The 57,671-nt window shown below is 69.4% G+C and carries 49 protein-coding genes, 1 tRNA gene and 3 pseudogenes (2 of these 53 cut by a window edge); 34 read left to right on the plus strand and 19 right to left on the minus strand.

Annotated features, from left to right (window positions below; translation table 11 throughout):
- Positions 1 to 307, plus strand: partial view of an LLM class flavin-dependent oxidoreductase gene (locus tag AB8998_RS09085; protein WP_369737583.1) — the 3' portion only. 725 nt of this gene lie to the left of the window's left edge; 307 of the gene's 1,032 nt are visible here — the last part of the coding sequence; its start codon lies off the left edge, out of view; it ends in the stop codon at positions 305 to 307.
- Here AB8998_RS09085 and AB8998_RS09090 read toward each other — a convergent pair.
- From AB8998_RS09090 to AB8998_RS09105, 4 genes are all read right to left on the minus strand, one after another.
- Complete coding sequence (locus tag AB8998_RS09090) at positions 304 to 4,224, minus strand: diguanylate cyclase domain-containing protein (protein WP_369737584.1); 3,921 nt, start codon at positions 4,222 to 4,224, stop codon at positions 304 to 306. The two genes, AB8998_RS09085 and AB8998_RS09090, sit on opposite strands and share 4 nt — an antisense overlap.
- Positions 4,225 to 4,329: 105 nt before the next feature.
- On the minus strand, positions 4,330 to 4,773 hold the full coding sequence (locus AB8998_RS09095) for a nitroreductase family deazaflavin-dependent oxidoreductase (protein ID WP_369737586.1): 444 nt from the start codon (positions 4,771 to 4,773) through the stop codon (positions 4,330 to 4,332).
- A 3-nt stretch (positions 4,774 to 4,776) separates the two neighbouring features.
- Entirely contained in the window at positions 4,777 to 5,211 is a 435-nt protein-coding gene (locus AB8998_RS09100) for an HIT family protein (protein ID WP_369737587.1), read from the minus strand.
- A gap of 22 nt (positions 5,212 to 5,233) precedes the next feature.
- A complete protein-coding gene (locus tag AB8998_RS09105) occupies positions 5,234 to 6,397 on the minus strand; it encodes a MalY/PatB family protein (RefSeq protein WP_369737589.1) in 1,164 nt (387 codons plus the stop codon).
- A gap of 72 nt (positions 6,398 to 6,469) precedes the next feature.
- Here AB8998_RS09105 and AB8998_RS09110 point away from each other — a divergent pair, with 72 nt between their 5' ends.
- Entirely contained in the window at positions 6,470 to 7,870 is a 1,401-nt protein-coding gene (locus AB8998_RS09110; protein ID WP_369737590.1) for an amidase, read from the plus strand.
- 231 nt (positions 7,871 to 8,101) lie between these two features.
- On the opposite strand, the pseudogene AB8998_RS09115 reads toward AB8998_RS09110, so the two are convergent.
- Positions 8,102 to 8,575 (minus strand): annotated as a pseudogene (locus tag AB8998_RS09115) (DNA-deoxyinosine glycosylase); the annotation flags it as partial.
- Positions 8,576 to 8,741: 166 nt separating this feature from the next.
- Here AB8998_RS09115 and AB8998_RS09120 point away from each other — a divergent pair.
- From AB8998_RS09120 to AB8998_RS09130, 3 genes are all read left to right on the plus strand, one after another.
- Positions 8,742 to 9,887: an amidohydrolase family protein gene (locus tag AB8998_RS09120; RefSeq protein ID WP_369741486.1), complete on the plus strand. Its 1,146-nt coding sequence runs from the start codon at positions 8,742 to 8,744 to the stop codon at positions 9,885 to 9,887.
- Positions 9,880 to 11,001, plus strand: a complete 1,122-nt coding sequence (locus AB8998_RS09125; RefSeq protein ID WP_369737591.1) for an adenylate/guanylate cyclase domain-containing protein — start codon at positions 9,880 to 9,882, stop codon at positions 10,999 to 11,001. The genes AB8998_RS09120 and AB8998_RS09125 overlap by 8 nt, the downstream gene beginning before the upstream one ends.
- Before the next feature lie 258 nt (positions 11,002 to 11,259).
- Positions 11,260 to 11,835, plus strand: coding sequence for a hypothetical protein (locus tag AB8998_RS09130; RefSeq protein ID WP_369737592.1), 576 nt, complete (start codon positions 11,260 to 11,262; stop codon positions 11,833 to 11,835).
- Positions 11,836 to 11,868: 33 nt separating this feature from the next.
- Here AB8998_RS09130 and AB8998_RS09135 read toward each other — a convergent pair whose 3' ends face one another.
- Positions 11,869 to 13,767 carry an ABC transporter ATP-binding protein gene (locus AB8998_RS09135; RefSeq protein ID WP_369737593.1) on the minus strand — a complete coding sequence of 633 codons (1,899 nt, stop codon included), beginning with the start codon at positions 13,765 to 13,767 and terminating at the stop codon, positions 11,869 to 11,871.
- Complete coding sequence (locus tag AB8998_RS09140) at positions 13,764 to 15,521, minus strand: ABC transporter ATP-binding protein (RefSeq protein ID WP_369737594.1); 1,758 nt, start codon at positions 15,519 to 15,521, stop codon at positions 13,764 to 13,766. The genes AB8998_RS09135 and AB8998_RS09140 overlap by 4 nt, the downstream gene beginning before the upstream one ends.
- 161 nt (positions 15,522 to 15,682) lie before the next feature.
- Between AB8998_RS09140 and AB8998_RS09145 the strand changes: the two genes are divergently transcribed.
- Together AB8998_RS09145 and AB8998_RS09150 are read left to right on the plus strand one after the other, a co-directional pair.
- Positions 15,683 to 16,240 (plus strand): DUF3558 domain-containing protein, encoded by a 558-nt coding sequence (locus tag AB8998_RS09145; RefSeq protein ID WP_369737595.1) that lies wholly within the window; start codon positions 15,683 to 15,685, stop codon positions 16,238 to 16,240.
- A 29-nt stretch (positions 16,241 to 16,269) separates the two neighbouring features.
- Positions 16,270 to 16,788 (plus strand): DUF3558 domain-containing protein, encoded by a 519-nt coding sequence (locus AB8998_RS09150; protein ID WP_369741487.1) that lies wholly within the window; start codon positions 16,270 to 16,272, stop codon positions 16,786 to 16,788.
- A 181-nt stretch (positions 16,789 to 16,969) separates the two neighbouring features.
- Here the strand turns inward: AB8998_RS09150 and AB8998_RS09155 are convergent, their stop codons facing one another.
- Entirely contained in the window at positions 16,970 to 17,422 is a 453-nt protein-coding gene (locus AB8998_RS09155) for a SixA phosphatase family protein (RefSeq protein WP_369737597.1), read from the minus strand.
- 1,599 nt (positions 17,423 to 19,021) lie between these two features.
- Between AB8998_RS09155 and AB8998_RS09160 the strand changes: the two genes are divergently transcribed.
- The 3 genes from AB8998_RS09160 (at position 19,022) to AB8998_RS09170 (ending at position 24,127) form a co-directional block, all read left to right on the plus strand.
- Entirely contained in the window at positions 19,022 to 20,167 is a 1,146-nt protein-coding gene (locus tag AB8998_RS09160; protein ID WP_369737598.1) for a metallophosphoesterase family protein, read from the plus strand.
- Positions 20,164 to 22,794 (plus strand): AAA family ATPase, encoded by a 2,631-nt coding sequence (locus tag AB8998_RS09165; RefSeq protein ID WP_369737599.1) that lies wholly within the window; start codon positions 20,164 to 20,166, stop codon positions 22,792 to 22,794. The genes AB8998_RS09160 and AB8998_RS09165 overlap by 4 nt, the downstream gene beginning before the upstream one ends.
- An 82-nt stretch (positions 22,795 to 22,876) precedes the next feature.
- On the plus strand, positions 22,877 to 24,127 hold the full coding sequence (locus AB8998_RS09170) for an alpha/beta hydrolase (RefSeq protein WP_369737600.1): 1,251 nt from the start codon (positions 22,877 to 22,879) through the stop codon (positions 24,125 to 24,127).
- Here the strand turns inward: AB8998_RS09170 and AB8998_RS09175 are convergent.
- From AB8998_RS09175 to AB8998_RS09190, 4 genes are read right to left on the minus strand one after another with little or no spacing between them, the layout of a single operon-like run.
- A complete protein-coding gene (locus AB8998_RS09175) occupies positions 24,114 to 25,787 on the minus strand; it encodes an ABC transporter family substrate-binding protein (RefSeq protein WP_369737601.1) in 1,674 nt (557 codons plus the stop codon). The genes AB8998_RS09170 and AB8998_RS09175 overlap by 14 nt on opposite strands.
- A complete protein-coding gene (locus AB8998_RS09180) occupies positions 25,780 to 27,618 on the minus strand; it encodes a dipeptide ABC transporter ATP-binding protein (RefSeq protein ID WP_369737602.1) in 1,839 nt (612 codons plus the stop codon). Before AB8998_RS09180 ends, AB8998_RS09175 begins: the two co-directional genes overlap by 8 nt.
- Positions 27,615 to 28,502 carry an ABC transporter permease gene (locus AB8998_RS09185; protein ID WP_369737603.1) on the minus strand — a complete coding sequence of 296 codons (888 nt, stop codon included), beginning with the start codon at positions 28,500 to 28,502 and terminating at the stop codon, positions 27,615 to 27,617. The genes AB8998_RS09180 and AB8998_RS09185 overlap by 4 nt, the downstream gene beginning before the upstream one ends.
- Complete coding sequence (locus tag AB8998_RS09190) at positions 28,499 to 29,476, minus strand: ABC transporter permease (protein ID WP_369737604.1); 978 nt, start codon at positions 29,474 to 29,476, stop codon at positions 28,499 to 28,501. The genes AB8998_RS09185 and AB8998_RS09190 overlap by 4 nt, the downstream gene beginning before the upstream one ends.
- A 122-nt stretch (positions 29,477 to 29,598) precedes the next feature.
- On the opposite strand from AB8998_RS09190, the gene AB8998_RS09195 reads away from it, so the two are divergent.
- On the plus strand, positions 29,599 to 30,090 hold the full coding sequence (locus AB8998_RS09195) for a beta-class carbonic anhydrase (protein WP_369737605.1): 492 nt from the start codon (positions 29,599 to 29,601) through the stop codon (positions 30,088 to 30,090).
- 3 nt (positions 30,091 to 30,093) lie between these two features.
- On the opposite strand, the gene AB8998_RS09200 is transcribed toward AB8998_RS09195, so the two are convergent.
- Together AB8998_RS09200 and AB8998_RS09205 are read right to left on the minus strand one after the other, a co-directional pair.
- Positions 30,094 to 30,483, minus strand: a complete 390-nt coding sequence (locus tag AB8998_RS09200; protein WP_369737606.1) for a VOC family protein — start codon at positions 30,481 to 30,483, stop codon at positions 30,094 to 30,096.
- A 90-nt stretch (positions 30,484 to 30,573) separates the two neighbouring features.
- Positions 30,574 to 30,987 (minus strand): VOC family protein, encoded by a 414-nt coding sequence (locus AB8998_RS09205; RefSeq protein WP_369737607.1) that lies wholly within the window; start codon positions 30,985 to 30,987, stop codon positions 30,574 to 30,576.
- Positions 30,988 to 31,026: 39 nt separating this feature from the next.
- On the opposite strand from AB8998_RS09205, the gene AB8998_RS09210 reads away from it, so the two are divergent.
- On the plus strand, positions 31,027 to 31,905 hold the full coding sequence (locus AB8998_RS09210) for an LLM class flavin-dependent oxidoreductase (protein WP_369741488.1): 879 nt from the start codon (positions 31,027 to 31,029) through the stop codon (positions 31,903 to 31,905).
- Here the strand turns inward: AB8998_RS09210 and AB8998_RS09215 are convergent.
- Positions 31,902 to 33,616: pseudogene (locus tag AB8998_RS09215) on the minus strand (potassium channel family protein). The gene AB8998_RS09210 and the pseudogene AB8998_RS09215 sit on opposite strands and share 4 nt — an antisense overlap.
- Positions 33,617 to 33,746: 130 nt before the next feature.
- Between AB8998_RS09215 and AB8998_RS09220 the strand changes: the two are divergent.
- From AB8998_RS09220 to AB8998_RS09230, 3 genes and pseudogenes are all read left to right on the plus strand, one after another.
- Positions 33,747 to 34,277 (plus strand): NUDIX domain-containing protein, encoded by a 531-nt coding sequence (locus AB8998_RS09220; protein WP_369737609.1) that lies wholly within the window; start codon positions 33,747 to 33,749, stop codon positions 34,275 to 34,277.
- 26 nt (positions 34,278 to 34,303) lie between these two features.
- Positions 34,304 to 34,489, plus strand: a pseudogene (locus AB8998_RS09225) (peroxiredoxin-like family protein); the annotation flags it as partial.
- Positions 34,486 to 34,803: a glutaredoxin family protein gene (locus tag AB8998_RS09230; protein WP_369737611.1), complete on the plus strand. Its 318-nt coding sequence runs from the start codon at positions 34,486 to 34,488 to the stop codon at positions 34,801 to 34,803. The pseudogene AB8998_RS09225 and the gene AB8998_RS09230, both read left to right, overlap by 4 nt.
- Positions 34,804 to 35,061: 258 nt before the next feature.
- Here the strand turns inward: AB8998_RS09230 and AB8998_RS09235 are convergent, their stop codons facing one another.
- The 4 genes from AB8998_RS09235 to AB8998_RS09250 all read right to left on the minus strand — a co-directional run bounded on the left by AB8998_RS09235 (position 35,062) and on the right by AB8998_RS09250 (position 37,222).
- Complete coding sequence (locus AB8998_RS09235) at positions 35,062 to 35,535, minus strand: hypothetical protein (RefSeq protein ID WP_369737612.1); 474 nt, start codon at positions 35,533 to 35,535, stop codon at positions 35,062 to 35,064.
- Positions 35,496 to 36,581 (minus strand): hypothetical protein, encoded by a 1,086-nt coding sequence (locus AB8998_RS09240; RefSeq protein ID WP_369737613.1) that lies wholly within the window; start codon positions 36,579 to 36,581, stop codon positions 35,496 to 35,498. Before AB8998_RS09240 ends, AB8998_RS09235 begins: the two co-directional genes overlap by 40 nt.
- Before the next feature lie 2 nt (positions 36,582 to 36,583).
- Positions 36,584 to 36,754 (minus strand): hypothetical protein, encoded by a 171-nt coding sequence (locus tag AB8998_RS09245; RefSeq protein ID WP_369737614.1) that lies wholly within the window; start codon positions 36,752 to 36,754, stop codon positions 36,584 to 36,586.
- Between the two features lie 395 nt (positions 36,755 to 37,149).
- Positions 37,150 to 37,222, minus strand: a tRNA-Arg gene (locus tag AB8998_RS09250).
- 112 nt (positions 37,223 to 37,334) lie between these two features.
- Here AB8998_RS09250 and argS point away from each other — a divergent pair.
- From argS to atpD, 19 genes are all read left to right on the plus strand, one after another.
- The gene (argS, locus tag AB8998_RS09255) at positions 37,335 to 38,984 is read left to right on the plus strand and encodes an arginine--tRNA ligase (protein ID WP_369737615.1); all 1,650 of its coding nucleotides are present in this window, start codon (positions 37,335 to 37,337) and stop codon (positions 38,982 to 38,984) included.
- A gap of 80 nt (positions 38,985 to 39,064) precedes the next feature.
- The gene (lysA, locus tag AB8998_RS09260; RefSeq protein WP_369741489.1) at positions 39,065 to 40,399 is read left to right on the plus strand and encodes a diaminopimelate decarboxylase; all 1,335 of its coding nucleotides are present in this window, start codon (positions 39,065 to 39,067) and stop codon (positions 40,397 to 40,399) included.
- Between the two features lie 7 nt (positions 40,400 to 40,406).
- Complete coding sequence (locus AB8998_RS09265; protein ID WP_369737617.1) at positions 40,407 to 41,732, plus strand: homoserine dehydrogenase; 1,326 nt, start codon at positions 40,407 to 40,409, stop codon at positions 41,730 to 41,732.
- A complete protein-coding gene (thrC, locus tag AB8998_RS09270; RefSeq protein ID WP_369737618.1) occupies positions 41,729 to 42,811 on the plus strand; it encodes a threonine synthase in 1,083 nt (360 codons plus the stop codon). The genes AB8998_RS09265 and thrC overlap by 4 nt, the downstream gene beginning before the upstream one ends.
- Before the next feature lie 11 nt (positions 42,812 to 42,822).
- A complete protein-coding gene (gene thrB / locus AB8998_RS09275) occupies positions 42,823 to 43,758 on the plus strand; it encodes a homoserine kinase (protein ID WP_369737619.1) in 936 nt (311 codons plus the stop codon).
- Between the two features lie 281 nt (positions 43,759 to 44,039).
- Positions 44,040 to 45,902 carry a transcription termination factor Rho gene (rho, locus tag AB8998_RS09280; RefSeq protein ID WP_369737621.1) on the plus strand — a complete coding sequence of 621 codons (1,863 nt, stop codon included), beginning with the start codon at positions 44,040 to 44,042 and terminating at the stop codon, positions 45,900 to 45,902.
- 151 nt (positions 45,903 to 46,053) lie between these two features.
- The gene (gene rpmE, locus AB8998_RS09285; protein WP_144952059.1) at positions 46,054 to 46,296 is read left to right on the plus strand and encodes a 50S ribosomal protein L31; all 243 of its coding nucleotides are present in this window, start codon (positions 46,054 to 46,056) and stop codon (positions 46,294 to 46,296) included.
- 90 nt (positions 46,297 to 46,386) lie between these two features.
- Positions 46,387 to 47,460, plus strand: a complete 1,074-nt coding sequence (gene prfA / locus AB8998_RS09290; protein ID WP_369737623.1) for a peptide chain release factor 1 — start codon at positions 46,387 to 46,389, stop codon at positions 47,458 to 47,460.
- Entirely contained in the window at positions 47,457 to 48,383 is a 927-nt protein-coding gene (gene prmC, locus AB8998_RS09295) for a peptide chain release factor N(5)-glutamine methyltransferase (RefSeq protein ID WP_369737624.1), read from the plus strand. The genes prfA and prmC overlap by 4 nt, the downstream gene beginning before the upstream one ends.
- Before the next feature lie 620 nt (positions 48,384 to 49,003).
- Positions 49,004 to 49,657 (plus strand): L-threonylcarbamoyladenylate synthase, encoded by a 654-nt coding sequence (locus AB8998_RS09300; protein ID WP_369737625.1) that lies wholly within the window; start codon positions 49,004 to 49,006, stop codon positions 49,655 to 49,657.
- 31 nt (positions 49,658 to 49,688) lie between these two features.
- Positions 49,689 to 50,909, plus strand: coding sequence for a glycosyltransferase family 4 protein (locus AB8998_RS09305; RefSeq protein WP_369737626.1), 1,221 nt, complete (start codon positions 49,689 to 49,691; stop codon positions 50,907 to 50,909).
- Positions 50,910 to 51,136: 227 nt separating this feature from the next.
- Entirely contained in the window at positions 51,137 to 51,595 is a 459-nt protein-coding gene (locus tag AB8998_RS09310) for an ATP synthase subunit I (protein WP_369737627.1), read from the plus strand.
- Complete coding sequence (gene atpB / locus AB8998_RS09315) at positions 51,592 to 52,347, plus strand: F0F1 ATP synthase subunit A (RefSeq protein WP_369737628.1); 756 nt, start codon at positions 51,592 to 51,594, stop codon at positions 52,345 to 52,347. Before AB8998_RS09310 ends, atpB begins: the two co-directional genes overlap by 4 nt.
- A gap of 92 nt (positions 52,348 to 52,439) precedes the next feature.
- The gene (locus tag AB8998_RS09320; protein WP_024636915.1) at positions 52,440 to 52,688 is read left to right on the plus strand and encodes a F0F1 ATP synthase subunit C; all 249 of its coding nucleotides are present in this window, start codon (positions 52,440 to 52,442) and stop codon (positions 52,686 to 52,688) included.
- 9 nt (positions 52,689 to 52,697) lie between these two features.
- Positions 52,698 to 53,225: a F0F1 ATP synthase subunit B gene (locus tag AB8998_RS09325; RefSeq protein WP_369737629.1), complete on the plus strand. Its 528-nt coding sequence runs from the start codon at positions 52,698 to 52,700 to the stop codon at positions 53,223 to 53,225.
- A 4-nt stretch (positions 53,226 to 53,229) separates the two neighbouring features.
- Positions 53,230 to 54,570: a F0F1 ATP synthase subunit B/delta gene (locus tag AB8998_RS09330; protein ID WP_369737630.1), complete on the plus strand. Its 1,341-nt coding sequence runs from the start codon at positions 53,230 to 53,232 to the stop codon at positions 54,568 to 54,570.
- A gap of 65 nt (positions 54,571 to 54,635) precedes the next feature.
- Positions 54,636 to 56,288, plus strand: coding sequence for a F0F1 ATP synthase subunit alpha (atpA, locus tag AB8998_RS09335; protein WP_369737632.1), 1,653 nt, complete (start codon positions 54,636 to 54,638; stop codon positions 56,286 to 56,288).
- 6 nt (positions 56,289 to 56,294) lie between these two features.
- Positions 56,295 to 57,215, plus strand: a complete 921-nt coding sequence (locus AB8998_RS09340; protein WP_369737633.1) for a F0F1 ATP synthase subunit gamma — start codon at positions 56,295 to 56,297, stop codon at positions 57,213 to 57,215.
- Between the two features lie 23 nt (positions 57,216 to 57,238).
- Positions 57,239 to 57,671: the 5' portion of a F0F1 ATP synthase subunit beta gene (atpD, locus tag AB8998_RS09345; protein ID WP_369737634.1), read on the plus strand. The gene runs 1,016 nt beyond the window's last position; only the first 433 of its 1,449 coding nucleotides appear in the window; the start codon lies at positions 57,239 to 57,241; its stop codon lies beyond the right edge, outside the window.

Raw genomic sequence — 57,671 nt, forward strand, 5'->3', positions numbered from 1 at the left:
GTTGCCCAACCTTCAGGTGATGGCGCGGCTGCGGACGGGCCAGGCCCTTGGGCCGGTGCCGCTGGTCGAAGAGGCCCTGGCCGCGGAGCTGACGCCGGAGCAGCAGCGCATCGTCGACAGTGGGCTGCGGCGTGCCGTGGTCGGCGCGCCCGCCGAAGCCGCCGGCCGGCTCCGTGAACTGGCTGCACGGTTCGGCGTCGACGAGGTGATGGTCAACCCGGTCGCGTCGGCCCGCTACGACACCGATCCGGCCACCGCGCCCGCGCGGGTCGCGACGCTGGAGCTGCTGGCCAAGGAGCTTTTCTAAGACTCCGCCGGCTGCCGGGCCTCGCTGCCGGCCGGAGCGTGGTCGGCGATCCACTGTGGCAGCTCGTCGGCCGGCAGCGGCGGACTGTGCACAAAGCCCTGCGTGATCGTGCAGCCGTAACGCCGCAGCGCATCCAGCGTGATCTCGTCTTCGACCCCCTCGGCGACGAGGTCGGCGCCCAGGTTCTCCGCCAGGGCCACCGTGGAGCGCACGATGGCGACCGATCGCGGGTCGTGGGCGAGGCGCGCCACGAACACCCGGTCGAGTTTGAGCTCGTCGACCGAGACGTCCTGCAGGCGCGCCAGCGACGACCATCCGGTGCCGTAGTCGTCCAGCGAGATGTGGATGCCCAGGCGTTGCAGCGAGGCCACGTTGTGGCGCGACCGCACCGAATCGATCAGGGTGCTCTCGGTGATCTCGATGATCAGCGCCCCGGCGGGTACGTCGTAAGTGTTCAGCAGCCGCTCGATCGTGCCGACCAGGTCCAGGTCGAGCAGGTTGATGGTGGACATGTTGACCGCGACGGTGAGCGTGAGGCCCTGTCCGCGCCAGGATCGCATCTGCTCGAGGACGAGGTTCAGCGTGCGGTCTGCGATCTTACGCATCAGCCCGGCGCGTTCGGCGGCCGGGACGAACTCGGCCGGCAGCAGCAGGCCGCGGTCGGGATGGTGCCAGCGCAACAGCGCCTCGACGCTGTGGACGCTGCCGTCGAGGTTGACCTTGGGCTGGTAGTGACAGGTCAGCTCGTCGCCGTCGTTCAGCGCGGCGCGCAGTTCTTCGATGAGGTTGGGGTCGTTGTCCCGATACAGCTCGAACGCCGACTCGTAGACGGCGATCTTGCTGACGGCCGACCGGGCGTGGGGGATCGCCGCCTCGGCGAGGCTGAGGAGCTCCTGGGGATGCTCGCAGTGGTCGGGGCACAGCGCGATGGCGATGCGGGCGTCGACCCGCACGGTGATCGGGTCCAGCGCGAACGGCTCGCTCAGGCACTCGAGCAGCCGGCCGGCCTGGGCGCGCGCGGCGATGAGGTCGGTGCCCTCGGCCAGCAGGATCGCGAATCGGCTGTCACCCACGCGTGCGAACAGGTCGTCACGGCGGATGGCATTCCCCAGCCGGTTCGCGATGCGGCACAACAGCTCGTCGACGAACGCTGCGCCGATCGAGGCGTTGATCTCGTGGAACTCGTACAGCTCCAGCAGCAGCAGCGCGCGGCGCGATACGACCTTGGTCGCCGGCGCGGGCTGCGGGGTGGACACCTCGGTCAAGGCCGTGACCAGGGAGCGGCGGTTGGGCAGGCCGGTCAGCTTGTCGGTCATGGCGCGTTTGTGGTCCTCGGCCAGCACGCTGACGTCGCGGAACGACACCGTGAAGCGGGCGGCGACCACGACCAGGCTCAGCGCGGCCAGCGTCGTGGCCAGCCGTGACCCATGACCCAAAACGGCCACCGCCAGCGCCACGACGGTGCACGAGACGGGCACGGCGAAGGAGCCCAGGCCGCGCTTGGCGCTGATCGGCCCCCCCGCCGAGCGGGCCCAGGCGGCCGCCGCCACCAGCAACGAGGACGCGGGCCAGCACGCGTCGAGTGCCATTCCGACGCGGTAGGCACGCGCCGAGGTCTCGAACAGGTAGACCGTGTCCGCCGCCGCGAACAGGACGAAGCCGCCGACCAGCAGAGACCACCGCAAGGCGTTGCTGCGGCCCAGGATCGGCAGCATGCTGGTGACCAGCGCCAGCAGGAGCAGATCGCCCCACGGGTAGAGCAGGCCGACCAGGACGGTCGACGGTTGGCGGAGTGCTGCCGTGTGGACGGGCCCCGCGAGCAGCGCCGCGGCCACCGCGGCCATCGCCAGCCCGCAGGTCACCGCGTCGAGCCGGATCACGACCGGCACCCGCTTGAGGCGTGCCCGCATCAGCAGCACCAGCCCGGCGTAGACAAGCGGGTAGAACGCGAGGTACTCGGGGTCCGCGACCGAGGGCGACTGGCCGCCGGGGACGAACGCCGCGTAGACGACGTCACCGACCGCGGAGATCGCCATGCCGGCCGCGATCAGCGCCCACGCGAAACGGTTCGCCGTGACGCGCACGGCGCGGGCGGCGACCAGCGCGGCCGCCGAGAGGTTCAACGCCGCATACAGGCCGCCGACGAATGCGGGGTGGCCTTGGCCCGCCCGGGTGACCGCGCTCAGTACGGCGAAGGCTACGACGCCGATCGCCAAGGCGCCGATGGCGATCCGGACCGCCGTCGGCGGCCACCGGATACCCTCGGGTGCGTCGGTCGACGCGTCCGGTATCGACTCCGCCGTGGCGTCGAGGTCGGCGGTCACCTCGGGGAGGCCGCGGACTCGGTGGGGCCGGGGAACGCTGGCGGGCGACACCACCGGTCCGGTGGCGTCCGGCGATGCGGCCGTGAGGGGCACATCGGGCACGAGGCTGTGGACGCACTGGCCGCCCTGGCGCTTGGAGGCGTACATGGCCAGGTCCGCGTGGCGCAGCAGCTCGTCGACGGTGCAACCCGACCAGGCGGGAGCCACCGTGAAGCCGATGCTCGGCCGAACGTCCAATGGCACCCCGTCGATGAGGATCGGCGGGCTGAAGGCGTCCAGGACGCGATGCGCCGCGGCCTGCGACTCCTCGACGGAGGCCTCGATGAGCACCGCGAATTCGTCGCCGCCGAGCCGGGCGACGGTGGCCGACTCGTCCACCGCGGCCGTGATCCGCTCGGCGACACGCACGAGCAGTTCGTCGCCGGCCGGGTGCCCCAACGCGTCGTTGACCAGCTTGAAGTTGTCGAGGTCGAGGCAGAGCACCGCGATCGGCGCATCGCCCGCCGGAGGGCGGGCGATGGCCTCGTCCAACCGCTGGACGAACCGGGCGCGGTTGGCCAGGCCGGTCAGGCTGTCCCGGAAGGCTTCCCGGGCGACCTCGGCCAGCAGCCGCTGGTTCTCGACGAGCACGACGAACTGCCGCGCCAGCACGGCGACAACCAGGATTCCCAGCGCGGCGAGCATCGGTCGGTGCTGCATGTGGCCCAGCGCGTGACCCAGCCCCACCGCGGCGGCCAACAGCAACGGCAGGTACGGCAACCACAGCCGGGTGCGGTACGGGGCGTCGTCGGGCGACGGCGGCGTCGGGGACTCGTGCGCACCGGCCAGCCCCGCCCACGTCAACAAACCCAACCCGGCCACGCGGGTCAAATCGTTCACGTCGCCGGTGTGATAGGTGCCGATCCCGGTGTGGAACACCACGGCGATGTCGGCCAGACCGATCGTCCCGATGCCGGCGGGGACCAGGCTGCGGCTGGGCCCGTCGCTGGGGCGCACGCGCGAGAGCACCATGATCGCCGTCGTCGCGAGGATGATGTCGCTGAACACCTCCGTGAGCGTGGAGAGCCGCGAGCCGCTGTTCTCGCGGAGTTGCTTCTCGATGACAAACACCCAGGAGATCACGAACAGCGACGTCGCCAGGATGAGGCCGTCCAGCACCATCCGTGGGGGTGTGTTGCGGGACACGTGGGAGAACGCCACCACCGCCGCCATGGCCCCGACCGGATACAGCAGGAGCACCACTTCGGCCGCCGCGGGGTGGGTCGCGTGGTCGAGGTCGGGCCGCACGTCGTAGACCGCCCAGATGACCTCCCCCGCCGCCCAGCCCACCAGGGCCGTGACCAGGGCCAGCCAGCCGAATCGGATGCGGCCCGCCGCGCGGCGGGCCGCATGCGCGGCGCACCCCGCCGCGCACACTAGGCACGCCACCGTGACGATCTCGTCGACCGGCCGAGTGCCGTACGGGCCGCGCCAGCCCCACAGCCACGAGGCCGCGACCAGCGCCTCCGCGACGCCGTAGGCGGCGACGAGGAGCCAACCGACCCGCGCGGACAGCCCCAGGCGCTGCCACGGCCTGCCGGTCGAGGGCTTCATCGCTGCGTCACCCCACTTCGCACTGCGCGGCGCGGCCTGGCTACGCATCGCCGCGCGTGAAGCAAACAATAGGGCGCCGCGCCGACGGAATGGGCGTTTCGGCAGCTAATTGTGGACTAACACGAAGATCGGGATGGGCCGCGACGTGCGGCTCTGGTAGCCGTCGTAGCGGTTGGCGTTGTTGGCGTTGACGATCTTCCACAGCCGCCGGTAGTCGGCGTCATCCGGTCCGACCTGACGAGCGGTCACCGCGAAACGCTTGGGGCCGACGTTGATCTCGCACCGCGGGTGCTTGCGCAGGTTGTGATACCAGCCCGGGGGGCGGTCGGCGCCGCCGTTGGAGGCGACGATCAGATAGGAGTCGCCGTCGCGCGCATAGGACAGCGCCGCGGTGCGCGGCTGCCCGGTTTTGGCGCCGACGGTGTGCAGGAGCAGGCAGGGCGGCGCAATGGGTATCCGGTGCCCGACCCAGCCATGGGTCTTCTCGTAGACGGCGGCATGCAGGCGCAGGAGCGGGATGCCGACCCACTGCTCGAATGAGGTGCTCATGACTCAGTCCTGCTGACTCGCCTCGGCGCGGGCCAGCGCCTCCCGCAGGATCCGGGCGGTCGCTTCCCGGTCGGGGTCGCGGCGCAGCAGCATTCCCTTGGCGACCGAGAGCTTGTCGCCGTCGCGGCGGGGCAGCACGTGCAGGTGGATGTGGAACACCGTCTGGAAGGCGGCGCGGCCGTCGTTGATCGCCATGTTGGTCGCGTCGGCCAACTCCGTGGCGCGGGCCGCGCGGGCGATCCGCTGGCCGAGGGTGGCCATCCCGGCCAAAATCTCGGGCGGCGTGTCGGTGAGGTCGACGCTGTGGCGTTTGGGCAGCACCAGCGTGTGACCGCGGGTGAACGGGCGGATGTCGAGGATCGCCAGGTAGTCGTCGTCTTCGTGGATCCGGATGGCCGGGGATTCGCCGGCGACGATGGCACAGAACACGCAGGACATGTCGCCCACGGTACTGGCCGGCTCAGGCCCGCAGCGCGCCGGCGATGGCATCGATGGCCCGGTCCAGTAGCGCGCGGGTGGTCGCGAAGTTCAGCCGGGCGAACCCGGCGCCCACCGAGGCGCCGAACGGGATGCCGGGGGACAGCGCCACTTTGGCCTCGGCGAGCAGGTGCTCCGCCGGCTCGGCGGGCAGGCCCAGCGGGCGGAAGTCCACCCACGAGAGATACGTACCCTCCGGGGCGGTGACCGTCACCCCGGGGACCCGCTCCGGCAGCGTCCGCGCCAGATGGTCGCGGTTGGCCTGCAGGTAGGGCAGCAGATCGTCCAGCCACGGCCCGCCGTGCCGGTATGCGGCGATGTTCGCGCGGATACCGACCGTCGAGGCGCCCATTTTGTGCAGCATGTTGACCCGGTCCCAGTCCTCGGCGTCACGGCGATTGGACAGGATCGCCTGCGCGCACATCAGGCCGGGCAGGTTCCAGCCCTTGGAGGCCGACGCCAGCGTGACCACGCTCTGCGCGGCCGCCTCCGACACCGAGGCCGCGGGAACGTGGCGCCGCCCGTAGACCAGCGGCCCCCAGATCTCGTCGGCGATCACCCGTGCGCCGTGTGCGGCCGCGATGTCGACGACGGCCCGCAGCTCGTCGGCGGTGAGGGCCGTGCCGAGCGGGTTGTTCGGATTGCACAGGATCACCGATCCGGCACCGCGGACGAAGGCGGCCTCGAGCGCCTCCAGGTCCGGCAGGTACCGTCCCGAATCCTGGCGCACCATCGGAATCTCGATCCGCTGGCGGCCGGTGACCTGCAGGACGTCGAAGAACGGCATGTAGGCCGGGACCGGCAGCGCCACCGGGCTCTCGGGCCGGGTGAGGAAATTAACCACGACCTCCATCCCCTTGAGGACGTCGGGGACCACGCGGACCCATTCGTGCCCCACGTCCCACCCGTACCGCTGGCGGCACCAGTCCGCGGTCGCCCTCGGCAGCGTGTCCTCGGTGAACGGGGGGTAGCCGAACTCCTCGTTCTCCACGCACGCCCGCACCCCGTCGAGCACCGCCGGTGCCGTGGGATAGTCCATCTCCGCCACCCACAACGGCAGCACGTCGGCGCCGAAATAATTCCACTTGATCGTGTTGCGGGCCCGGAGTCGTTCCTCGGTCAGCGAATCGAAGACGTGATCCTGCATGGGCTCAACCTTTCATCACGCCGCCGCGTCCGGCGCCGCGGGTCCGGTGGTCCGGCCCGATATGCTGCCGCGATGGACGCTCGTGAGCTCGCCTTCGCCGGCGCTGCCGCGCAGGCGCGGATGCTGGCCGACGGCGACGTCACCGCCCCCGAGCTGCTCGAGGTCTACCTCGACCGGATCGCACGCCTGGACAGCGAGCTGCGCTGCTACCGCGTGGTGCTGGCAGACAGCGCACGTTACGACGCCGCCGTGGCGCAGGAGCGGCTCGACGCCGGCGAGCGCCTGCCGCTGCTGGGAGTGCCGATCGCGGTCAAGGACGACGTCGACGTCGCCGGGGAGGTGACGGCCTACGGCAGCGGCGGCCACGGCCCGGCAGCGACCGCCGACGCCGAGGTGGTGCGCCGGTTGCGCGCCGCGGGCGCGGTCATCCTCGGCAAGACCAACACGCCCGAGCTGATGATGTTCCCCTACACCGAGTCGTTGGCCTTCGGCGCCACGCGCAACCCGTGGAACCTCACGCGTACGCCGGGTGGCAGCAGCGGCGGCAGTGCGGCCGCGGTGGCCGCGGGGCTGGCGCCGCTGGCGCTGGGCTCCGACGGCGGGGGCTCGATCCGCATCCCGGCGATCTGGTGCGGCCTGTTCGGCCTCAAGCCGCAGCGGGACCGGATCTCGCTGGAACCGCACGACAACGCCTGGTACGGCCTGAGCGTCAACGGCCCGCTGGCCCGCTCGGTGCTGGACGCGGCCGTGTTCCTCGATGCGACGGCCACCGGGCCCGCGGTGCCCGGTGCCGAGGGGGAGTTCGTGGCCGCGGCGGGGCGCCCGCCCGGCAGGCTGCGAATCGCCATGAGCACCAAGGTCCCGACGCCGCTGCCCGTACGGGTCGGGAAGGCCCAGCTGGCGGCGGTCGAGGAGGCCGGCGCGCTGCTGCGCGAGCTGGGCCACGAGGTGATCCACGCCGACCCCGAGTACCCGCCCGCGGCGATCCTGGCGAACTACCTGCCGCGCTACCTGCGCGGCATCGGCGACGACGCGGACGCACTGGCGCACCCGGAGCGCATGGAGACCCGCACCCGCAACATCGCGCGCCTGGGATCGTTCTTCTCCGACCGGCGGATGGCCGCCCTCGTCGCCGCGGAACCGGCGCTGAGTGCCCGGATCCAGGCGATCTTCGACGACGTGGACGTCGTCGTCACGCCGGGCAACGCGGCGGGTCCGTCGCGCATCGGCGCCTACCAGCACCGGGGCGCGGTGTCGACGCTGCTGCTGGTGGCGCAGCGGGTCCCCTACCAGCAGATCTGGAACCTGACCGGACAGCCCGTCGCGGCCGTGCCGTGGGACTTCGACGGCGACCGGCTGCCGCTCGCGGTGCAGCTCGTCGGCCGGCCCGACGACGAGGCGACGCTGTTGTCGCTGTCCGCGCAGATCGAGGCGGCACGGCCGTGGGCCCACCGCCGGCCGCCGCTGTCATGAGGACGCGGCCCGATGGCGCCGACCCGCTTCGCCCGGCTGCGCCGCGCTCGCGATCGGCGCGGCCCGATGGCGCCGACCCGCTTCGCCCGGCTGCGCCGCGCTCGCGATCGGCGCGGCCCGATGGCGCCGACCCGCTTCGCCCGGCTGCGCCGCGCTCGCGATCGGCGCGGCCCGATGGCGCCGACCCGCTTCGCCCGGCTGCGCCGCGCTCGCGATCGGCGCGGCCGCCCGCCACGCGCGCAGCTTGGCGTCCACCGGCACGGCATGCGCCGGGCTGGTCGACGGCAGCCGCTCGTAGTGCAGGTGTTGCGCGGCGGGCGCCAGCCTGCGATATAACGCAGTGGCCTTGGCGCCGTTGAAGTACACCCGCGCGATCCGCGGGTGCTCGGCGAAGAACCCGCCGAAATCGTTGACCACCAAGGTTTTCGGATCGATCGCCGAGTCCGCGCTGCCGACGCGACGGCACGCGTGCAGCACGTCCCACAGGGCGACCCCATGGGACCGCAGCGCCGCCAGCCGCGCGTCGTACGGCGCGGCCGCATCGAAGCCGAAAAGCCGACTCATGATCGGCCAGAAGGCATTTCGCGGGTTGGCGTAGTACTGGCCCGCCGCCAGCGACAGCGCACTCGGGAACGAGCCCAGGATCACCACCGTGGCACGGTCGTCGGCGACCGGGGGCAATCCGTGCAGAAGTGGCGAGGTCATCGTGGACTGTATCTTTGTCGATAGCAGATCTTTGTCGATAACAGCCGCCTTCGTCGGAAGTCCCAGCAGTGCAGTCCGTAAAGCTTCGTCACCGTATCGTGATTCCCGCACCGGTCCTGCCGTGACCGCGGGGCGGGGGGAACGGCTTGCGATTCGCGCCGGCCGGATGTTCGACGGGTACCGGTTTCACGACGGCCCGGTGACGGTCGTGGTCGAGGACGGCCGGATCGGCGCGGTCGATTCCCCGGGCACCGGCTGCCCGCCGAACCTGACGCTGGTCGACCTGGGCGAGGCGGCTTTGCTGCCGGGGCTGGTGGATGCGCACACGCACCTGTGCTGGGACCCCGTGGGTGATCCGGAAGACCTGGCCGGCGAGTCGCGGGACGCGCTGGCCGACCGGGCGCGGCGGCACGCCGCGGCCGCGTTGGGCGCGGGGATCACCACGCTGCGCGACCTCGGTGACCGCGACTTCGCGACCCTGACGCTGCGCGAGGAATACCGGCGGGGCGCGCAGGTGGGGCCGGAGCTGCTGGTGTCCGGGCCGCCGCTGACCCGCCGCGGCGGGCATTGCTGGTATCTGGGCGGTGAGGCCGAGGACACTGGGGCACTCGTCGCCGCGGTGCGGGAGCGGGCCGCGCGGGGCGTGGACTGGGTGAAGATCATGGCAACCGGCGGTTTCATGACGGCCGGGACCGATCCGTGCCGGCCGCAGTACAGCGCCGACGAACTGGCCGCGGTCGTCGACGCCGCGCATCGGGCGGGGTTACCGGTGACCGCGCACGCGCACGCCACCGCCGGTATCGCGGCCGCGATCGCCGCGGGGGTCGACGGGATCGAGCACTGCACGTTTCTCACCGAGAGCGGCGTCACCGCCAGCCCGGAGGTCGTCGAGGAGATCGTCGGCCGGGGCGTGTGGTGCGGGATTACCATCGGCCGCGCGCTGCCCGACATGCCGGAGGACATCAAGGCGCTGATGGAGGGCGTGTGGCGCAACATCCGCCGGCTCATCGATGCCGGTGCGCGCGTCGCCTTCTCGACCGACGCCGGGATCGAGCCCGCCAAAGCCCATGACGTGCTGCCCGACGAACTGGCGGAGCTGGTCCGGCACGGCTTCACCACAACGGAGGCACTGACCGGTGCCACCTCCGCCGCCGCCGACAGCTGCGGCCTGGGGCAGCGCAAAGGACGTATCGCCGTCGGCTACGACGCCGACCTGCTCGCCGTTCCCGCCCGCGTGCAGCAGGACCTCACCGCGCTCCGCGACGTCCAAGCCGTCTGGCGCGCCGGAAGGAGGGTGGCCGGGCGTGGGTGAGGGTATCGACGAGCCGGGCATCGACGACCTGCTCGACGGGCTGGAGGGCACCGCGCGCACCGAGCGGGCGCAGCTGGTGCGGTGGCTGCTCGAGCAGGGGATCGGCGCCGACGAGATCCGCGCCACCAACCCCCCGCTGCTGCTGGCCACCCGCCACCTCATCGGCGACGACGGCACCTACGTGTCCGCCCGGGAGATCAGCGAGCGCCACGGCATCGACTTGACGCTGCTGCAGCGCGTCCAGCGCGCCATCGGCCTGGCCCGGGTGGACGACCCCGACGCCGTCGTGCACATGCGCGCCGACGGTGAAGCCGCCGCGACCGCCCAGCGGTTCGTGGAGCTGGGGCTGGATCCCGAGCACGTCGTGCTCGTCGTCCGCGTGCTCGCCGAGGGGCTCTCGCACGCCGCCGAGGTCATGCGCTACAGCGCGCTGGCGGCGATCATGCGTCCCGGGCTCACCGAGGTGGAGATCGCAAAGGCGTCAAAGGATCTGGTGGGGCGGGTCGTCCCAGTGCTCGGCCCCATGATTCAGGAGATGCTGTTCCTTCAGCTGCGCCACATGATGGAGACCGAAGCCGTCAATGCGGGGGAGCGGGCCGCCGGGAAGCCCCTGCCGGGAGCGCGTCCGGTGACCGTCGCGTTCGCCGACCTGGTCGGTTTCACCCGGCTCGGGGAGGTCATCTCGGCCGAAGAGCTGGGCCACCTCGCCAACCGGCTGGCCCATCTCGCGCGCGACGTGGCGGTCCCCCCGGTGCGCTTCGTCAAGTCGATCGGCGACGCGGTGATGTTCGTCTGCCCCGATCCCGTGCCGCTGCTCGATGTCGCCCTGAAGCTCGTCGAGGCCGTCGACACCGACGACGACTTCCCGCGGTTACGCGCGGGGGTGGCGTCCGGGATGGCGGTGAGCCGGGCCGGCGACTGGTTCGGCAGCCCCGTCAACGTGGCGAGCCGGATCACCGGGGTGGCGCGCCCGGGTACGGTGCTCGTCGCGGATTCGGTGTGGGAGGGCGTCGCTGACACCGGCGCGTTCGACGGGTCGTTTGCGGGCGCGCGCCGGCTCAAGGGTGTCAAGAGCGACGTGAAACTCTTCCGGATTCGCCGGGGGAGCAGCTGAACCATCCCGCATGGGCAGGCCCGGCGCGACGCCAGGGGCGTGCAACTCCGTCATGCGCGGGTGCTACGCGGCCGGCTGTGTACCCCATCGTCCGGCTCTTTGGTTTCGGTCGCTTCCGGGCCTGCTTCCCTTCCGAAAATACGCCGTCCCGGCGCCCAGATCAACGATTTTCCCAGCTCTGAGGCGCCGGGAGCGTCCCCGGTTCCGCTGCCGGCGAACCCGCTTCCATTGCACGTGTAACGGTGTAATCATGTAATCATGAAATCCCATCACACACACCACCGGCACGGCCGGGCGGGCGGCTGGCAGCAGGCCGGGCAGCCGGACGTGAGCGACGCCGGCGAATGGTTGGCCGGGCGCATGCCCGACGGGTGGTTCGACGGCGACCCCACGGTCATCGTCGACCGCGAAGAGATCACGGTCGTCGGAAAGTTGCCGGAAGCCGAGGGCGACGCAGACAGCGAGGCCCGCGCGGCCGGCCGGGCATCGCGGTTCCGGGAGGAAACCCGCTCGGAGCGGATGCGCATCGCCGAGGAGGCGCAGGATCGCTACGGACGCAAGGTTTCCTGGGGTGTGGAGGTTTCCTCCCAAACCGGCAGCGAGCGAATCCTGTTCACCCACATCGCCGTTCCGGTGATGACGCGCCTGAAGCAACCCGAACGCCAGGTGCTCGACACGCTGGTCGACGCCGGGGTCGCCCGGTCGCGCGCCGACGCCCTCGCCTGGACGGTCCGGCTGGTGGGCGAGCACACCGAGGAGTGGCTGGCCAAGCTGCGCGACGCGATGACGGCGGTCGACGACCTGCGCGCGCAGGGGCCGGACCTGCAGCCGTAAGCCCGGCCGCCGGCATGCCCGGACGCGGTGGGGTCAGGCCCGCGTCATCGCGTAGTAGGCGCCCCGCCGCGCGAGCAGTTCGGCGTGGTTGCCCTGCTCGACGATGCGGCCGGATTCGACGACCACGATCCGGTCCGCATCCCGGATCGTCGAAAGACGGTGCGCGATGATGAAACTCGTTCTGCCCTGGCGAAGCTGACGCAGGGCCCGCTGGACGAGGGCTTCGGTGCGGGTGTCGACCGAACTGGTCGCCTCGTCCAGGATCAACAGCTGCGGGCGGGCCAGGAACGCGCGCGCGATCGTGATGAGCTGCTTCTCGCCGGCGCTGATGTTGCCGCCGTCGCCGCTGATCCGGGTCTGGTAGCCGGCGGGCAGCGTGTGCACGAACCGGTCGACGTAGGCCGCCCCGGCCGCCTGGGACACCTCGTCCTGGCTCGCCTCGGGTCGCCCGTAGGCGATGTTCTCCGCGATCGTCCCCTCGAAGAGCCAGGTGTCCTGCAGCACCATGCCGATCCGCGATCGCAGCGACTGCCGGCTCAGCGTGGCGATGTCGATCCCGTCGAAGAGAATTCGGCCCGAATCGACGTCGTAGAACCGCATCAGCAGGTTCACCAGGGTGGTCTTGCCGGCCCCGGTGGGGCCGACGATGGCCACCGTGCTGCCCGGTTCGGCCACCATCGACAGGTCCTCGATCACCGGGACGCCGGGCCGGTAGCCGAAGCTCACGTGCTGGAACTCCACGCGGCCACCCGGCCGCGGCTCCAGCCCGTTGGGCCGCGGCGCGGGCCGGGGGTCCGGAGTTTCCTCGGCCTCGTCGAGCAGGTCGAAAACCCGCTCGGCGCTGGCCACCCCGGACTGCAGCGTGTTGTACATGCCGGCCACCTGGCTCAGCGGCGAATTGAACTGCCGGACATATTGGATGAAGGCCTGGATGTTGCCGAGGGTGATCTGCCCCGTGGCCACCTGCAGGCCGCCCACGACGGCGACCGCGACGTAGCCGAGGTTGCCGACGAACGTCGTCGCCGGCGCGACCAGGCCCGAGGCGAACTGGGCGCCGAAACCGGCGTGGTAGAGGTCGTCGTTGAGCCGGCGGAACTGCTCGCGTGCCGCGGCCCGGTGGCCGAACGTCTTGACCACCGTGAAGCCGCTGTAGGTCTCCTCGATGTGGGCGTTGAGGCGCCCGGTGCTGGCCCACTGGGCCGCGAACAGGCGCTGCGAGCGCCGCGCGATCGCACGCGTCGCCAGCAGCGACAGCGGCAGCGTCAGCACCGTGATCGTCGCCAGCAGCGGCGAAATCGACACCATCATCGCCAGGACGGTCACCACGGTCAGCACCGACGTCAGCAACTGGCTGATCGTCATCGCCAGCGACGACTGGACGTTGTCGATGTCGTTGGTGACCCGGCTCAGCAACTCGCCGCGCTGCCGGCCGTCGAAGTAGGCCAGCGGCAGCCGGTGCAGCTTGGCCTCGGCGTCGGCACGCAGGGCGACCATGGTGCGCTGCACGGTGACGTTGAGCAGCCGGGCCTGCGCCCAGATCAGCAGCGCGGAAACCAGATAGAACGCCAGGGCCACCGCCAGGGTTCGCCCCACCGCGTCGAAGTCCACGCCCCGGCCCGGCACCACGTCGGCCCCTGACAGCAGATCGGCGAAGGTGTTGTCGCCGCGGGCCCGGGCCGCGGCGACGGCCTGGGCCTTGGTGATGCCGGCGGGCAGCTGCCGCCCGAGCACGCCGTTGAACAGCAGATCGGTGGCATGCCCGAGGATCCGCGGAACGATCACCCCGATCGCCGTGCCGGTGAGGCCCATCGCGATCACCGCCACGGCCAGCCCCCGTTGCGGCGCGAGCCGTGTGACCAGCCGGGCGGCCGAACCCCAGAAGTCGCGGGACCGCGCGGCGGGCACGGGGGCCCGGCTGACCGCCGCGGTCACGGCGGGCCCCCCACCCGACCCGATTGCAGGGCGGCCACCGACTGGGAGTCGGCGAACTCCGCGTAGGTCGCACAGTCGGCCAGCAGCGACTCGTGGGTGCCCGCGCCGACCACCCGCCCGTCGTCGACGACGATCACGTGATCGGCCTGGGCTGCGGTCGAAACACGTTGTGTGACAAAGATTATGGTCGCGCCGGCGGCCGCCTCCCGCAGCGCGACCCGCACCCGTGCGTCGGTGTGCACGTCGAGCGCGGCGAACGCGTCGTCGAACAGGTAGACGGCCGGGCGCCGGATGACCGCGCGGGCGATGGCCAGTCGCTGCCGTTGTCCGCCCGACAGGTTGATCCCGCCCTGCGCGACCCGCATCTGCAGCCCGTCCGGGTGTGCCCGCACGAATCCGTCGGCGGCGGCGACCTCCAGCGCCTCCCACATCTGTGCCTCGGTCGCCTCGGTCCTGCCGTAGCGCAAATTGTCGGCGACCGTGCCGGTGAACAGGTAGCCGCGCTGGGGGACCAGCCCGATCGCCGACCACAGCCGCTCGGTGTCGTAGGCGCGGACGTCGACGTCGTCGACGAGCACCGCGCCGTCGGTCACGTCGTAGAGCCGGCAGATCAGCGACACCAGCGTCGATTTGCCCGACCCGGTGCTGCCGACGATCGCGGTGGTGGTGCCGGGTGTCGCCGTCAGCGAGACGTCCTGCAACACCGGACGTTCGGCGCCCGGGTAGGTGAACGTCACGCCCGCCACGCGCACGACGCCGGTGATGCCCTGTCGCGGGAACTCGGGGCTGGGCGGGTTGCCGACGGCGGCGCGGGTGGAGAGCACCTCGGTGATGCGTTCGGCGCACACCGATGCCCGCGGCAGCACCACCAGCGTCATCGTCGCCATCAGCACCGCCACCAGGATCTGGGTGAAGTAGGCCAGGAATGCGGTCAGCGCGCCGACCTGCATCTGGCCCCGGTCGATGCGCAGGCCGCCGAACCAGATCAGCGCCACGCTGGAGGCGTTGATGGTCAGCGTGGTCACCGGCAGCATCAGCGCCTGCCAATTGCCGACGCTCAGCGCGGTGTTCGACAGCGCGGCGTTGGCGCGGGCAAAGCGCTCGCTCTCGAAGCGCTCGCGCGCGAACGCCCGCATCACCCGGACACCGGAGAGCTGGTCGCGCATCACCCGGTTGATGCTGTCGATCAGGCGCTGCATGCCGCGCAGCAGCGGCAGCATGTGCGACATGATCCAGTAATTGGCCACGGCCATGACCGGGACGCTGATCAGCAGCAACCACGTCAGCGCGGCCTCCTGGTCGATGGCCATGACGACCCCGCCGACGCACATGATGGGCGCGGTGACCAGCACGGTGCCCGAGATCTGCACCAGGTACTGGATCTGCCGGACGTCGTTGGTGCTGCGGGTCAGCAGCGTCGGCGCGCCGAAGCGCGCGGTCTCGCGCTCGGAGAAGGTGGTGACGTGGTCGAACACCGCCGCGCGCAGGTCACGCCCGAAGCCCATCCCCGTGCGGGACCCGACGTAGGTCGCCCCGACCGAGCACAGCACCTGCAAGCCGGTGACGAAAAGCATCACCAGGCCGAGCCTGACGATGGTCGCGGTGTCGCCCTTGGACACGCCGTCATCGATGATCGCCGCGTTGACCGTCGGCAGGTACAGCGACGCCAGCGTGTTGGCGATCTGCAGCGTCATCAGCACCGCGACCAGCCGGCGGTAAGGCCGGATGTACTGGCGCAGCAGTGCCAGGAGCATGGGCTAACTCTCGCACATGCGCCGCGGCGCGCCGCTGAGCACGGGCACGATCTAGGGAATTGAAATGCCTGCTCAGCTGGCGCGCCGGTGGTTGACCCGCGGGGCTGCCGCTACAGTGCATCGTGTGGACGAGCAGCAGGCTGAGGAACAGCGGAGTAGCGGTGCGGCGTAACCCGGCGACCCTGGCCATTGCCGCCGCGACCTTGACGATCCTGATTCTCGCGGTGGCGGCGTGCTCCAACTCCGGCAGTAACAAGCCGGGGGCCACGGCGTCGTCGGCGCCGGGCAACGCCGAGGGCCACCACGGCCCGATGTTCCCGCAGTGCGGTGGCATCAGCGATCAGACGATGGCGGAACTGACCAAGATGAGCGGGCTGGTCAACACCGCCCGCAACTCGGTGGGATGCCAGTGGTTGGCCGGCGGCGGCATCCTCGGCCCGCATTTCTCTTTCTCCTGGTACCGCGGCAGCCCCATCGGCCGGGAACGCAAAACCGAAGAGCTCTCGCGCGCCAGCGTCGACGACATCAACATCAACGGCCACAGCGGCTTCATCGCGGTCGGCAACGAACCCAACCTCGGCGACTCGCTGTGCGAGGTCGGTATCCAGTTCCAGGACGATTTCATCGAATGGTCGATCAGCTTCAGCCAGAAGCCGTTCCCGCCGCCCTGCGACATCGCTCGCGAGCTAACCCGCCAGTCGATTGCGAATTCGAAGTGATGGCCAGAAGAAGCGTGCGCGCCGCTGTGATGCTGGTCGTTGCCGCGTTGTTGGTGCTGACCGGTTGCTCGAGATCGGTCGGTGGCAACGCCGTCAAGGCCGGCTCGGGCGGGGTGCCGCGCAACAACAATTCCCAGCAGCAGTACCCGAACCTGCTCAAGGAATGTGAGGTGTTGACCACCGACATCCTGGCCAAGACGGTCGGCGCCGATCCCCTCGACATCCAGAGCACGTTCGTCGGCGCGATCTGCCGGTGGCAGGCGGCCAACCCGGCCGGCCTGATCGACATCACCAGGTTCTGGTTCGAGCAGGGCAGTCTGAGCAACGAGCGCAAGGTCGCCGACTTCCTGAAATACAAGGTCGAGAGCCGCAACATCGCAGGGATCGACTCGATCGTGATGCGCCCGGACGACCCCAACGGCGCGTGCGGGGTGGCCAGCGACGCGGCCGGGGTGGTCGGCTGGTGGATCAACCCCCAGGCGCCGGGCATCGACGCTTGCGGACAGGCCATCAAGCTCATGGAGCTGACGCTGGCCACCAACTCCTAACGCGGGGAATCGGGCAATCGGGCTCAGCGCGGCGACGATGCGGCCCGCGTGGCGGGGCGAGGAGGAGCTGCGCAATCGGGCTCAGCGCGGCGACGATGCGGCCCGCGTGGCGGGGCGAGGAGGAGCTGCGCAATCGGGCTCAGCGCGGAACCTCGAAACCGACCAGCGCGGCGGCGCCCGGCTACAGGTCCTCCCACCCGCAGGGTACGGCGAGCACGGCGATCGCCGACGTCGGGAACTTCGCTGCGATCCGCTCGGCGACGGTGCCGTCGGCACCGGCCAGCACGAGTGCCAGGCCGGACATCGTCGGCTCGTGGCCGACCACGAGCAGGGTCTTGACCTCGTCGCCCACCGTGTTGATCTCCTCGATGACGGTGCCGGGGGCGGCGCCGTAGAGGCGTTCGGCGTAACGCGTCGGGGCATTTATTCCGGTGCGTGCCAGGGTTTGCCGCGTGCGGGTCGACGTCGAGCACAGCACGGCGTCGACGGTGGTCACGTTGGCGCGCAGCCAATCACCGGCCAGTCCCGCCTCCCGGATGCCGCGCGGTGCCAGCGGCCGGTCGTGGTCGGCGACTCCGTCGGGGTAGTCGGATTTCGCGTGCCGCAGCAGCAGCAGGGTGCGAAGTACATTCACGCGACACACGCTACGCAACCCGGGACTGTCGACCGTGGGCACAGGGGGCGATCGGAGCGGCAGTTGGCGCTGCACCTCGCGGACAGGCTGCGGTCTGCGGACCTTGGCGCGAGCGGCGGCCGACCCGGTCTTCCCGCCGTATCGGCGCGCAATTATCCCAGCTTTTGCCGGCGTGGGCTTGGTGGTGGCCGGGATTCATAGGTTTCTCAAAGGCCGTTACCTCGGTTTCTCGTATCGGTAGTCCGGCCGGTTATGTCTTTCCTATGTGTTCGACCTCTGCGGTTGAACGTGGTGCGAACTTCAAAAATACTTGGGCACAGGTCCATTGGCTTGAGATAGTCGGACTTTTCTGAGGTAAGACACTCCGAAAGCATCGGTGCACTTCGTTTTTGCCGGTCGAGACTGGGAGTCCGCTTCGGAGAATGACGTCAGTGCCCTCGAGCTGGCCGCGGGGGCAACGACGCCTCCCGACTTAATGCGCTAGAAGATGCGTACAGCTTCGAACGGCGAAGTGGGCGAATAGCGTTCGGCATGCTGCTGGGTTGGTGGCAGGGCGGCGTTCGACGTCATCCCAGTGCTTCTGCCGGGCGGTTCCGGGTGGGCCGAACCTCGGATAGCGCGTGGGAGGCGTGGTGGATGATTGGTGAAAGCTGTTTCCGCAGAAGATATCCGGCACCAGGGCCTGCCGCCGGAGACGCGGTGATCAGGGCGCGGATCGATTTCGGTGTTAGACGGCGAACCTAACCGTGATACCATACCGGGGTATGGCTATATACCCAATGGGGGTATATGCACGGATGCGGCGGAGGGCGGCGGAAGGGGGCAGGCTGTGAAAGGCGATAATGCCGGCCAACGAGGATGGCTGCGAAGGAGTTGCGTCGGGGCGGCGACCGCGGCGATTCTGGTGGGCTTTGGGTGCGTTGCGCCGGGCTCCTCACCACGGGCTGTATCCGCTGTCGGACCCCCGGTGGGGGTGGCGGATCAGTACGGCAGCCCGAAAACGGCGGGTGCCGAACGTGGAGCCAGGCCAACGCGCTTTGACGCGGCGGGAGACAGCGATACCCCGGGCGTCACGGTCCGCGCCCGGCGGGGTGGGGATGGATCATTCGTATCAGCGCCTGCTGTCGGGGCCGGCGGGCCGGCTTTCGCGACTACGGTCCTGCGTGACGACCCGCGGGGCGCCGGTCTTTATGCGCAATCCGATCGTCTGTGCACCCGCATCGTTCCGCGCGTTTTCATCGTTCCGCGGAAGGGCGGATTCGGCGTCGTGCCGTCGCGGTCACGGATAACAGTCAGGTGTCCGCTCGATAGCGGGGGTGCTCCTGCGGGCACCGGACAGTTGCCCTGACGACACCGGGTCTGTTCGGAGGCCGTGGGGAGCGCTGAACGAGTCCTTCGGGCCGTGCGCCGGCTTGACGTGGAAGTCCACGCGGGAGCCCGATGGCAGCTGGTCGTATTCCAGTGAGGCTGTGATCACACGGTCATTCCGTGGGATCCCGGCTTCTCCGCGACCTGCCGGGCGGGATTCCCGTTCTTGTCGGTGGCCCGATTTAAGCTCGCGGTGCCCTGACAGCCACGATCCGAGAGGGGGTCGCCGGTATGCGATTCCTGCACACCGCCGACTGGCAGCTGGGCATGACCCGGCACTTTCTCGCCGGTGACGCCCAGCCGCGGTATTCGGCCGCGCGCCGCGACGCGGTGGCCGGCCTGGGCGCATTGGCGGCCGAGGTCGGCGCCGAGTTCGTCGTGGTGGCCGGTGACGTCTTCGAACACAACCAGCTCGCCCCCCAGGTGGTGAGCCAGTCGCTGGAAGCCATGCGCGCCATCGGAATCCCCGTCTACCTGCTGCCGGGCAACCACGATCCGCTGGACGCCTCGTCGGTGTACACCAGCGTGCTGTTCACCTCGGAATGCCCGGGCAACGTCAGGGTGCTCGACCGGGCAGGGGTGCACCAGGTCCGGCCCGGGCTGGAGATCGTGGCCGCGCCCTGGCGCTCGAAGGTCCCGACGACCGACCTGGTCGCCGACGTCCTGGACGGTCTGTCCCCGGGCACGACCACCCGGATCCTGCTAGCCCACGGTGGTGTCGACGAACTCGACCCCGATCCCGGCAAACCCTCGCTGATCCGGCTCGCCGGGCTCGAGGACGCGCTGGACCGGGGCGTCGTGCACTACGCGGCGCTGGGGGACAAGCATTCGCTGACCCGGGTTGGCGCCGGCGGCCGGGTCTGGTACTCCGGTTCCCCGGAGGTCACCAACTTCGACGACGTCGAATCCGACCCGGGGCATGTCCTGGTCGTCGACATCGACGACACATCGGGCGCCGTCTCGGTGACACCCCGAAACGTCGGTCGCTGGCGGTTCGTCACGCTGCGTCGCCAGGTCGACAACAGCCGCGACATCGCCGATCTCGACCTCAACCTCGACCTGATGCCGGCGAAGGACCGGACGGTGGTACGGCTGGCGCTGGCCGGTTCGCTGACCGTCACCGACCGCGCCGCGCTGGACGCGTGCCTGGACAAATACGCGCGGTTGTTCGCCTGGCTCGGGCTGTGGGACCGGCACACCGACCTGGCCGTGATCCCCGCCGATGGCGAGTTCACCGATCTGGGCATCGGCGGGTTCGCCGCCGCGGCCGTCGAGGAACTCGTGGCGACCGCGCGCGAGGGCGACACCGACACCGCCGTCGACGCCCAGGCGGCGCTGGCGCTGTTGCTGAGGCTGGTCGACCGGGGGGCGGCATGAAGCTGCACCGGCTGGTCCTGACGAACTACCGCGGCATCGCGCACCGGGACATCGCGTTTCCCGACCACGGTGTGGTCGTGGTGTGTGGCGCCAACGAGATTGGCAAGTCGTCGATGATCGAGGCGCTGGACCTGCTGCTGGAATGCCGGGACCGTTCGACGAAAAAGGAAGTCAAGCAGGTCAAGCCCACCAACAGCGACGTCGGCTCGGAGGTCAGCGCCGAGATCAGCTGCGGGCCTTATCGTTTCGTCTACCGCAAGCGGTTTCACAAGAAGTGCGAGACGGAGCTGGCGGTGCTGACGCCGCGCCGCGAGCAGCTGACCGGCGACGAAGCCCACGAGCGCGTCACGGCGATGCTGGCCGAGACGGTGGACGCCGATCTGTGGCGTGCCCAGCGGGTGCTGCAGAGCGCGTCGACCGCCGCGGTGAATCTGTCGGGCTGCGATGCGCTGTCGCGGGCGCTGGACGTCGCTGCCGCGCATTCGGGCGCCGACGCGGCGCTGTCGGGGACCGAGCCGCTCCTGGTCGAAAGGATCGACACCGAGTACGGCCGCTACTTCACCCCGACCGGGCGCCCCACCGGGGAGTGGGCCACCGCGATCTCCCGGCGGGACAAGGCCGAGGCCGCGGTCGCCGAATGCGCGGCGGCCGTCGCCGAGGTCGACGAGCGGGTGCGCCGCCACGCCGACCTGACCGAGCAGGTGGCCGAGTTGTCCCAGGAGCGGATGGCCGCCGGGCGGCGCCTGGCGGCCGCCCGGGACGCCGCCGACAGGGTAGCCGAACTCACCGGCCAGGCGCGCGAAGCCGGGCTGGTCGCGGCCGCGGCGGGCGCGACGCGCGACGCCGCGGCCGCCGCCCACGAGGGCCGCGTGCGGCTGCTCAGCGAAATCGCTTCTCGCACAGCAACTGTTAGCGCCGCCGAGGCGGCGGCGCGGGAGGCCGCCGAGGCGCAGGCGGTGGCGCGGGAGGCCGCCGGGGCGGCCGACGCCGCGGCCGAAGCCGCGACGCAATCCCTGCTGGACCTGCAACGCCGCGTCGACGCCGCCCGGCGCACGGTGGCGGGCCTCGCCGAGCGCGAGGAGGCCGACCGCCTGCGGGCCCGGCTGGCCAAGATCGAGGCCCTTCAGGCCGACCGCGACCGGACCTGCGCGCAACTGTCTGCGGTCGCGGTCACCGAGCAGGTGCTCGGACGGATCGAGGATGCCGCGGCCGCGGTCGATCGCATCGGTGCGCAGCTGACGCTGATCTCGGCGGCGGTCGAGTTCACCGCGGCCGCCGACGTCGAACTGTCCACCGGCGACCAACGGGTGTCGTTGTCGGCCGGTGAAACCTGGTCGATCACCGCCACCGGTCCCACCATTGTCGAGGTGCCCGGCGTGCTGAGCGCGCGGGTCACTCCCGGTGCGGCCGCGCTCGATTTGCGGGCCGAACATGCTGCGGCGCAACACGAGCTGTCCGCCGCGCTGGCCACCGGCGCGGTGGCGGACCTGGCCGGGGCGCGCTCGGAAGGCCGGCGTCGCCGCGAACTCGAGAGCGGCCGCGACCGGTTGAACGCCACGTTGGCCGGGCTGTGCGGCGACGACGATGTCGACCACCTGCGCGAGCGCCTGACACAGCTCTGTGCCGCCAGGCAAGACGGGGCCGTCCTCCTGGCCATCGATGCCGATGCCGCCCGTGCCGAACTCGACTCCGCCGAACGGGCCCGCGCGGCCGCGAACACCGCCTGCGAGACCGCCCGCGAGGCGGCGGCCGCCGCCCGCGCCCGGCTCAACGAATCGGTCATGCAGGCAACGGTTTTGCTGAACAAATCCGAAGCCCAGCGCGCGGAACTGGCCGCGGCCGCCGAGCGGCTGGCCCGGGAGCGAGCATCGTCCGGTGATGAGGACCTCGCCGCGGCGGCGCAGGCCACGCTGGTGGCGGCCCGGGCCGCCGAGCAGCGCGTGGCCGAGCTGGCCGAACAGCTGGCCGCGGCGGCCCCGGACGCGGTGGCCGCCGAACTGCAGGCAGCGACCGTCGAGGCCACATCCCTGCAGCAGCGCTACGAGGACGCCGCCCGCGCGCTGCGCGAGGTCGGCATCGAACTCTCGGTCATCGGCAACGAGGGCCGCAAGGGCAAACTCGACGCCGCCGAGACCGAACTCGAGCACGCCACGGACGAGTACGCCCGCATCGGCGGCCGGGCCCGCGCCGCGCAGTTGTTGCGCTCGGTGATGACGCGCCACCGCGAGAACACCCGGCTGCGCTACGTCGAGCCCTACCGGAGCGAACTGCAGCGGCTCGGTCGCCCCGTGTTCGGGCCGACCTTCGAGGTCGACATCGATCCTGACCTGCGCATCCGCAGCCGAACCCTCGACGGCGTCACGGTGCCCTACGAATCCCTGTCAGGCGGGGCCAAAGAGCAACTCGGCATTTTGGCACGGCTCGCTGGCGCCGCGCTGGTCGCCAAGGAGGACACCGTCCCGGTGGTGGTCGACGACGCCCTCGGGTTCACCGATCCCGACCGGCTGGCCACGATGGGGCAGGTGTTCGACACGGTGGGCGTGCACGGGCAGGTGATCGTGCTGACCTGCAGCCCCGGCCGCTACGACGGCGTCAAGGGGGCGCACCGCATCGACCTCAACGTCTAGCGGGGACCAAGCCCGGGCGGACCGGCGCACCGCGACCGCGGGCGCGCTCGGCAGAATGGGGGACCATGGTGGGCCGACACCGATGACCATGAACGCTAAGCGGCGCCGCACGCACGACAAGCTGGCCCGACTGCCCGGGGTGCGGCCGGTGCGCCGGCCGGTCTCGCCGGGCAGCGCCGAAGAGTTCGACCTCTACTACGTGCGCGCCGGCCGCAAGTCCACCCACCCGCTGGTGATCATCCCCGGAGGGCCGGGTGTGGCCTCGGTGCTGATGTACCAGGGCTTCCGGCGGCGCGCCGCCGCGGCCGGCCTCGACGTCATCATGATCGAGCACCGCGGGGTGGGCATGTCGCGCCACGACGACTCCGGCGCCGACCTCCCGCCCGAGGCGATTACCGTCGAGGAGGTCGTCGACGACGTCGCCGCCGTGCTCGAGGACGCTCACGTCGACTCGGCGGTCCTCTACGGGACCTCCTACGGCACCTACATCGCGGCCGGGGTCGGCGTCCGCCACCCCGGCCGGGTGCGGTCGATGATCCTGGATTCGCCGCTGCTGTCGCGCCACGACATCGCGATGGTTCGCGACGCGGTGCGCGGGCTGTTGCTTGCCGGCGACGGCCCGGAGTCCGCCGCGCTGGCGCCGAAGATGCGCAAGCTCGTCGACGCCGGGGTGATGACCGCGTCCGCCGGAGAGCTGGCCGCCTGGATGTACGGCTACGGCGGCCCCGCCCTGCTCGACCGCCAGCTCAACCTGTTGCTGGACGGGCGAACGCTGCTGTGGCACACACTGTCCCGCTCCACCAAGATACTCAACCGCAAGGTGCCGTACCGTTTCGAGGCCGATCTGGTCAGCCGCATCGCGTTCCGTGAACTCGACTACGCCGCCGAGCCCGACGGGCTGCCCCTCGACCCGGCCGTAGCGCTACGCGAAACACTTTCCCCGACAGCGGCTTTCGAAGCCGAACCATTCGACCTGGCGGCCGAGATGCCGAAGTTCGACTGGCCCACGGTTCTGCTTTCCGGTGGCCGCGACCTGGTCACACCGCCGGCGGTGGCCCGCCGGATCGCGTCGCTGATCCCCGGTGCCGTGTTGCTGACGCTGCCCACGATGGCGCACAGCGCACTGGACTTTCGCGAGCCCGCGGCCCTGGCCGTCATCGCCGCGGTGTGGGACGGTGCGCCATCCAGGCTGGTCGGCCAGGGCGCGCGGCTGGACGCGCTCCCGCCGCGCACCGGGGTGCGGCTGCTGTGGAAGGCGCTCGACGCGGCCGCGGCCGTGGAGGGCGCGCTGCCGTATCCGGCGCCGCTGCGCCGCCGGCTCAGGACCGCATGAAACCGATTGCAGTGTAATCCAGGTCGGCCAGCCCCGCCGCGCCGAAATTGGCCAGGGTGCTGCGCACCGCCACGTCGCCCGGGGACTGGGTCAACGGCAGGCTGAATCCCTCGGCCCAGATGAGCCTGTCGAGGTCGTTGGCCAGCGCCCGCGCCTTGGCGGGCTCGAGTTCTTCGAGCGTGCGCTCGATCGCGGCGTCGATCTGCGGGCTCCCGATCTTGCCGAAGTTGCTCGCCCCGTCGGACTGGTAGATCTGGGTCAGCGACGACAGGGGGAACGCGTCGCCGAGCCAGCCGAACTGCGCGATGTCGAAGTCCCCGACGTTGACGTAGTTGCTGAAGAAGCCGCTGCCGGAGCGGGCCACCAGGTCGAGCTTGACCCCGATCTGGGCCAGGCTGTGCTGGGCGATCTGGGCAAACGCCCGCGAACCCTGCGCGTCGTAGAACAGGTCGCGGATCACCAGCGGGTGGCCGTCCTTCTCGCGGAACTGGCCGTTGAGCTTCCAGCCCAGCGCGTCGAGTTCCCGGCGCGCCGCGGCCGGGTCGTAGGGGACGATGGCGCTGTTGTCCTGGTAGCCCTCCTGGCCCGCGACGTAGATGTGATTGCCCAGTGCCACCGGGTCGGTGGTGAGTCCGTACTGGACGACCTTGGCGATGGTCTGCCGGTCGATGCCCTTGGACACCGCCAGCCGCAGCGCCTTGTCGGCCAGGATCGATCCGCGAGCGCCGTTGAAGGTGAAGTGCGACCAGCTCGGGGCGGGTGCACGACGGATCGAGATGCCCTTGGTGTGCTGCGCGATCGCCAGCTGGTCCACCGTCCCGATGCCGGTGGCGTCGATCGTGTTGTTCTGCAGGGCGGGCAACCGCGCGGCGTCGTCGAGCACCAGATAGGTGATGGCGTCCAGCCGTGGCCGCGGCCCCCACCATTTGGGGTTGCGGGTCAACACGATTCGCTGCGTGGTCCGGTCCAGGACCGAGACGATGAACGGGCCCGCCGACGGGCCGGGTCCGGACAGCTGCCCCTTGTTGAAGGACTCGGGTGTGGCGGTCATGCTGGCGGGCAGCAGCATGCCGTTGCCGGCGAACATGCCGCGCCACTCGGCGTAGGGCTTGGCGAAGGTCATGATCGCCTGTCGGTCGTCCACCCCGCGGGTCACCGAGGCGACACGGTCCGCGCCGCTGGGCCCGGCGATCTCGAACGCCTTGTCGGCGCCGGACAGGGCGTGGATCTGGCTGGCGATGTCGCGCCAGGTGACCGGTGTGCCGTCGGACCACACCGCGCGCGGGTTGATCGTGTAGGTGACCACCTGTGGCGAGGTCCCGGTGAGTTCGACGCTGGTGAAGTAGTTGGTGTCGACGGTCGTCGAGCCGTCCGGGCCGATGACGAACGCCCGCGGCAGCGTGGCCTTCATCATGGCGGCGATCTCGGCCGAATTGCCGTCGATGTGCAGGATGTTGAAGTTGGGCGGGAAGTCGCTGAGCGCCAGCTTCAGGTTGCCGCCGTCGCGCAGCATGGCGGGATCCTGCGGGTTGACGTCGCTGCTCGAGCCGATCCGGGCTTTCGTGCCGGTCTCGGGCGCCAGGTTGATCGCCGAGCAGCCCGAGACCACCAGCGCGGCGACGAGCAGCACCGCCGCGATCAGCGCGCGCCGGCTAGCCACGCTTACTCGGCTTCGGTTGCGGCACCGCAGCGAGCAGCCGGCGCGTGTACTCGTGCTGCGGGTTGCCGAAGACCGCCACGCTGTCGCCCTGTTCGACGATCGTGCCGGCATGCATCACGACCACGTCGTGGGCCAGGTGTTTGACCACCGAAAGATCGTGGGAGACGAACAGATACGACAAGCCGAACCGCTCCTGCAGGTCGAGCAGCAGGTTGATGATCCCCGCCTGGATGGAGACGTCGAGGGCCGATACCGGTTCGTCGAGCGCCAGGATCTTGGGCTGCAACGCCAGCGCCCGGGCGATGCCGATGCGCTGCTTCTGCCCGCCGGAGAACTCGGCGGGGTAGCGGGTCGCGTCCGCGCGGCGCAGTCCCACTATGCCCAAGAGCTCGGCGACCCGGGCGTTGGTGTCGTCTTTGCCGAAACCGTTGGCCCGTAACGGCTCGGCGATCAGCTCGAACACAGGGAGCCGCGGGTCCAGCGAGGCGACCGGGTCCTGGAACACGACCTGGATGTCGCGGCGCAGTGCCCGGCGGCTCGCGGGGCTCAGCGCGGCGACGTCACTGCCGAGCACCTCGATCGACCCCGATTGCGGGGCAACCAGTTCCAGGATCTCGTGCAACGTGGTCGACTTGCCCGAACCGGACTCGCCGACGATGCCCAGCGTGCGCCCCTGGCGCAGCTCGAAGCTGACCCCGTCGACGGCGCGCACCTCGCCGATCGTGCGGCGCAGCACCACGCCCTTGGTCAGCGGGTAGGTCTTGACCAGGTCTCGGACCCGCACGACGACCGCCGAGTCGCCGGGTTCTGCAGCGCGGGATGCGGTCTCGACCCCGTAGATCTCCGCGGCGCTGCGCCCGTCGACCTGTTCGGTGCGAATGCAGGCCGCCCGGTGCTCAGGCCCGACTGGCACCAGATCCGGCTCTGCAGAACGGCATTCGTCAATAGCCAGCGGGCAGCGCGGCGCGAACGGGCAGCCCGGCTCCAGGCCGACGAGTGACGGGGGAGTCCCGGGGATGGGCACCAGCCGGGTGCCCTGCGCGGCGTCGAGCCGCGGCACCGAACCTAACAATCCAACGGTGTAAGGCATTTGACGGTCGAGGTAGAGGTCGCGCACCCCGGCGGACTCGACGACCCGGCCCGCGTACATCACCAGCGCCCGGTCGGCGAACTCGGCGACCACGCCGAGGTCGTGGGTGATGATCAGCACCCCGGCGCCGGTGACGTCGCGTGCCTTCTTGAGCACGTCGAGGATCTGCGCCTGCACCGTGACATCCAGCGCAGTGGTGGGCTCGTCGCAGATCAGCAGGTCGGGATCGTTGGCGATCGCGATGGCGATCACCACCCGTTGCCGCTCGCCACCGGAGAGCTCGTGCGGGAAGGCGCGGGTGCGTCGCTCCGGCTGCGCGATGCCAACCAGCTCGAGCAGTTCGGTCGCGCGCCGGCGGGCGGCCCCGCGACCGACCCGCGGCTGGTGGATCTCGATCGCCTCGGCGATCTGGTCGCCCACCGTGTAGACGGGCGTCAGCGCGGACATCGGGTCCTGGAACACCATACCGACCGACTTGCCGCGGAACCGCGACATCGCCCCGTCGGCCAGGCCCAGCAGTTCGGTGCCCTGCAACCGGACCGAGCCGCGCACCCGGGCGTACTCGGGCAGCAGCCCGACGACGGCCATCGCGGCCACGGACTTGCCCGAGCCCGACTCGCCCACCATGGCCACGACCTCGCCCGGATCGATGCGGTAGCTGATGCCGCGCACCGCGGTCACCGGCCCGCCGTCGGTCGGGAAGGTGACGGCCAGGTCGCTCACCTCCAGCAGCGGGCTCACCGCGCGCCGCCCCGCAACGTCGCGCTGCCGGGGTCCAGCGCGTCACGCAGACCGTCGCCGGTGAGGTTGGCGCACATCAGGATCAGCACCAGCACCCCGGCCGGGAACAGGAAGACCCACGGGAACGTGGTCGCGGACGGGGTGCCGTTGGCGATCAAACTGCCCAGCGAGACGTCCGGCGGCTGGATGCCGAAACCGAGGTAGCTCAGGCCGGTTTCGGCCAGAATGGCCGAGGCGACGTTGAGCGCGGCGTCGATGATCAGGATGGACGCCACGTTGGGCACCACGTGGCGCAGGATGATCCGGCGGCTCGACACCCCCATGTACCGTGCCGCCCTGATGAATTCGCGCTCACGCAGGCTCAGCGTCATGCCGCGCACCATCCGCGAGCTGACCATCCAGCCGAAGCCGGCCAGCAGCAGCACCAGCATCAGGATGCTGGCCGAGTTCTTGGTTCGCGGGGTGACGATGGCGATCAGGATGAAGGCCGGCACCACCAGCAGCAGGTCGACCACCCACATCAGCACCCGGTCCCGCCAGCCGCCGAAATAGCCCGCGACCGAACCCACGGTGGCGGCGATCCCGGTGGAGATGAACGCCACGCAGACGCCGATCAGCATCGACTTCTGCATGCCGCGCACGATCTGGGCCAGCAGGTCCTGGCCCATCGCGTTGGTGCCCAGCCAGTGCCGGGTGTTGGGCGGCTGCAGCAGCGCGTTGAAGTCGAGGTCCTGATACGAATACGGCAGCAGCGGCGGCAGCGTGTAGCAGCCGACGAACAGCAGCGCCAGCAGCGTCAGGCAGACCACCGCGCCCCGGTTGCGGGCGAACCGCCGCAGCACCAGGGTGCGCTGCGAGGTGAACTTCGCGGCCTCGGAAGTCACGACACCCGCACCCTCGGGTCCAGCGCCGCGTAGAAGACGTCGGAGAGCAGCCCGGCCAGCAACACCACGGTGCCGGAGAACAGGGTGATGGCGGCGATGATGTTGGTGTCCTGGGTCGCGATGCCCTGCACCAGCCACTCGCCCATCCCGTGCCAGCCGAAGATCTTCTCGACGAACACCGCCCCCGTGACCAACCCGGCGACGCCGTAGGCGAACAGCGTGGCCAGCGGGATCAGCGCGGTGCGCAGCCCGTGTTTGACCAGGGCGCGCCGGCGGGTGAGCCCCTTGGCGCGGGCGGTGCGGATGAAATCCTGGCCCAGCACGTCCAGCATCGCGTTGCGCTGATACCGGCTGTATCCCGCCGCGGCGCCCAGCGCCAGCGTCAGCGACGGCAGGATCAGGTGCCGCAGGCGGTCGAGCAGGTGCGCCCAGGTTCCGCCCCGCACCCCGGGCGAGGTCTCCCCGGTGTAGTCGAACAGGTGCATGTCCAGCGCCCAGTTGACCCGCAGCGCCCCGAGGATCAGCAGGTTGGCGATGACGAAGGTCGGGGTGCTCAGCACCAGCAGTGCCATCGCGGTCACGACTCGGTCGCTGAGCCGGTACTGGCGGATGGCGCCCCACGCGCCGGCCACCACGCCCAACGCGGTGCCCACCACCGAGCCGATGACCAGCAGGCGCAGCGTGACGCCGACGCGGCGCCACAGCGTGGAGCCGACGGGCTGGCCGGTGATGGTGGTTCCGAAGTCACCCCGCACCGCGTGGGAGGCCCAGTCGGCGTAGCGGATCGGGACCGGCTTGTCCAGGCCGAGGGCGTGGGCCTTGGCGTCGATGACCGCCTGCGGCGGCCGGGGGTTGCGCTGCAGCAGGCTGTCCAGCGGCCGGAACGCGTACGACGTGAGGCAGTAGGTGAGGAAGGACGCCAGCGCCAGCAGCACGACATAGTTGAGCAACCGGCGCGCCAGGAAGCGGATCATGCCCGACTGGCCCGCCCGTGTCGCATGGGGACAGGTTATCGACCGGGGGGCGCGGCGGTGTGACGGCGGCGGCCAGAAGCCCGGATTGTTACGATGCACCGCAACGTTCCCGGGAGGCTGGCATGACGGTCACTGACGACTATCTCGCCCACAACGCGGACTACGCGAGCTCCTTCGAGGGCCCGCTTCCGATGCCGCCGAGCAAACACGTCGCGGTCGTGGCGTGCATGGACGCCCGGCTGGACGTCTACCGCATGCTGGGCATCGGCGAGGGCGAGGCCCACGTCATCCGCAACGCCGGCGGCGTGGTCACCGACGACACGATCCGCTCGCTGGCCATCAGCCAGCGGTTGCTGGGCACCCGCGAGGTCATCCTGATCCACCACACCGACTGCGGCATGCTGACGTTCACCGACGAGGACTTCCGCCACGCCATCGCCGAGGAGACGGGCGTCAAACCGCCGTGGGCGCCCGAGGCCTTCCCGGATGTCGCCGAGGACGTGCGGCAGTCGTTGCGCCGCATCGAGATCAGCCCGTTCGTCACCAAGCACGTGTCCCTGCGGGGGTTCGTCTTCGACGTCGCCACCGGCAAGCTCGACGAGGTCACGCCGTAACTTTCAGCCGCCCGAGCCGTAGGGGCGGGTGATGATCTCCATCGCGTGCCCGGAGGGATCCAGGAAGTACACCCCGCGCCCGCCGTCGTGGTGGTTGATCTCGCCGGGCCGGCTCTGCCGCGGGTCGGCCCAGTGCTGCAGGCCGCGCGCGCGGATCTTGCCGTAGATCCTGTCGAAATCCTGCTCGGAGACCAGGAACGCATAGTGCTGGCGGGTGATGTCCGCCCCCGGGGCGACGTCGTCGTAGTCCAGGCTGGCGCCGTGGTCCAGCTCGACGACCAGAAAATGGCCGAACGGCTTCGGTGCGGGCAGGCCGAACAGCTCGGCGAGGAATTCCGCGGATTTCCGCTTGTCCCGCGACGCGACGATGGTGTGGTTGAAGCTGATGGCCATGGTGGTACCCCTTCACTTCTCCCGCGAGCGTGCGTGTCTGTACCGTGACACGCCGTCCAGGCTGTCATTCTGCGCACCCTCGCGCCCGCCCTACTTCGGCGCGGTGAGCTCCAGGGCGATGTTGTCGGGGTCGCGGAACTGCAGGATGTACGACGGACCGATGTCCTTGACCGGCTCATGGGCCACCCCAAGTTCGTCCAAATGCGCTGCAGCGGAATCGATTTCGGACTTGCTGGCGAGCCGGAACGCGATGTGGTCCAGGCCGGTGCGGTCCTCGTCGAAGCGGTCGGTGCCGACCGGGCGCAACCCGAGCAGCGTGCCACCGAGGTCGTAGATGACGCCGCCGAACAAAAACCCCAACTGCTTGCGAGTCGCCTCCCCGGCGTTGTCGGGAACCTCCAGCAGGACCGGCCAGCCGAACACGCTCTCGTAGAACCACCGCGACCGTTCGATGTCGGTGACGGTCAGCCGCACGTGCGCGATGGAGGTGCTGCTCGAACCCACCCCGATCATGCTGCCAGAATCGGCTCTGTGCAGATAGCGATGACGATGCCGGTGATGGAGCCCGACCTGGACGCGCCGCTATTGCGGGACTGGGCACGCACCGTCGACGAGGGCCCGTTCTCGTCGCTGTGCTGGGGCGAGCGGATCGCGTTCGACAACCCCGACAACCTGACGCTGCTGGGCGCGCTGGCCGCCTGGACGGATCGGGTGCGGCTGATGACGACCGTGATCGTGCCGCAGCTGCACGATCCCGTCATGCTGGCCAAGGGGCTGGCCACCGGCGACATGCTCAGCGGCGGGCGGCTGATCGCGGGCATCGGCGTCGGCGGCAGGCACGAGGATTATCAGGCAGTGGGAGCGGACCCGGCGACGCAGACGATCCGCGGCATGGCCGAGCGCGTGGCGGTGATGAAGCGGGTGTGGGCCGGGGAGAAGATCACCGACTCGGTGTTGCCCGTCGGGCCGGCACCGGTGCAGCCGGGGGGCCCGCCGCTGTTCGTGGGCAGCATCGGGCCCAAGACCATCCGCAGCGCCGCGGCCTGGGCGGACGGGCTGGCCGGCACCACCCTGGACCTCGACGCCGCCAAGCAGAATGAGCTGTTCGACGTGGCGCGGCAGGCGTGGGCGCAGGCCGGTAAGCCCAAACCCCACCTGATGACGTCGTTCTGGTTCGCGTTCGGCTCGCCCGAGGAGTCCCGGGCGCAGGTGCACCGCCACCTGCGGCGCTACATGAACTGGATACCGGCCGAGTACGTCGACGCGATGGCGCCGACAACCGGCTGGGCCGGCACCGAGGAGCAGCTGCTGGACGTGTTGCGCAGGTTCTCCGACATCGGCACCGACGAGGTCCAGCTCATTCCGACCAGTTCGGGCCTCGACCAGGTGCGGCGTGCCGCCGACGTGGCCGGGCGGCTCTAGCTGGCGCGCTCGTTGACGCTGGCGGGGGCGGGCGGCTGTCCCTTGCGCAGCGTGGCCAGCAGCTCCCGGTAGGGCCCGACGAGGTAGACGGTGTCGCCGGCGCGCAGCCAGGCGTCGCGGCGCGGATGCAGGTTTAGGGCGCGTCGTGCCGGGTGATCGCGATGACGCGGGTGCGGGTGGACAGTTCGAACATCCGCAACCCGTCGAGTTCGCTGCCGGCCGCAACGTGCATGGCGCCGACCATGAACGAACGCTGCCCGACCGAGAACGTGCTGAGCACCTGCAGGCCCATCGCGGCTCCGATGAACCAGGGCACGGCCAGGTCGACGGTCGAGCGGACGTGTTCGAATCCGAACCGCTGCGCGACCGCGCTGCCCAGCGCCCGGTCGTAGATGCGCAGCACGGTAGGCACGTGGGGCCGGTGCACGTGTGGCATCGTCCGCGGCCCCAGCATCTCGCGCAGCACGATCCCGGTCTCGATGTTGACCATGTCGTCCTGGGTCAGCACCGCGACCGCGCGGGCGTGTTCGATGCGCGCCGACTCGAGCGTCTGGCGCAGCGTCGCGTCCCCGAAGATCACCGGAACGTCGAGCTGGGCCGCCGACGACAGGAACCGGCTGTTCTCGTCGCGCTCGATGACGGCCACGTCGTAGCCTGCGGCGGTCAGATCGCTGACGACGCGGATGCCGAATGAGCCCAGCCCCACCACCACGATGTGGTTGCGCAGATGGCCGGCCTGCCGGCGCCCGGCCGAGTGGGCGAAGCGGCGCGACAGCAGCAGGTCGGCGATGAACGCGACCAGCAGCGCGGTCGTGGTGACCCCGGCGAACATCAGCATGATGCTGAACAGTCGCAGCCACAGCGGCTGATGCAGGAAGCTGAAGTCCCCGTAGCCCACCGTCGCGATCGTCTCGGTGCTGAAGTACAGCGCGTCGATCCAGGTCATCGCGGGACGCGGCTCGTAGCTGAAGCGCAGCAAGACGGTGGACCCGAGCCATAGGGTCATCGCGGCGGCCAGCGCCCGGTAGAACAACGGGTTGACCTCGTGGCGCAGGGTGCGTATGGCGTCGAACATCCGCCGCAGCCGGGGCGGGTGGGTGCGCGTGCGGTTGGGCCGGGGTGTCTTGATGCCGCAGCAGTCCAGTTCCTCGGGGGTGCCGATCATCACGGTCAGATCTCCCGCGCGGACCTCGTGGTCCCGGCCCGGGCAGGGCACGACCTTGCCGGGTGTCTCGGAGTTCTTGCCGTGAATCACCGCCACCGGCGCCAGGTCGCCATAGAGGTCGCGGAGTCTGCCGTCGCGCGGCGCCTCGGCGTCGGAGACGACGAACTCGATGCCCGCCGCCTCGATCGGGTGGGCCTTGTGGGACAGGCACGCCTCCACGACCGACGGGGCCGCGAGGTCGGCGACGTCGAGGATCGCGCCCGGGCCGTTGTCGTCGGCCACCGCCGCGCGCAGCACGCCGTTGGCCAACCGCGCCACCACGCGCACGCCCGGATTGGCCTTGCGGGCCAGCAGTGCGATTTCGAGGTTGACCGCGTCGTCGTCGCCGGCGCAGACGATCGCGGCGGCCACGGCTATGCCAGCGGCGTGGAGACCGGCCGGGCTGGCGAGCTTGACGATGCTCACGCCGGCGTTGTTGAGCTCCTCGACGATAGTCGCGGCCAGGGAGTCCTCGCCGCTGACGATGATGTGTCGGCGCACGTTCACGCGCGTTTCGAGGTCGGCTCGTCCGGCATAAACCCCCACCCCTGGCGCTATCGGTGTTCGCTGGCTGTTATGACTATCGGACACCGCGCCGATTTGTGCCAGCGATGCGCCCGGACGCGATACTGGTCGGGTGTCCGTCATCGAACGCCTCGCGACGCGCGAGATCTACCGGAACTCGTGGCTGTCGATCCGCGAGGACGACATCCGGTTCCCGGACGGCACCACCGGCATCTACAGCGTGGTGGACAAGCCGGACTACGCGCTGGTGATGCCCTACGACGGGGACCGCTTCCGGCTCGTCGAACAGTTCCGGTATCCGCTCGGTGTGCGGTGCTGGGAGTTCCCCCAGGGCACCGCGGCCGAGGATCTCGAGCCGGCCGTGCTGGCCGAGCGTGAGCTGCGGGAGGAGACCGGCCTGCGCGCGGCGTCGTTCGAGGCGCTGGGCCGGATCGACACGGTGCCCGGGATGACCAGTCAGCGCGGCTGGGTGTTCCTGGCCACCGGGATCGTCGAGGGCGAGCACGATCGCGAACCCGAGGAGCAGGACATGCGCGATGCCTGGTTCACCCGCGACGACGTCGAGCAGATGATCCGCTCGGGGGTGATCGCCGACGCGCAGTCGCTGGCCGCCTACAGCCTGTTCCTGTTGCGCCGGCCATGAAGCGCCCGACGAGCAACCGGCTCGGCCACCGCGGCGACCCCGACTATGCCGGCGTTGGATCGAACGACGGCACAACGCATTTGGGGCTGCCCGCCGACTTCCTCATCGATGCCGACGGAACGGTTGTCGCGCTCCACTACGGACGGCATGCCGACGACCAATGGACGGTCGACGAGCTGTTGGACATCCAGCGTTCGGTGGGCCGACCATGAGCGCGCCGGAGGTGGTCGTCTACTGGCGGCCGGGATGTCCGTTCTGCTGGCGCCTGCGCGGTGCACTGCGCCGGCTGGGCCTGCCGACCCGGGAGGTGGACATCTGGGCCGACCCGGACGCCGCCGCGGCGGTCCGCTCCATCGCCGACGGCAACGAGACCGTTCCGACGGCGGTCGTCGGCGACATCGCGATGGTCAACCCGTCGCCGGGCCAGGTGCTCGAGGCCGTCCGCGCCCAGGCGCCCGAACTGCTCGACCAACTAAGATCCACCGGAAGTTGGTGGTCGGCACTGCGGTCACGGCTGCGGCGCTGACCGGGGAATCCGGCGTCGGGACGCCACTGGTGCCGGCCGCCGATCCGAGGCGCCGGCTGGTCAGCCCGCCAGCGGCATGATCGGGATCTTGACCGCAGTTTTCGACGGCCGGACGAGTTCCCGTCCGGTGCCGTCACCGGCGGTTAGCTGCGAAAATCGGTGGGGACACGCGTTCAGCGCGACGTACCGTGGGTTCCTGTTCTCGTGCTGGCGGCGTCTTAGGCACCAGGTTGGGCGAAGACGTCCGAGCGGTCTGGTTCAGTGCGAGGAACCGCTGCGATCATCGACGTTGTCGACGCGGTTGCTCAGGGCTTTCGCCGTGAACGTAATCGTCCACAGGAGGACGACATAGGCCAGCGCGTAGCTCGGTGCCATGACCCACAGCGATTTTCCGCCCATGAACAGTCCAGCGATACCGCTCACGATGTCGCCCACGAAGCCGGAGACCATCACCCCGACGAGGATGGCGATGTAGGCGTGTTCGCGCTTTTGTGAGACCTTGCCGGCCGCTCTTCGGGTGAAGTACCAGATCCCAACGCCCACAACGATGATCGTCGATCCGATGAATCCCGCCACCATCCATACGGGAACTGGTTTGGCGGCATTGACGTGGGCTGATTTGAACACGACGTCGATGGTGATCATCGCCGCGACGTACAGCGGAAGTAGCAGTAGCGCCCGCTTCACGTTGATCATGGCTTCGGTAACCCCGGTATCGGTATCTCGGCGCATTCCACGGCACCCTCGATCGCCGCCTTGGCCGGTGCTTCTAGAACGCCTTTCGCGAAGCCGCCGACGAAGCCCAGGACGCCACCCGGTAATGCGCCGGCGCCCAACAGTTCGGGCGTGGCGATGGCGCCACCGGCAGCGCCGCCGACAGCACCCTTGACAGCGGTCTCGAATCCACCTTTGACCATGTCCTTACCGACGTTCGCTTTCACTTGTCCGCCCACGCATTGCCCGAAACTCTGGGGAGGCACATAGGCGGGCATCGGCCCCGGCGCCGGTTGGGGACCGGGGTCGGGCCGGGCGCCGAACGCCGGCATGGGCGTGACGGGTGGCTGTGCTTGCGGGCCCGGTGACGTCAGTTGCCGCTCGTACTGGTCCAAAAAGGTGGGTTGTTGCGCGGGTTGCGGAGTCCCCGGCTGGGGTTGGGTTTGTGGTCCGCCATCCTGTTTGAAGTAGTCGACCAATTGAACCCCGCTGTGGTTCGGGCCCGACGAATTGTGGTTGTCGGTCACGGCCCCGTGGTCGGAGGTCGATGCGGGCGCGAAGCTGACCCCGCCGACGTCGCCCGCGGCGGCGGTGAGCTGGCCCGCGACCCTCGCGTCCGCTGCCTGTAGTTGTTCGGCGCGGGCGCGGATGTCGGCGGCGAATGCTTGCGCTTTGGCTTGCCGTTCGGCTTGCTCGGCCGCGTTGCTGCTTGTGCGGCCATCGGTGACCGAGAGATCCTCTCCCACAATGAATCCGGCGTTGTGGGCGTCTTCCACGCCGTAGCGGACTCGCCGCTGGGCTGCGCTTATGTCGCCGGCGCCGTCGCGCGCGATCGCGGCTGCCCGGCGCAACTGGTCCGCTTTACCTGAGACGATGGCCAGGTCGGCGCCGGTCCGTTCTCTCAGACCGTCACCGCCGGCGCCGTGCCAGGTGATGGCGTGAGATTGGTTACGCATTGTCAAGAAGACGTCCTCCCACCTGTCGGCGGTTCGGCTCCAGTAGCCGGCGGCCTCGATGAGATGTTCGGTGGACCATGCCTGGATTTGCGACAGGGTGGCCGGCATCTTTAGGCCATCCTCACCTGCTGCGTGATGTCGGACATTTGTCCCGCAGCACCGGCCTCTTGGCTGGTGTAGCCGTCGGCCGCGGTGGTCACTGCGGCGGCGGAGGTCTGGGTTCGGGCCGTGAACGCCGCTGCGGCAACGCCGATCGCCGCGTTGACACCGTTCACAGCCACCGTCGTGGGTTGAAACGACGGTCCCGGTGACGGCGATGCGACCCCGGTCAGCTGGGAACTGAGAGCCCTCCACTGGCCGGCCGCGGCTGCTAGCTCCGCGGGGACGACCTGCAATGCATCTCTCCCCATCGGGATGAGTTTATGCGGTGCCCTCACCGAGCGCTATGGAGCGCCGGCGCGCGGCCGCGTCCGGCGTTGGCAAATAATCAGTTCGTCGAGCGACTCCCACCCTTTGCGGCAGAAGCCCTCACCTGTCTATCGGTTGGTTGTCGCCGGCAGGCAAAGTTGCCCGCAGACGCCTGCTGACACCAGACGGGCGGATTGCGGGGGCATGACGGGGCGGTGGGCGCTTGGTTAGGTCGCGGAAAACTCGCTTTTAGCTGCTAAATGTTCTGTGCCCCCGGCAGGATTCGAACCTGCGGCCTTCTGCTCCGGAGGCAGACGCTCTATCCCCTGAGCTACGGGGGCGCACCGAACACGATGTTGCGCCGTTGGGGCCCCGATAGCCTAACGCATTCCGGCGACCGCTTCGTCACCGCGATGGATGGCGGGAGCAGCCGAGCCAATAGGATGGTCACCCGTGACCCCCGCCGACCTGGCCGAGCTGCTCAAGACCACCGCCGCCGCGGTGCTGGCCGAGCACGGGCTCGACACCGCGGCGCTGCCGCCGACGGTCACCGTGGAGCGCCCGCGCAACCCCGAGCACGGCGACTACGCGAGCAACCTGGCGCTGCAGCTGGGCAAGAAGGTCGGCGCCAACCCGCGTGAGCTGGCCGGATGGCTGGCCGCGCTGGCGCAGGCCGCCGGGATCTCCGCAGCCGAGGTGGCCGGGCCGGGCTTCATCAACATGCGCCTCGAGGCCTCGGCGCAGGCCGTCGTCGTCACCAACGTCATCGACGCCGGCGACACCTTCGGCTACTCCGACGACCTGGCCGGGCAGAAGATCAACCTCGAGTTCGTCTCGGCCAACCCCACCGGACCGATCCACATCGGCGGCACCCGCTGGGCCGCCGTCGGCGATGCGCTGGGCCGGCTGTTGTCCAGCCAGGGCGCCGCCGTGGAGCGCGAATACTATTTCAACGACCACGGCGCGCAGATCGACCGGTTCGCGAACTCGTTGATCGCCGCGGCCAAGGGCGAGCCCGCCCCCGAGGACGGCTACGCCGGTGACTACATCACCGACATCGCCGCGCACGTGCTGTCCAAGGCTCCCGACGCGCTGAGCCTGCCCGAAACCGAGATGCGCGAGACCTTCCGCGAAATCGGCGTCGACCTGATGTTCACCCACATCAAGGAGTCGCTGCACGAGTTCGGCACCGACTTCGACATCTACACCCACGAAGACTCGATGCACACCAGCGGCCGCGTCGACCAGGCCATCGCCCGGCTCCGCCAGACCGGCAACATCTACGAGAAGGACGGCGCAAGCTGGTTGCGCACCAGCGCTTTCGGTGACGACAAGGACCGCGTCGTGATCAAGAGCGACGGCAAGCCCGCCTACATCGCCGGCGACATCGCCTACTACCTGGACAAGCGGCAGCGCGGGTTCGACCTGTGCATCTACATGCTCGGCGCCGACCACCACGGCTACATCGCGCGCCTGAAGGCCGTGGCCGCCGCCTTCGGCGAGGACCCCGCCACCGTCGAGGTGCTCATCGGGCAGATGGTCAACCTGGTCCGCGACGGCCAGCCGGTCCGGATGAGCAAGCGCGCCGGCACCGTGATCACCCTCGACGACCTGGTCGAGGCGATCGGCGTCGACGCCGCGCGCTACAGCCTGATCCGCTCCTCGGTGGACACCCCGATCGACATCGACCTGGCGCTGTGGTCCTCGGCGTCGAACGAAAACCCGGTCTACTACGTGCAATACGCGCACGCCCGCCTCTCGGCGCTGGCCCGCAACGCCGCCGAGCTCGGCCTGGCCCCCGACACCGCCCACCTCGAGCTGCTCACCCACGACAAGGAGGGCACGCTGCTGCGCAGCCTCGGCGAATTCCCCCGGGTACTCAAGACGGCCGCCGCGCTGCGCGAACCGCACCGCGTCTGCCGCTACCTGGAAGACCTGGCAGGCGACTACCACCGGTTCTACGACTCCTGCCGGGTGTTGCCGCAGGGCGACGAGCAGCCCACCGACCTGCACACCGCGCGGCTGGCCCTGTGCCGGGCCACCCGCCAGGTCATCGCCAACGGACTGACGATCCTGGGGGTCAACGCCCCGGAGCGCATGTGACCGTGCACCCCGCCGGACCCCGGCACGCCGAAGAGACCCGCCACCCGGGCAGCCCGCCGCGGCCGCAGTCCCCCGAAGAGCTGCTCGCACTGGCGCCGAACGTGTGGCCGCGCAACACCGTTCGCAAGGAGACCGGCGTCGTCGGCATCGCCGGCGTGCCGGTGACCGAGCTCGCCCGCGAGTACGGGACGCCGCTGTTCGTCGTCGACGAAGACGACTTCCGCTCCCGCTGCCGGGAGATGGCGGCGGCCTTCGGCGGCGGGGGCAACGTGAACTACGCCGCCAAGGCCTTTCTGTGCGGCGAGATCGCGCGCTGGGTCGACGAGGAGGGCCTGTCCCTGGACGTGTCCACCGGCGGCGAGCTGGCCGTGGCGCTGCACGCGAACTTCCCCCCGGAGCGGATCACCCTGCACGGCAACAACAAATCGGTCGCCGAACTCACCGACGCCGTCAAGGCGGGGGTGGCGCACGTCGTCGTCGACTCGATGATCGAGATCGAGCGCCTCGACGCGGTCGCGGCCGACGCCGGCGTCGTCCAGGACGTCTTCGTGCGCCTGACCGTCGGCGTGGAGGCGCACACCCACGAGTTCATCTCGACCGCCCACGAGGACCAGAAGTTCGGGCTGTCGGTGGCCAGCGGCGCGGCGATGGCCGCGGTGCGCCGGGTGTTCGCCGCCGATCACCTGCGGCTGGTCGGGTTGCACAGCCACATCGGCTCGCAGATCTTCGACGTCGCCGGCTTCGAGATCGCCGCGCATCGCGTCATCGGCCTGCTGCGCGACATCGTCGCCGAATTCGGGACGGACAAGACCGCGCAGATCGCCACGGTGGATCTCGGTGGGGGACTGGGCATCTCGTATCTGGCGCCCGACGACCCGCCCCCCGTCGCCGACCTGGCGGCCAAACTCCAAGCCATCGTGAGCAGCGAATCCAACGCCGTGGGCCTGCCCACGCCCCGGCTGGTGGTCGAGCCCGGGCGGGCCATCGCCGGACCGGGCACCATCACGCTGTACGAGGTCGGCACGGTCAAAGACGTCGACGTGAGCGCCACGGCGAACCGGCGTTACGTCAGCGTCGACGGGGGCATGAGCGACAACATCCGCACCGCGCTCTACGGCGCCGAGTACGACGCCCGGCTGGCCTCGCGGGCCAGCGATGCGCCGGCGGTGCAGGCCCGCATCGTGGGGAAACACTGCGAAAGCGGTGATATCGTCGTGCGCGACGCCTGGGTGCCCGGCGACCTGCAGCCCGGCGATCTGCTTGCGGTGGCCGCGACCGGTGCCTATTGCTATTCGCTCTCGAGCCGCTACAACATGATCGGCCGGCCGGCCGTGGTCGCGGTGCGCGCCGGGCGGGCCCGCCTGATCCTTCGCCGGGAGACGGTCGACGATCTGCTGAGTCTGGAAGTGAGGTGAACGACCTGTGCCCGGTGGTGAAAAGCCAGTCGGCGTAGCGGTACTCGGGTTGGGCAACGTCGGCAGCGAAGTCGTCCGCATCATCGAGGGCAGTGCCGAAGACCTCGCGGCCCGCATCGGCGCCCCACTGTTGCTGCGCGGCATCGGGGTGCGCCGCGTGGCCGCCGACCGCGGCGTCCCCGTCGAGTTGCTCACCGACAACGTCGAGGAACTCGTCTCGCGCGAGGACGTCGACATCGTCGTGGAGGTGATGGGCCCGGTCGAGCCGGCGCGCAAGGCGATCCTGACCGCGCTCGAGCACGGCAAGTCCGTCGTCACCGCGAACAAGGCGTTGCTGTCTGTCTCCACCGGAGAACTGGCGCAGGCCGCCGAAACCGCCAACGTCGACCTGTATTTCGAGGCGGCGGTCGCGGGCGCGATCCCTGTGATCCGCCCGCTCACCCAGTCGCTGGCCGGCGACACGGTGCTGCGGGTGGCCGGCATCGTCAACGGGACCACCAACTACATCCTGTCCGAGATGGATAGCACCGGCGCCGATTACGCCAGCGCGCTGGCCGACGCCAGCGCGCTGGGTTACGCCGAGGCCGATCCCACGGCCGACGTGGAGGGCTACGACGCCGCGGCCAAGGCGGCGATCCTGGCCTCCATCGCCTTCCACACCCGGGTGACCGCCGACGACGTGTACCGCGAGGGCATCACCAAGATCACCCCCGACGACTTCGCTTCCGCGCGGGCGCTGGGCTGCACCATCAAGCTGCTGTGCATCTGCGAGCGCATCACCACCGGTGACGGCCAGCAGCGGGTGTCGGCGCGCGTGTACCCCGCGCTGGTGCCCTTGTCGCATCCGCTCGCCACGGTCAACGGCGCCTTCAACGCCGTGGTGGTCGAGGCCGCGGCGGCGGGCCGGCTGATGTTCTACGGCCAGGGCGCCGGCGGGGCGCCCACTGCGTCGGCGGTGACCGGCGACCTGGTGATGGCCGCGCGCAACCGGGTGCTGGGCAGCCGGGGACCCAAAGAGTCCAGGTACGCCCAACTTCCTATCGCTCCAATGGGTTTGATCACGACCCGCTACTACGTCAGCATGGACGTCGCCGACAAGCCCGGCGTCTTGTCCACGGTGGCCGCGGAATTCGCCAAGCGCGAGGTCAGCATCGCCGAAGTCCGCCAGGAAGGCGTGGCCGGCGAGGGCGGACGGCGCGTCGGCGCCCGGATCGTGGTGGTCACCCACACCGCGACCGACGCCGCCCTGTCCGAAACCATCGACGCGCTCGCCGATCTGAACGTCGTGCAGAAGGTGGCCAGCGTGCTGAGATTAGAAGGAACCAGCCTATGAGCGTTCCACGCACGGCCACCCACCTACCGTGGCCGGGAGTGATCGCGGCCTACCGCGACCGGTTACCCGTTGCCGCGGACTGGACCCCGGTCACGCTGCTCGAGGGCGGGACCCCGCTGATCGCCGCGCCGCGGCTCTCGGAGCAGACCGGGTGCACGGTGCATCTCAAGGTCGAGGGCCTCAACCCGACCGGCTCCTTCAAGGACCGCGGCATGACGATGGCGGTGACCGACGCGGTGGCCCGCGGCCAGCAGGCCGTGCTGTGCGCCTCGACGGGAAACACCTCGGCCTCGGCGGCGGCCTATGCCGCCCGCGCCGGGATCACCTGCGCGGTGCTGATCCCGCAGGGCAAGATCGCGATGGGCAAGCTCGCCCAGGCCGTCATGCACGGCGCCAAGATCATCCAGATCGACGGCAACTTCGACGACTGCCTCGAGCTGGCCCGCAAGATGACCGCCGACTTCCCGACGATCGCGCTGGTCAACTCGGTCAACCCGGTGCGCATCGAGGGCCAGAAGACCGCGGCCTTCGAGATCGTCGACGCGCTGGGCCGCGCCCCCGACATCCACTCGCTGCCCGTCGGCAACGCCGGCAACATCACCGCCTACTGGAAGGGCTACCGGGAGTACCACCAGGAGGGCGTGATCGACGCCCTGCCCCGCATGCTGGGCACCCAGGCGGCCGGCGCGGCGCCCCTGGTTCACGGCAAGCCCGTGCGCCATCCCGAGACCATCGCGACCGCGATCCGCATCGGCGCGCCGGCCTCCTGGACGGCGGCCGTGGAGGCGCAGCAGCAATCGAACGGCCGTTTCCTGGCCGCCACCGACGAGGAAATCCTGGCCGCCTATCACCTGGTGGCCAGCAGCGAGGGCGTCTTCGTCGAGCCGGCGTCGGCGGCCAGCATCGCCGGGCTGCTCAAGGCCGTCGAGGACGGCTGGGTGGCCCGCGGATCGACCGTGGTGTGTACGGTGACGGGCAATGGGCTCAAGGATCCCGACACCGCGCTGAAAGACATGCCGACCGTGTCACCGCTGCCCGTGGATCCCGTGCTCGTCGTCGAGAAGTTGGGACTGGCCTGACGGTGACTCAGATGCTGCCCGCGGGCTTGGTGGCGAGCGCCGTGGTGTCGGCTTCCAGCGCCAACCTCGGTCCCGGTTTCGACAGCATCGGTCTCGCGTTGAGCCTGTGCGACGACGTGGTCGTGGAGACAGCGGCTTCCGGCCTGCAGGTGCTGGTCGAGGGGGAGGGCGCCGACTCGGTGCCGCGTGGCCCCGACCATCTGGTGGTCCGCGCCGTCCAGCGCGGCCTGCAGGCCGCCGGCGTCGGCGCCCCGGGCCTGGTGGTCCGCTGCCGCAACGCCATCCCGCACTCGCGTGGCCTGGGATCCTCCGCGGCGGCGGTGGTCGGCGGCCTTGCCGCGGTCAACGGTCTTGTCGCGCAGACGGATTCGATTCCGTTGACGGATGCGCAGCTGATCCAGCTGGCTTCGGAATTCGAGGGTCACCCCGACAACGCCGGGGCCGCAGTATTGGGCGGTGCGGTGGTCTCGTGGGTGGACCGCACCGGTGCCGGTCCCGCCTATTCGGCGGTGCCGCTGCGGCTTCACCCGCAGATCAGGCTGTTCTGCGCCATTCCCGAGGTGCGTTCGCTGACCGCCGAGACCCGGGTGCTGCTGCCAGCTCACGTCAGCCACGACGACGCCAGCTTCAACGTCAGCCGCGCCGCGCTGCTGGTGGTCGCGCTGACCGAAAGGCCGGATTTGCTGATGGTGGCCACCGAAGACATGCTCCACCAACCTCAGCGTGCGCCGGCGATGCCCGCCTCGGCGGAGTATCTGCGGCTGCTGCGGCGTCATGGTGTGGCAGCGACGCTTTCCGGTGCTGGTCCGTCATTGATCGCACTCAGCACGGAGGCACAGCTTCCATGCCAAGCGGTGGAGTACGGGGCCGCAAACGGATTCACCATCACCGAGATGACCGCCGGCGATGCGGTTCGCTGGGGCCCGGGGGTCACCGTCGCCGGTTGATCCGCGGCGCGGCCGGGGGGGTTTGCTTGCTTCCAGCCAGGATGCGGGCTATCCTCGGCATCGTCCAGCAATCGCAGCATCTGCATCTGCATCCATACTGCCTTGCCGCTAGGACACCACCAATTCTTCTCGTGGACGAGGTCGCCGTTTCTCACGCCGATCCTGGCATTGATCCCGGCGATCACCGTCGCAGAGTCGACGATTGGGCGCACTCGGCAATTCGACCTACGTGCGCAACGAACCCCCTTATGACGTGATCAGCGGGGGAAGAAAGGAAATCCGTGACTGATACGGAGCTCATCACGGCTGGAGAAAGCACCGAGAACGATCACGCGTCGAATTCCGTGAACCATGACGCGCCAGCCGTCAAAACCACTGCCCCGGGTGGGTCGCTGTCCACGATGGTGCTGCCCGAGTTGCGCGCGCTGGCCAGCCAAGCCGGCGTCAAGGGCACGTCGGGCATGCGCAAGAATGAACTGATCGCCGCAATCCAGGAACATCGGGGAAAGGCCAACGGCACATCCGCCGGTGGCGGGCCGGTTCCTGAGAAGAGCGACAAATCCGAGGGCGAAACCGCCGCCGCCGAAGCGCCGGCCCCCCAGGCCGACCAGAACGAAGCGAAAACCGAGGCCCCACGCCGGGAACGTCGCAGCGCGTCCCGCGAAGCCGGTTCCAAGAACCGCGGCCAGGACGACGAGCGCGACGGCTCGGGTAACGGCGGGGGCAAGTCGGCCGACGCGGCCGACAATCGCCAAGAGCGCCAACGCGACACCCAGGAGCGCCAACAGAACACGAAGTCCGACGAGCGCGGGCGGGACGCCGGTGGCGATCAGGGCAACGACCAGCAGGGCTCGGGTAACCAGCAGTCGCGCGGCTCGAACCAGCCGGACGACGAGGGCGAGGGGCGGCAGGGCCGGCGCGGACGCCGCTTCCGGGACCGCAGGCGCCGAAGCGAACGCTCGGGCGACGGCGCCGACACCGAACTGCGCGAGGACGACGTCGTCCAGCCGGTGGCCGGGATCCTCGACGTCCTCGACAACTACGCGTTCGTCCGCACCTCCGGGTACCTGGCCGGCCCGCACGACGTCTACGTGTCGATGAACATGGTGCGCAAGAACGGCCTGCGCCGCGGCGACGCGGTGACCGGCGCGGTGCGCGTGCCGCGCGACGGCGAGCAGCCCAACCAGCGGCAGAAGTTCAACCCGCTGGTGCGCCTGGACACCGTCAACGGCGGATCGGTCGAGGACGCCAAGAAGCGGCCCGACTTCAGCAAGCTGACGCCGTTGTACCCGAATCAGCGGCTGCGCCTGGAAACCACCCCCGAGCGGCTGACCACGCGGGTCATCGACCTGATCATGCCGATCGGCAAGGGCCAGCGCGCGCTGATCGTCTCGCCGCCCAAGGCGGGCAAGACGACCATCCTGCAGGACATCGCCAACGCGATCACCAAGAACAACCCCGAATGCCACCTCATGGTCGTGCTCGTCGACGAGCGGCCCGAGGAGGTCACCGACATGACGCGCTCGGTCAAGGGCGAGGTCATCGCCTCGACGTTCGACCGGCCGCCGTCGGACCACACCTCGGTGGCCGAGCTGGCGATCGAACGCGCCAAGCGGCTCGTCGAGCAGGGCAAGGACGTCGTGGTGCTGCTGGACTCGATCACCCGCCTCGGGCGCGCCTACAACAACGCTTCGCCCGCGTCGGGCCGGATCCTCTCCGGTGGTGTCGATTCGACCGCCCTGTACCCGCCGAAGCGATTCCTGGGCGCCGCGCGCAACATCGAGGAGGGCGGGTCGCTGACCATCATCGCCACCGCGATGGTCGAGACGGGATCCACCGGTGACACAGTCATCTTCGAGGAGTTCAAGGGCACCGGTAACGCCGAGCTCAAGCTGGACCGCAAGATCTCCGAGCGGCGGGTGTTCCCCGCGGTCGACGTGAACCCGTCGGGCACCCGCAAGGACGAGCTGCTGCTCTCGCCGGACGAGTTCGCGATCGTGCACAAGCTGCGCCGCGTGCTGTCGGGTCTGGATTCCCACCAGGCCATCGACCTGCTGATGAGCCAGCTGCGCAAGACCAAGAACAACTACGAGTTTCTGGTGCAGGTGTCCAAGACGACGCCCGGCTCCATGGACAACGACTAGGGGCTGCACCCGACACGCCGACCGACGTCGCCGTGGATCATGTCTGGGCGCAACCCCGGCGCACCGGGAATGCGGGGATGCACCTCGGTGTTTTGGGGAGGTACCGGTTGACCTGGCATAATCGACGCTCGACAACCCGAAGAGGACTCCCATGAAAACTGACATCCATCCCGCCTACGAGCCCACCACGGTGCATTGCGGATGCGGCAACACGTTCGAGACCCGCAGCACCAAGCCCGGCGGCCGCATCGTCGTCGAGGTTTGCTCGCAGTGCCACCCGTTCTACACGGGCAAGCAGAAGATCCTCGACAGCGGCGGCCGCGTGGCCCGCTTCGAGAAGCGTTACGGCAAGCGCAAGGGCGCAGCCGACAAGGCCGACGCGGCCGACAAATAGCCAGCTCGCCGACGCCCGGACTGTGTGTGACCCGCACAGGCGGGCGTCGGTTCGTGTCTGCGCCGAACAGCGTGCGGAAGGAGGTGTGACATGACGCAGCCGACGCAGGCGATCGATGTGCTGCTCGCCGAACATGCCGACCTCGAGCACCAACTGGCAGATCCGGAATTGCACAGCAATCCCGGGGAGGCGCGCAAAGCCGGCCGCCGGTTTGCCCGGTTGGCACCCATCGTCGCCACCCACCGCAAGCTGACCTCGGCCCGGGAAGACCTGGAGACGGCGCGCGAACTGGCCGCCGACGACCCGTCGTTCGCGGAGGAGGTCACCGCGCTCGAAGTGCGGGTGGCCGAGTTGGACACCCAGCTCACCGACATGCTGGCGCCCCGCGACCCGCATGACGCCGACGACATCGTCCTCGAGGTGAAATCCGGCGAGGGGGGCGAGGAGTCGGCGTTGTTCGCCGCCGATTTGGCCAGGATGTACATCCGCTACGCCGAGCGGCACGGCTGGGCCGTGGCGGTGCTGGACGAGACGTTCTCGGATCTGGGCGGCTACAAGGACGCGACGCTGTCGATCACCAGTAAGGGTGACGCCGTCGACGGCGTGTGGTCGCGGTTGAAGTTCGAAGGCGGGGTGCACCGCGTGCAGCGGGTCCCGGTGACGGAATCCCAGGGCCGGGTTCATACTTCGGCGGCCGGGGTGCTGGTCTATCCGGAGCCCGAGGAAGTCGCCGAGGTGCAGATCGACGAGTCCGACCTGCGCGTCGACGTGTACCGCTCGTCCGGCAAGGGCGGCCAGGGCGTCAACACCACCGATTCGGCGGTCCGCCTCACCCACCTGCCCACGGGCATCGTCGTCACCTGCCAGAACGAGCGTTCGCAGCTGCAGAACAAGGCCCGCGCCATGCAGGTGCTGGCCGCGCGGCTGCAGGCGCTCGCCGAGGAGCAGGCGCTGGCCGACGCGTCGGCGGATCGGGCCAGCCAGATCCGCACCGTCGACCGCAGCGAACGCATCCGCACCTACAACTTCCCGGAGAACCGGATCACCGACCACCGGATCGGCTTCAAGGCGCACAATCTCGACCAGGTTCTCGACGGCGACCTGGACGCGCTGCTCGACGCGCTGAGCGCCGCCGACAAGCAGTCTCGGCTGCAGCAGGCATGACGACTCGGCTGCGGCGTTCGATCGACTCCGCGGCGGCGCTGCTCGCCCGGGCGGGGATCGATTCGGCGCGTTGGGACGCCGAGGAACTGGCCGCCCACCTGGCCGGCACCGACCGGGGCCGGCTGGGTCTGCTGGACACGCCCGACGACGAATTCTTCGGTCGGTACCGCGACGTCGTGGCCGCCCGCTCACGGCGGGTGCCGTTGCAGCATCTTCTCGGGACGGCGGCGTTCGGGCCGCTGCTTTTGCAGGTCGGCCCGGGCGTGTTCATCCCGCGCCCGGAGACCGAAGCCATGCTGGAGTGGGCGATCGCGCAGCCGCTGCCCCCGCGGCCCGTGATCGTCGATGTGTGCACCGGATCCGGTGCCCTGGCGGTCGCGCTGGCCCGGCACCGCGCCGGCCTCGGGCTGGACGCCCGGATCATCGCCATCGACGACTCGGCGCCGGCGCTCGAGTACGCGCGCCGCAACGCCGAGGGCACGGCCGTCGAGCTGGTGCGCGCCGATGTCGGCGCATTGGGACTGCTGCCCGAACTCGACGGCGGCGTCGATCTGGTCGTGTCCAACCCGCCCTACGTTCCCGACGACTCGGTTTCCAACGCCGCGTTGGAGCCTGAAGTGCTCCAACATGATCCGCATCATGCGGTGTTCGGCGGGCCGGACGGGATGGCCGTTATCGCCCCCGTGGTGGCCCTGGCCGGGCGCTGGCTGCGCCCGGGTGGTCTGTTCGCCGTCGAACACGACGACACCACCGCGGCGCGGACCGCCCGATTGGTGCAGGACACGGGGCTTTTCGACGACATCCGAAGCCGGCGCGACCTGGCGGGCCGGCCCAGGTTCGTGACGGCCCGTAGGAGGAGCGGGGCCGATGACTCGCGTCGTGACGATGCAGAGCGCAGCGATGAGGAGGAGCGGCGCCGATGACTCGCGTCGTGACGATGCAGAGCGCAGCGATGAGGAGGAGCGGCGCCGATGACTCGCGTCGTGACGATGCAGAGCGCAGCGATGAGGAGGAGCGGCGCCGATGACTCGCGTCGTGACGATGCAGAGCGCAGCGATGAGGAGGAGCGGCGCCGATGACTCGCGTCGTGACGATGCAGAGCGCAGCGATGAGGAGGAGCGGCGCCGATGACTCGCGTCGTGACGATGCAGAGCGCAGCGATGAGGAGGAGCGGCGCCGATGACTCGCGTCGTGACGATGCAGAGCGCAGCGATGAGGAGGAGCGGCGCCGATGACTCGCGTCGTGACGATGCAGAGCGCAGCGATGAGGAGGAGCGGCGCCGATGACTCGCGTCGTGACGATGCAGAGCGCAGCGATGAGGAGGAGCGGCGCCGATGACTCGCGTCGTGACGATGCAGAGCGCAGCGATGAGGAGGAGCGGCGCCGATGACTCGCGTCGTGACGATGCAGAGCGCAGCGATGAGGAGGAGCGGCGCCGATGACTCGCGTCGTGACGATGCAGAGCGCAGCGATGAGGAGGAGCGGCGCCGATGACTCGCGTCGTGACGATGCAGAGCGCAGCGATGAGGAGGAGCGGCGCCGATGACTGAGGTGTTCAGCTGTGCCGACCCCGAGCAGCGTGCGCGGGGAATCGCCTCGGCGGTCGGCGCGCTCAAGGGCGGCCGGCTGGTCGTGATGCCGACCGACACCGTCTACGGAATTGGTGCCGACGCCTTCAACGGTGCCGCGGTTGGGGCGCTGCTGTCGGCGAAGGGGCGCGGCCGGGACATGCCGGTCGGGGTGCTGGTCGGCTCGTGGCACACCATCGAGGGCCTGGTGTACACCATGCCCGACGGGGCCCGCGAGCTGATCCGCGCGTTCTGGCCGGGCGCTCTGAGCCTGGTGGTGAGGCAAGCGCCTTCGTTGCAATGGGATCTCGGCGATGCGCGGGGGACCGTGATGCTGCGGATGCCGCTGCACCCGGTCGCCATCGAATTGCTGCGCGAGGTGGGCCCCATGGCGGTCTCCAGCGCCAACGTGTCCGGCCGGCCGCCCGCGGTAGATGCCGACCAGGCGCGCGTCCAGCTCGGCGATCTCGTCGACGTCTACCTCGACGCGGGCGCCGCCCAACAGCAGGCCGCGTCCACGATCGTCGACCTGACCGGGGCCGCACCGCGCATTCTGCGCGCCGGACCGGTGAGCGCCGAGCGGATTGCCGAAGTGCTAGGCCTGGATCCCGAATCCCTGATCGCCTAGGTCCGGCTGCGGTGTTCGACGCTCACGGCCGGTGCAGTACGGTCTCGAGGTGCCCAGCGACGTGACCAGCCTTGCCGGCGGTTTGCTCGCCCTCTCCGATCGCGGTGCCGGCATCCCCCTGCGCGAACTCGCCGTTGTCGGCCTGACCGCGGCGGTCATCACCTACTTCGCGACCGGACCGGTGCGGGTGCTGGCCACCCGGCTCGGTGCAGTCGCCTATCCCCGGGAACGGGATGTGCACGTGACGCCGACCCCGCGCATGGGCGGGCTGGCGATGTTCCTCGGCGTCCTGGCCGCCGTGTTCCTGGCCTCCGAGCTGCCCGCGCTGACACGGGGTTTCGTCTACTCGACCGGAATGCCCGCGGTGCTGGTCGCGGGCGCGATCATCATGGGCATCGGGCTCATCGACGACCGCTGGGGCCTGGACGCCCTGACGAAATTCGCCGGGCAGATCACCGCGGCCAGCGTGCTGGTCACCATGGGCGTCGCCTGGACGGTTCTGTACATCCCGATCGGGGGAGTCGGCACCATCGTGCTCGATCAGGCCTCGTCGATCCTGCTGACCCTGGCGCTGACGGTGTCGGTCGTCAACGCGATGAACTTCGTCGACGGGCTCGACGGCCTGGCCGCCGGACTGGGCCTCATCACCGCGCTGGCCTTCTGCATGTTCTCGGTGGGCATGCTGCGCGACCACGGCGGCGATGTCCTGTTCTATCCACCGGCCGTCATCTCGGTGGTGCTGGCCGGCGCCTGCCTGGGTTTCCTGCCGCACAACTTTCACCGGGCCCGGATCTTCATGGGCGATTCGGGTTCGATGCTGATCGGTCTGATGCTGGCCGCCGCCTCCACGACCGCCGCCGGCCCGGTGTCGCAGAACGCCTACGGCGCTCGTGACGTGTTTGCTCTGCTGTCGCCGTTCTTGCTGGTGGCGGCGGTGATGTTCGTGCCGATGCTGGACCTGCTGCTGGCCATCGTGCGGCGTACCCGCGCGGGTCGCAGCGCCTTTTCCCCCGACAAGATGCACCTGCACCACCGGTTGCTGCAGATCGGACACTCGCACCGCCGGGTGGTGCTGCTGATCTACCTGTGGGTGGGCATCGTCGCCTTCGGCGCGGCTAGCACGATCTTTTTCAACCCCCGCGACACCGGGGTGGTGATGCTGGGTGCGATCGTGGTCGCCGGTGTCGCGACGGCGATCCCGCTCCTGCGCCGCCAGGACGACTACGACGACGAGAGCTACGACAAGGAGTAGTAGTGGTCTCTGGCATATGGTACGGTGCTGGTAGAACCCCGAAACAAACCTCGAGGGTTGTCGGCCCACCGGCCCGTCGGTCGCCTTCCCGATCGCGCCGATTCACGACGTACGCAGGGAGCTACCCCTTGGGTGATTCCATCGTGATGACTGCGATACGCTCGGCGGGCCACCGATCAGTCGGTCGGGGCGTTCCCGCTCCACTAACTCGGGATTGAGGTGCTGCAGTGACGACGCCAGCGCAGGACGCGCCGTTGGTGTTTCCCTCTGTTGCTTTCCGACCCGTTCGGCTTCTCCTGATCAGCATCGGGATCACCGCGGTCGCCGTTGTCGCCGCCGCGTTGTCGGGTCATCTCATGCTCGGGGTGTTTTTCGGTGTCGGGCTGCTGCTGGGTTTGCTCAACGCGTTGTTGGTGCGCCGGTCGGTCGATTCGATCACCTCCCAGGAAAATCCGATGAAAAGGTCGATGGCGATCAACTCGGCGTCGCGGTTGGCCATCATGACGGTGGTCGCGCTGGCCATCGCTTATCTTTTCCGGCCTGCCGGGCTGGGCGTGATGTTCGGGCTGGCACTGTTCCAGGTGCTGCTGGTGATATCGACCGCCGTGCCGGTCTGGAAGAAGCTGCGTGCAGGGGTGCCCGGTGAGTCGTCGGCAGGGCCGGAAGAAAGGGGTACCGGCAAATGACTCAGGTGATCCTGGCCGAGTCGCAGATCGAGGTCGGAGAGCACACCCACGCCACGTGGCTGGGGATGACCGTCAACACCGACACGATCCTGTCGACAGCGATCGCCGCGGTGATCGTGATCGGGCTAGCGTTCTTCCTGCGCGCGAAGATCACCTCGACGGGCGTGCCCAGTGGGGTGCAGTTGTTCTGGGAGGCGATCACCGAGCAGATGCGCGCCCAGGTCGAGAGCGCCATCGGCATGCGGATCGCCCCCTTCGTGCTCCCGCTCGCGGTCACCATCTTCGTGTTCATCCTGATCTCCAACTGGCTGTCGGTGCTGCCGCTGCAGTACACCGACAAGTCGGGGCACACCACCGAGCTGCTCAAGTCGGCGGCGGCGGACATCAACTATGTGCTGGCGCTAGCCTTGTTCGTCTTCGTCTGCTATCACGTGGCGGGAATCTGGCGTCGTGGCATTGTCGGCCACCCGCTCGCGGTGCTCAAAGGACACGTGGCCTTCTTGGCGCCGATCAACCTCGTCGAAGAACTCGCGAAGCCAATTTCCCTGTCGCTCCGACTTTTCGGCAACATCTTCGCCGGTGGCATCCTGGTTGCGCTGATCGCACTGTTTCCGCCGTACATCATGTGGGCACCCAACGCGATCTGGAAGGCGTTCGATCTGTTCGTCGGTGCGATCCAGGCGTTCATCTTCGCCATCTTGACCATCTTGTATTTCAGCCAGGCGATGGAGGTCGAAGAACACCATGACTGAGACCGCCACGCATCCGGCTCATCCGCGCATCACTATCGGCGCCTGGTAGACCACTACCAGATCGCCACCACTCAAAGGAGGAAAGAATGGCCCTGGACCCCCAAGTCGCTGCCGCCGCACTCATCGGCGGTGGCCTGATCATGGGTGGCGGCGCGATCGGTGCCGGCATCGGTGACGGTATCGCCGGCAACGCGCTGGTTTCGGGCATCGCCCGGCAGCCGGAGGCGCAGGGACGGTTGTTCACGCCGTTCTTCATCACCGTCGGTCTGGTCGAGGCGGCCTACTTCATCAACCTGGCGTTCATGGCGCTGTTCGTCTTCGCGACCCCGGTCGGCACCTAATTCGCTGTGATGGGCGACGCAAGCACTCTCGTTCTGGCCGCCGACCAGGCAGCGGAGGAAGGGAAGACCAACAACTTCCTCATTCCCAACGGCACCTTTTTCTTCGTTCTCGCCATCTTCCTGATCGTCCTCGCCGTCATCGGCACGTTCGTCGTACCGGCGATCCTGAAGGTGTTGCGTGAGCGCGACGCGATGGTCGCCAAGACCCTTGCCGACAACAAGAAGGCGAACGAGCAGTTCGAGGCCGCCCAGGCCGATTACGACGAAGTCATGACCAAGGCCCGGATCGAGGCGTCGTCGCACCGCGACAACGCCCGGGCCGAGGGTCGTAAGGCGGTCGAGGACGCGCGAGCCCGTGCCGAGCAGCAGGTGATGTCGACGTTGCAAACGGCCGCAGAGCAATTGAAGCGGGAAAGGGACGCCGTGGAACTGGATCTGCGCTCCAACGTGGCAGGCATGTCGGCGACTTTGGCCAGTCGTATCCTCGGCGTCGACGTCGGCCCGGTCACCGCCGCGACCGGATCGTCCGGACGGTAACCGCATGTCGACGTTCATCGGACAGCTGATCGGGTTCGCGGTCATCGTTTTCCTCGTGGTGCGCTACGTCGTTCCGCCGGTGCGCAAACTGATGGAAACCAGGCAGAAAGTGGTGAGTCAACAGCTGAGCGACGCAGCCACGGCCGCCGAGCGCCTGGGCCAGGCCAGCAACGCGCACAGCAAGGCGGTGGACGACGCCAAGGCGGAGTCGAAGCGCGTCGTCGAAGAGGCTCAGGCGGACGCGAAGCGAATCACCGAGCAGTTCCGGGTGCAGGCCGAGGTGGAGGCCGAACGCATCACGGGTCAGGGTGCCCGCCAGGTCGAGCTGCTGCGGACGCAGCTGAGCCGCCAGCTCCGGCTGGAGCTCGGCCACGAATCTGTGCGCGGCGCAGGGGAACTGGTGCGCAACTATGTCGCCGACGCCGCGCAGCAGTCGGCCACCGTGGACCGGTTCCTCGACGAGCTCGACGCGATGGCGCCGGCCTCCGCCGACGTGCAGTATCCGCTGCTGACCAAGATGCGCTCGGCCAGCCGGCGGGCGCTGCGTGACCTGCTGGACCGGTTCGGGACCGTAGCCAAGGATCTCGACAAGGACGGGCTGACCACGTTGTCCGACGAGCTCGTGGCGGTGGCCAAGATGCTCGACAGCGAAATGATGGTCACCCGCTACCTCACCGTGGCCGCCGAAGACTCGGCGCCGCGGGTGCGGTTGATGGAGCGGCTGCTCTCCGGCAAGGTCGGCGACACCACCCTCGAGGTGGTGCGCGCGGCGGTCTGCGAGCGTTGGTCGGCCGACTCGGACCTGATCGACGCGATCGAGCACATGTCGCGCCAAGCCTTGCTGGAAGTCGCCGAACGCGCGGACCAGGTCGGCGAAGTCGAAGACCAGTTGTTCCGTTTCTCCCGGATTCTCGACGCGCAGCCGCGTCTGGGCATCCTGCTCGGCGACTACGTCGTCCCGCCCGAGAAACGAGTGGAGTTGCTGCGCAACGTGCTTGGCGGCGCGAGCGGCAGCGTCAACCCGATCGCGTCGGCACTGCTGACCCACACCGTCGAGCTGCTCAGAGGTCAGCCGGCCGAAGAGGCCATGCGGTTCCTGGCGGAAGTCGCGGTCGCTCGCCGCGGCGAGGTGGTCGCGCAAGTCGGCGCGGCTGCCGAGCTCAGCGATGCCCAGCGCACTCGTCTCACCGAGGTGCTGGGCCGCACCTACGGGCATCCGGTGGCCGTGCAGCTGCAGGTCGACCCGACGCTGCTGGGCGGGCTGTTGATCGCGGTGGCCGACGAGGTGATCGACGGGACGCTCTCCTCGCGCCTGGCCGCAGCCGAGGCCCAGTTGCCCGACTGAACACGAAGTAGTCACCACAGACCCATCGAAGACCCACGCGAACAGAAGTAGAAAGACGAAAAGCCATGGCCGAGTTGACAATCTCCGCTGACGACATTCAGGGCGCCATCGAAGAGTACGTAGGCTCTTTCACCTCCGACACCTCCCGCGAGGAGGTCGGCACCGTCGTCGACGCCGGGGATGGCATCGCCCACGTCGAAGGTCTGCCGTCCGTCATGACCCAGGAACTGCTCGAGTTCCCCGGCGGCGTCCTCGGCGTCGCGCTGAACCTCGACGAGCACAGCGTCGGCGCGGTGATCCTGGGTGACTTCGAGAAGATCCAGCAAGGCCAACAGGTCAAGCGCACCGGCGAGGTCCTGTCGGTCCCCGTCGGGGACGCGTTCCTGGGTCGCGTCGTCAACCCGCTCGGCGAGCCGATCGACGGCCGTGGCGACATCGAGACCGACGTGCGGCGTGCGCTCGAGCTTCAGGCGCCCTCGGTGGTGCAGCGCCAGAGCGTGAAAGAGCCGCTGCAGACCGGCATCAAGGCCATCGACGCGATGACGCCGATCGGCCGCGGCCAGCGCCAGCTGATCATCGGCGACCGCAAGACCGGGAAGACCGCCGTCTGCGTCGACACCATCCTCAACCAGCGCAAGAACTGGGAGACCGGTGACGAGAACAAGCAGGTGCGCTGCGTCTACGTCGCCATCGGGCAGAAGGGCACCACGATCGCTTCGGTGCGCCGCGCCCTGGAGGAAGGCGGCGCGATGGACTACACCACCATCGTCGCGGCGCCGGCCTCGGATTCGGCGGGCTTCAAATGGCTTGCGCCCTACACCGGTTCGGCGATCGCGCAGCACTGGATGTACGACGGCAAGCACGTCCTGATCGTCTTCGACGACCTGAGCAAGCAGGCCGAGGCCTACCGCGCGATCTCGCTGCTGCTGCGCCGTCCGCCCGGCCGCGAGGCCTACCCCGGCGACGTGTTCTACCTGCACTCGCGGCTGCTGGAGCGCTGCGCCAAGCTCTCCGACGAGCTCGGCGGCGGCTCGCTGACCGGGTTGCCGATCATCGAGACCAAGGCCAACGACATCTCGGCCTACATCCCCACCAACGTCATCTCGATCACCGACGGCCAGTGCTTCTTGGAGTCCGACCTGTTCAACCAGGGCGTCCGGCCGGCGATCAACGTTGGTGTGTCGGTGTCCCGGGTCGGTGGCGCCGCGCAGATCAAGGCGATGAAAGAGGTTGCCGGCTCCCTGCGTCTGGACCTGTCGCAGTACCGCGAGCTGGAGTCCTTCGCCGCGTTCGCCTCCGACCTGGACGCCACGTCCAAGGCGCAGCTGGCGCGCGGTGAGCGGCTGGTCGAGCTACTCAAGCAACCGCAGTACCAGCCGATGCCCGTCGAGGAGCAGGTGGTGTCGATCTTCCTGGGCACCGGTGGTCACCTGGACTCGGTGCCGGTGGAGGACATCAGGCGGTTCGAAACCGAGTTGCTGGACCACATCCGGGCCTCCGAGGAGAAGATCCTGGCCACCATCCGCGACAGCCAGAAGCTCGACGAGGACACCGAAAAGGCCCTCACCGAGGTGATCGGCAAGTTCAAGAAGGGCTTCGCGGCCACCGGCGGCGGTTCGGTCGTGCCCGACGAGCACGTCGAGGCCCTCGACGAGGAGAAGGTGGGCAAGGAATCGGTGGAAGTCCACAAGCCCGCCCCCAAGAAGGAAAAGAAGTAACCAAAGATGGCCGCCACACTTCGTGAGCTACGCGGTCGCATCCGGTCGGCGGGGTCGATCAAGAAGATCACCAAAGCCCAGGAGCTGATCGCGACGTCGCGCATCGGTAAGGCGCAGGCGCGGTTGGAATCCGCCCGGCCTTACGCCTTTGAGATCACCCGGATGCTGACCACCCTGGCCGCCGAAGCCGCTTTGGACCACCCGTTGCTCGTCGAGCGACCCGAACCGAAACGGGCCGGCGTGCTGGTGGTGTCGTCGGACCGCGGCCTGTGCGGGGCCTACAACGCCAGCATCTTCCGGCGCGCCGAGGAGCTCTTCTCGTTGCTGCGGGCGGAAGGCAAGACCCCGGTGCCCTACGTCGTGGGCCGTAAGGCGCTGAATTACTACAGCTTCCGCAACTGGGATATCACCGAGTCGTGGACCGGCTTCTCCGAGCAGCCGACCTACGAGAATGCCGCGGAGATCGCCTCGACGCTGGTCGAGGCGTTCATGCTCGGCGCCGGCGGTGAGGCCGAGAACCGGCAGCCCGACACCGAGGGCGTCGACGAACTGCACGTCGTCTACACCGAGTTCAAGTCGATGCTGTCGCAGTCGGCGGTGGTGCACCGGATCGCCCCGATGGTGGTGGAGTACGTCGAGGAAGAACCCCAGCTGCACACCCTGTACTCGTTCGAGCCTGACGCGACAACGCTTTTCGAGGCGCTGCTGCCGCGGTACCTGACCACCCGCGTGTACGCGGCGCTCCTGGAGTCGGCGGCATCCGAGTTGGCGTCGCGCCAGCGCGCGATGAAGTCGGCCACCGACAACGCCGACGACCTCATCAAGGCCCTGACGCTGGAGGCCAACCGCGAACGGCAGGCCCAGATCACCCAGGAAATCAGCGAAATCGTCGGTGGCGCAAACGCGCTCGCCGACGCCGCCAAGTAGGCACCAAAGGAAGCGAAGAAGATATGAGTGCTACTGCCGAAAAGGCCGGCAAGGCCGACACCGACACCAACGGACGCGTCGTACGCGTCACAGGCCCGGTGGTCGACGTCGAGTTTCCCCGGGGCTCGGTGCCGGAGCTGTTCAACGCCCTGCACGCCGAGATCACCTTCGAGTCCCTCGCCAAGACCCTGACGCTCGAGGTCGCTCAGCACCTGGGCGACAATCTCGTGCGCACGATCTCGCTGCAGCCCACCGACGGCCTGGTGCGCGGGGTCGAGGTCACCGACACCGGCAAACCGATTTCTGTACCGGTCGGTCAGGAAGTCAAGGGCCACGTCTTCGACGCGCTGGGCTACTGCCTGGACAAGCCGGGATACGGGGAAGACTTCGAGCACTGGTCGATTCACCGCAAGCCCCCGGCCTTCGAGGAGCTCGAACCGCGCACCGAGATGCTCG

Origin of the sequence: Mycobacterium sp. HUMS_12744610, from assembly GCF_041206865.1 — a bacterium.
GTDB lineage: Bacteria > Actinomycetota > Actinomycetes > Mycobacteriales > Mycobacteriaceae > Mycobacterium > Mycobacterium servetii.

Bases quoted from the DNA above. Each gene is read 5' to 3' on its own strand.
- AB8998_RS09090 (WP_369737584.1), bottom strand. From the start codon at position 4,224: ATGAAGCCCTCGACCGGCAGGCCGTGGCAGCGCCTGGGGCTGTCCGCG.
- AB8998_RS09095 (WP_369737586.1), bottom strand. From the start codon at position 4,773: ATGAGCACCTCATTCGAGCAGTGGGTCGGCATCCCGCTCCTGCGCCTG.
- AB8998_RS09100 (WP_369737587.1), bottom strand. From the start codon at position 5,211: ATGTCCTGCGTGTTCTGTGCCATCGTCGCCGGCGAATCCCCGGCCATC.
- AB8998_RS09105 (WP_369737589.1), bottom strand. From the start codon at position 6,397: ATGCAGGATCACGTCTTCGATTCGCTGACCGAGGAACGACTCCGGGCC.
- AB8998_RS09110 (WP_369737590.1), top strand. From the start codon at position 6,470: ATGGACGCTCGTGAGCTCGCCTTCGCCGGCGCTGCCGCGCAGGCGCGG.
- AB8998_RS09120 (WP_369741486.1), top strand. From the start codon at position 8,742: ATGTTCGACGGGTACCGGTTTCACGACGGCCCGGTGACGGTCGTGGTC.
- AB8998_RS09130 (WP_369737592.1), top strand. From the start codon at position 11,260: ATGAAATCCCATCACACACACCACCGGCACGGCCGGGCGGGCGGCTGG.
- AB8998_RS09140 (WP_369737594.1), bottom strand. From the start codon at position 15,521: ATGCTCCTGGCACTGCTGCGCCAGTACATCCGGCCTTACCGCCGGCTG.
- AB8998_RS09150 (WP_369741487.1), top strand. From the start codon at position 16,270: ATGCTGGTCGTTGCCGCGTTGTTGGTGCTGACCGGTTGCTCGAGATCG.
- AB8998_RS09160 (WP_369737598.1), top strand. From the start codon at position 19,022: ATGCGATTCCTGCACACCGCCGACTGGCAGCTGGGCATGACCCGGCAC.
- AB8998_RS09165 (WP_369737599.1), top strand. From the start codon at position 20,164: ATGAAGCTGCACCGGCTGGTCCTGACGAACTACCGCGGCATCGCGCAC.
- AB8998_RS09170 (WP_369737600.1), top strand. From the start codon at position 22,877: ATGACCATGAACGCTAAGCGGCGCCGCACGCACGACAAGCTGGCCCGA.
- AB8998_RS09190 (WP_369737604.1), bottom strand. From the start codon at position 29,476: ATGATCCGCTTCCTGGCGCGCCGGTTGCTCAACTATGTCGTGCTGCTG.
- AB8998_RS09195 (WP_369737605.1), top strand. From the start codon at position 29,599: ATGACGGTCACTGACGACTATCTCGCCCACAACGCGGACTACGCGAGC.
- AB8998_RS09200 (WP_369737606.1), bottom strand. From the start codon at position 30,483: ATGGCCATCAGCTTCAACCACACCATCGTCGCGTCGCGGGACAAGCGG.
- AB8998_RS09210 (WP_369741488.1), top strand. From the start codon at position 31,027: ATGACGATGCCGGTGATGGAGCCCGACCTGGACGCGCCGCTATTGCGG.
- AB8998_RS09230 (WP_369737611.1), top strand. From the start codon at position 34,486: ATGAGCGCGCCGGAGGTGGTCGTCTACTGGCGGCCGGGATGTCCGTTC.
- AB8998_RS09235 (WP_369737612.1), bottom strand. From the start codon at position 35,535: ATGCGCCGAGATACCGATACCGGGGTTACCGAAGCCATGATCAACGTG.
- AB8998_RS09240 (WP_369737613.1), bottom strand. From the start codon at position 36,581: ATGCCGGCCACCCTGTCGCAAATCCAGGCATGGTCCACCGAACATCTC.
- thrC (WP_369737618.1), top strand. From the start codon at position 41,729: ATGAGCGTTCCACGCACGGCCACCCACCTACCGTGGCCGGGAGTGATC.
- thrB (WP_369737619.1), top strand. From the start codon at position 42,823: ATGCTGCCCGCGGGCTTGGTGGCGAGCGCCGTGGTGTCGGCTTCCAGC.
- rpmE (WP_144952059.1), top strand. From the start codon at position 46,054: ATGAAAACTGACATCCATCCCGCCTACGAGCCCACCACGGTGCATTGC.
- prfA (WP_369737623.1), top strand. From the start codon at position 46,387: ATGACGCAGCCGACGCAGGCGATCGATGTGCTGCTCGCCGAACATGCC.
- prmC (WP_369737624.1), top strand. From the start codon at position 47,457: ATGACGACTCGGCTGCGGCGTTCGATCGACTCCGCGGCGGCGCTGCTC.
- AB8998_RS09300 (WP_369737625.1), top strand. From the start codon at position 49,004: ATGACTGAGGTGTTCAGCTGTGCCGACCCCGAGCAGCGTGCGCGGGGA.
- atpB (WP_369737628.1), top strand. From the start codon at position 51,592: ATGACTCAGGTGATCCTGGCCGAGTCGCAGATCGAGGTCGGAGAGCAC.
- AB8998_RS09325 (WP_369737629.1), top strand. From the start codon at position 52,698: ATGGGCGACGCAAGCACTCTCGTTCTGGCCGCCGACCAGGCAGCGGAG.
- AB8998_RS09330 (WP_369737630.1), top strand. From the start codon at position 53,230: ATGTCGACGTTCATCGGACAGCTGATCGGGTTCGCGGTCATCGTTTTC.
- atpA (WP_369737632.1), top strand. From the start codon at position 54,636: ATGGCCGAGTTGACAATCTCCGCTGACGACATTCAGGGCGCCATCGAA.
- AB8998_RS09340 (WP_369737633.1), top strand. From the start codon at position 56,295: ATGGCCGCCACACTTCGTGAGCTACGCGGTCGCATCCGGTCGGCGGGG.